The organism is Rhodanobacter sp. MP7CTX1 (assembly GCF_014205795.1).
In the GTDB taxonomy this organism is placed as follows: domain Bacteria; phylum Pseudomonadota; class Gammaproteobacteria; order Xanthomonadales; family Rhodanobacteraceae; genus Rhodanobacter.
This window is the reverse complement of the sequence record NZ_JACHCN010000004.1, coordinates 249,381-306,155: the sequence shown is the minus strand read 5'-3', so window position 1 is coordinate 306,155 and position 56,775 is coordinate 249,381. Positions and strand designations below refer to the sequence as shown.

The 56,775-nt window shown below is 60.8% G+C and carries 53 protein-coding genes (2 of these 53 running past the window's edge); 27 read left to right on the top strand and 26 right to left on the bottom strand.

Features of this window, described 5'->3' with window-relative positions; translation table 11 throughout:
* The 7 genes from HDE77_RS07955 to HDE77_RS07925 all read left to right on the top strand — a co-directional run.
* On the top strand, positions 1–111 hold the 3' portion of the coding sequence (locus HDE77_RS07955; RefSeq protein ID WP_184416611.1) for a LemA family protein. The gene continues 510 nt to the left of window position 1, outside the view; only the last 111 of its 621 coding nucleotides appear in the window; the start codon falls outside the window, past its left edge; it ends in the stop codon at positions 109–111.
* Positions 112–113: 2 nt separating this feature from the next.
* Positions 114–1,004 (top strand): TPM domain-containing protein, encoded by an 891-nt coding sequence (locus HDE77_RS07950; protein ID WP_221444180.1) that lies wholly within the window; start codon positions 114–116, stop codon positions 1,002–1,004.
* The gene (locus HDE77_RS07945) at positions 1,004–1,507 is read left to right on the top strand and encodes a TPM domain-containing protein (protein WP_184416609.1); all 504 of its coding nucleotides are present in this window, start codon (positions 1,004–1,006) and stop codon (positions 1,505–1,507) included. Before HDE77_RS07950 ends, HDE77_RS07945 begins: the two co-directional genes overlap by 1 nt.
* 416 nt (positions 1,508–1,923) lie before the next feature.
* On the top strand, positions 1,924–2,814 hold the full coding sequence (gene lgt / locus HDE77_RS07940; RefSeq protein ID WP_184416608.1) for a prolipoprotein diacylglyceryl transferase: 891 nt from the start codon (positions 1,924–1,926) through the stop codon (positions 2,812–2,814).
* Positions 2,815–2,816: 2 nt separating this feature from the next.
* Positions 2,817–3,611, top strand: coding sequence for a thymidylate synthase (locus HDE77_RS07935; protein ID WP_184416607.1), 795 nt, complete (start codon positions 2,817–2,819; stop codon positions 3,609–3,611).
* A 179-nt stretch (positions 3,612–3,790) separates the two neighbouring features.
* Complete coding sequence (locus HDE77_RS07930) at positions 3,791–4,279, top strand: dihydrofolate reductase (protein WP_184416606.1); 489 nt, start codon at positions 3,791–3,793, stop codon at positions 4,277–4,279.
* Positions 4,279–5,244 (top strand): Nudix family hydrolase, encoded by a 966-nt coding sequence (locus tag HDE77_RS07925; protein WP_304625172.1) that lies wholly within the window; start codon positions 4,279–4,281, stop codon positions 5,242–5,244. The genes HDE77_RS07930 and HDE77_RS07925 overlap by 1 nt, the downstream gene beginning before the upstream one ends.
* A 445-nt stretch (positions 5,245–5,689) precedes the next feature.
* Here the strand turns inward: HDE77_RS07925 and coaE are convergent, their stop codons facing one another.
* The 4 genes from coaE to pilB form a co-directional block, all read right to left on the bottom strand.
* Complete coding sequence (coaE, locus tag HDE77_RS07920) at positions 5,690–6,310, bottom strand: dephospho-CoA kinase (protein WP_184416605.1); 621 nt, start codon at positions 6,308–6,310, stop codon at positions 5,690–5,692.
* Positions 6,307–7,164 (bottom strand): A24 family peptidase, encoded by an 858-nt coding sequence (locus HDE77_RS07915; protein ID WP_184416604.1) that lies wholly within the window; start codon positions 7,162–7,164, stop codon positions 6,307–6,309. Before HDE77_RS07915 ends, coaE begins: the two co-directional genes overlap by 4 nt.
* Before the next feature lie 79 nt (positions 7,165–7,243).
* A complete protein-coding gene (locus HDE77_RS07910; RefSeq protein WP_184416603.1) occupies positions 7,244–8,518 on the bottom strand; it encodes a type II secretion system F family protein in 1,275 nt (424 codons plus the stop codon).
* 148 nt (positions 8,519–8,666) lie between these two features.
* Complete coding sequence (gene pilB, locus HDE77_RS07905; RefSeq protein WP_184416602.1) at positions 8,667–10,388, bottom strand: type IV-A pilus assembly ATPase PilB; 1,722 nt, start codon at positions 10,386–10,388, stop codon at positions 8,667–8,669.
* A 278-nt stretch (positions 10,389–10,666) separates the two neighbouring features.
* Here pilB and HDE77_RS07900 point away from each other — a divergent pair, with 278 nt between their 5' ends.
* The 5 genes from HDE77_RS07900 to HDE77_RS07880 all read left to right on the top strand — a co-directional run bounded on the left by HDE77_RS07900 (position 10,667) and on the right by HDE77_RS07880 (position 15,645).
* A complete protein-coding gene (locus tag HDE77_RS07900; protein WP_184416601.1) occupies positions 10,667–11,842 on the top strand; it encodes a DegT/DnrJ/EryC1/StrS family aminotransferase in 1,176 nt (391 codons plus the stop codon).
* A gap of 293 nt (positions 11,843–12,135) precedes the next feature.
* Positions 12,136–12,996, top strand: coding sequence for a glycosyltransferase family 2 protein (locus tag HDE77_RS07895; RefSeq protein ID WP_184416600.1), 861 nt, complete (start codon positions 12,136–12,138; stop codon positions 12,994–12,996).
* Between the two features lie 68 nt (positions 12,997–13,064).
* Positions 13,065–13,721 (top strand): class I SAM-dependent methyltransferase, encoded by a 657-nt coding sequence (locus HDE77_RS07890; RefSeq protein ID WP_184416599.1) that lies wholly within the window; start codon positions 13,065–13,067, stop codon positions 13,719–13,721.
* Positions 13,722–14,101: 380 nt separating this feature from the next.
* Complete coding sequence (locus tag HDE77_RS07885; RefSeq protein WP_184416598.1) at positions 14,102–14,881, top strand: glycosyltransferase; 780 nt, start codon at positions 14,102–14,104, stop codon at positions 14,879–14,881.
* On the top strand, positions 14,878–15,645 hold the full coding sequence (locus tag HDE77_RS07880; RefSeq protein ID WP_184416597.1) for a class I SAM-dependent methyltransferase: 768 nt from the start codon (positions 14,878–14,880) through the stop codon (positions 15,643–15,645). Before HDE77_RS07885 ends, HDE77_RS07880 begins: the two co-directional genes overlap by 4 nt.
* A gap of 576 nt (positions 15,646–16,221) precedes the next feature.
* On the opposite strand, the gene HDE77_RS07870 is transcribed toward HDE77_RS07880, so the two are convergent.
* From HDE77_RS07870 to tfpZ, 8 genes are all read right to left on the bottom strand, one after another.
* A complete protein-coding gene (locus tag HDE77_RS07870; RefSeq protein WP_184416595.1) occupies positions 16,222–17,172 on the bottom strand; it encodes a lysylphosphatidylglycerol synthase domain-containing protein in 951 nt (316 codons plus the stop codon).
* Positions 17,173–17,198: 26 nt separating this feature from the next.
* A complete protein-coding gene (locus HDE77_RS07865; RefSeq protein WP_184416594.1) occupies positions 17,199–17,429 on the bottom strand; it encodes a hypothetical protein in 231 nt (76 codons plus the stop codon).
* Between the two features lie 53 nt (positions 17,430–17,482).
* Positions 17,483–18,979 (bottom strand): hypothetical protein, encoded by a 1,497-nt coding sequence (locus HDE77_RS07860; RefSeq protein ID WP_343206072.1) that lies wholly within the window; start codon positions 18,977–18,979, stop codon positions 17,483–17,485.
* Between the two features lie 703 nt (positions 18,980–19,682).
* Complete coding sequence (locus tag HDE77_RS07855; RefSeq protein ID WP_184416593.1) at positions 19,683–20,201, bottom strand: pilin; 519 nt, start codon at positions 20,199–20,201, stop codon at positions 19,683–19,685.
* Positions 20,202–20,760: 559 nt separating this feature from the next.
* Positions 20,761–21,114, bottom strand: a complete 354-nt coding sequence (locus HDE77_RS07850) for a hypothetical protein (RefSeq protein ID WP_184416592.1) — start codon at positions 21,112–21,114, stop codon at positions 20,761–20,763.
* Positions 21,115–21,250: 136 nt separating this feature from the next.
* Positions 21,251–23,182, bottom strand: a complete 1,932-nt coding sequence (locus HDE77_RS07845; RefSeq protein WP_184416591.1) for a hypothetical protein — start codon at positions 23,180–23,182, stop codon at positions 21,251–21,253.
* Between the two features lie 99 nt (positions 23,183–23,281).
* On the bottom strand, positions 23,282–23,719 hold the full coding sequence (locus HDE77_RS07840; RefSeq protein WP_184416590.1) for a pilin: 438 nt from the start codon (positions 23,717–23,719) through the stop codon (positions 23,282–23,284).
* A 308-nt stretch (positions 23,720–24,027) separates the two neighbouring features.
* Complete coding sequence (gene tfpZ, locus HDE77_RS07835) at positions 24,028–24,927, bottom strand: TfpX/TfpZ family type IV pilin accessory protein (protein ID WP_184416589.1); 900 nt, start codon at positions 24,925–24,927, stop codon at positions 24,028–24,030.
* A gap of 82 nt (positions 24,928–25,009) precedes the next feature.
* Between tfpZ and HDE77_RS07830 the strand changes: the two genes are divergently transcribed.
* Positions 25,010–27,139, top strand: a complete 2,130-nt coding sequence (locus HDE77_RS07830) for a S9 family peptidase (protein ID WP_184416588.1) — start codon at positions 25,010–25,012, stop codon at positions 27,137–27,139.
* A gap of 156 nt (positions 27,140–27,295) precedes the next feature.
* Here the strand turns inward: HDE77_RS07830 and HDE77_RS07825 are convergent, their stop codons facing one another.
* Both HDE77_RS07825 and corA read right to left on the bottom strand, forming a co-directional pair.
* Positions 27,296–27,799, bottom strand: a complete 504-nt coding sequence (locus HDE77_RS07825; RefSeq protein WP_255482589.1) for a transposase — start codon at positions 27,797–27,799, stop codon at positions 27,296–27,298.
* Between the two features lie 134 nt (positions 27,800–27,933).
* On the bottom strand, positions 27,934–28,953 hold the full coding sequence (corA, locus tag HDE77_RS07820; RefSeq protein WP_184416587.1) for a magnesium/cobalt transporter CorA: 1,020 nt from the start codon (positions 28,951–28,953) through the stop codon (positions 27,934–27,936).
* 180 nt (positions 28,954–29,133) lie between these two features.
* Between corA and HDE77_RS07815 the strand changes: the two genes are divergently transcribed.
* Positions 29,134–31,152, top strand: coding sequence for an acyltransferase family protein (locus HDE77_RS07815; protein WP_184416586.1), 2,019 nt, complete (start codon positions 29,134–29,136; stop codon positions 31,150–31,152).
* 60 nt (positions 31,153–31,212) lie between these two features.
* Here HDE77_RS07815 and HDE77_RS07810 read toward each other — a convergent pair whose 3' ends face one another.
* From HDE77_RS07810 to miaB, 6 genes are all read right to left on the bottom strand, one after another.
* The gene (locus tag HDE77_RS07810) at positions 31,213–32,463 is read right to left on the bottom strand and encodes a DUF4105 domain-containing protein (RefSeq protein ID WP_184416585.1); all 1,251 of its coding nucleotides are present in this window, start codon (positions 32,461–32,463) and stop codon (positions 31,213–31,215) included.
* 242 nt (positions 32,464–32,705) lie between these two features.
* Entirely contained in the window at positions 32,706–33,554 is an 849-nt protein-coding gene (locus HDE77_RS07805; protein ID WP_184416584.1) for a transporter associated domain-containing protein, read from the bottom strand.
* Between the two features lie 115 nt (positions 33,555–33,669).
* On the bottom strand, positions 33,670–34,107 hold the full coding sequence (ybeY, locus tag HDE77_RS07800; protein ID WP_184416687.1) for an rRNA maturation RNase YbeY: 438 nt from the start codon (positions 34,105–34,107) through the stop codon (positions 33,670–33,672).
* A 122-nt stretch (positions 34,108–34,229) separates the two neighbouring features.
* Positions 34,230–35,216: a PhoH family protein gene (locus tag HDE77_RS07795; protein WP_184416583.1), complete on the bottom strand. Its 987-nt coding sequence runs from the start codon at positions 35,214–35,216 to the stop codon at positions 34,230–34,232.
* A gap of 46 nt (positions 35,217–35,262) precedes the next feature.
* Positions 35,263–35,757, bottom strand: coding sequence for a GNAT family N-acetyltransferase (locus HDE77_RS07790; protein ID WP_184416582.1), 495 nt, complete (start codon positions 35,755–35,757; stop codon positions 35,263–35,265).
* Complete coding sequence (gene miaB / locus HDE77_RS07785) at positions 35,754–37,106, bottom strand: tRNA (N6-isopentenyl adenosine(37)-C2)-methylthiotransferase MiaB (RefSeq protein WP_184416581.1); 1,353 nt, start codon at positions 37,104–37,106, stop codon at positions 35,754–35,756. Before miaB ends, HDE77_RS07790 begins: the two co-directional genes overlap by 4 nt.
* A gap of 440 nt (positions 37,107–37,546) precedes the next feature.
* On the opposite strand from miaB, the gene HDE77_RS07780 reads away from it, so the two are divergent.
* Positions 37,547–38,761 carry a lytic transglycosylase domain-containing protein gene (locus HDE77_RS07780; protein WP_184416580.1) on the top strand — a complete coding sequence of 405 codons (1,215 nt, stop codon included), beginning with the start codon at positions 37,547–37,549 and terminating at the stop codon, positions 38,759–38,761.
* A gap of 406 nt (positions 38,762–39,167) precedes the next feature.
* Here HDE77_RS07780 and HDE77_RS07775 read toward each other — a convergent pair whose 3' ends face one another.
* Entirely contained in the window at positions 39,168–40,382 is a 1,215-nt protein-coding gene (locus HDE77_RS07775; RefSeq protein ID WP_184416579.1) for a trypsin-like peptidase domain-containing protein, read from the bottom strand.
* A 158-nt stretch (positions 40,383–40,540) separates the two neighbouring features.
* Between HDE77_RS07775 and petA the strand changes: the two genes are divergently transcribed.
* The 5 genes from petA (at position 40,541) to HDE77_RS07750 (ending at position 44,326) form a co-directional block, all read left to right on the top strand.
* A complete protein-coding gene (gene petA, locus HDE77_RS07770) occupies positions 40,541–41,146 on the top strand; it encodes a ubiquinol-cytochrome c reductase iron-sulfur subunit (protein WP_184416578.1) in 606 nt (201 codons plus the stop codon).
* Entirely contained in the window at positions 41,146–42,447 is a 1,302-nt protein-coding gene (locus HDE77_RS07765; protein ID WP_184416577.1) for a cytochrome bc complex cytochrome b subunit, read from the top strand. Before petA ends, HDE77_RS07765 begins: the two co-directional genes overlap by 1 nt.
* Positions 42,448–42,451: 4 nt before the next feature.
* On the top strand, positions 42,452–43,177 hold the full coding sequence (locus HDE77_RS07760) for a cytochrome c1 (protein ID WP_184416686.1): 726 nt from the start codon (positions 42,452–42,454) through the stop codon (positions 43,175–43,177).
* A 71-nt stretch (positions 43,178–43,248) separates the two neighbouring features.
* Positions 43,249–43,887 carry a glutathione S-transferase N-terminal domain-containing protein gene (locus tag HDE77_RS07755; protein ID WP_184416576.1) on the top strand — a complete coding sequence of 213 codons (639 nt, stop codon included), beginning with the start codon at positions 43,249–43,251 and terminating at the stop codon, positions 43,885–43,887.
* A complete protein-coding gene (locus HDE77_RS07750) occupies positions 43,874–44,326 on the top strand; it encodes a ClpXP protease specificity-enhancing factor (protein ID WP_255482588.1) in 453 nt (150 codons plus the stop codon). The genes HDE77_RS07755 and HDE77_RS07750 overlap by 14 nt, the downstream gene beginning before the upstream one ends.
* 197 nt (positions 44,327–44,523) lie before the next feature.
* Here HDE77_RS07750 and HDE77_RS07745 read toward each other — a convergent pair whose 3' ends face one another.
* The 4 genes from HDE77_RS07745 to HDE77_RS07730 form a co-directional block, all read right to left on the bottom strand.
* Positions 44,524–44,934 (bottom strand): DUF3301 domain-containing protein, encoded by a 411-nt coding sequence (locus tag HDE77_RS07745; protein WP_184416575.1) that lies wholly within the window; start codon positions 44,932–44,934, stop codon positions 44,524–44,526.
* Positions 44,935–44,996: 62 nt separating this feature from the next.
* On the bottom strand, positions 44,997–45,854 hold the full coding sequence (nadC, locus tag HDE77_RS07740; RefSeq protein WP_184416574.1) for a carboxylating nicotinate-nucleotide diphosphorylase: 858 nt from the start codon (positions 45,852–45,854) through the stop codon (positions 44,997–44,999).
* The gene (locus HDE77_RS07735) at positions 45,851–48,127 is read right to left on the bottom strand and encodes a DUF1631 domain-containing protein (RefSeq protein WP_184416573.1); all 2,277 of its coding nucleotides are present in this window, start codon (positions 48,125–48,127) and stop codon (positions 45,851–45,853) included. The genes nadC and HDE77_RS07735 overlap by 4 nt, the downstream gene beginning before the upstream one ends.
* A gap of 125 nt (positions 48,128–48,252) precedes the next feature.
* On the bottom strand, positions 48,253–48,525 hold the full coding sequence (locus HDE77_RS07730; RefSeq protein ID WP_184416572.1) for a Trm112 family protein: 273 nt from the start codon (positions 48,523–48,525) through the stop codon (positions 48,253–48,255).
* Between the two features lie 63 nt (positions 48,526–48,588).
* Here HDE77_RS07730 and purE point away from each other — a divergent pair, with 63 nt between their 5' ends.
* Together purE and HDE77_RS07720 are read left to right on the top strand one after the other, a co-directional pair.
* Positions 48,589–49,092, top strand: coding sequence for a 5-(carboxyamino)imidazole ribonucleotide mutase (gene purE / locus HDE77_RS07725; protein ID WP_184416571.1), 504 nt, complete (start codon positions 48,589–48,591; stop codon positions 49,090–49,092).
* The gene (locus HDE77_RS07720; RefSeq protein WP_184416570.1) at positions 49,089–50,243 is read left to right on the top strand and encodes a 5-(carboxyamino)imidazole ribonucleotide synthase; all 1,155 of its coding nucleotides are present in this window, start codon (positions 49,089–49,091) and stop codon (positions 50,241–50,243) included. The genes purE and HDE77_RS07720 overlap by 4 nt, the downstream gene beginning before the upstream one ends.
* Before the next feature lie 194 nt (positions 50,244–50,437).
* On the opposite strand, the gene HDE77_RS07715 is transcribed toward HDE77_RS07720, so the two are convergent.
* Entirely contained in the window at positions 50,438–51,016 is a 579-nt protein-coding gene (locus tag HDE77_RS07715) for a Fe-Mn family superoxide dismutase (protein WP_184416569.1), read from the bottom strand.
* A gap of 112 nt (positions 51,017–51,128) precedes the next feature.
* Here HDE77_RS07715 and grxD point away from each other — a divergent pair, with 112 nt between their 5' ends.
* The 5 genes from grxD to HDE77_RS07690 form a co-directional block, all read left to right on the top strand.
* Complete coding sequence (grxD, locus tag HDE77_RS07710) at positions 51,129–51,452, top strand: Grx4 family monothiol glutaredoxin (RefSeq protein ID WP_184416684.1); 324 nt, start codon at positions 51,129–51,131, stop codon at positions 51,450–51,452.
* Positions 51,452–52,219, top strand: a complete 768-nt coding sequence (locus HDE77_RS07705; RefSeq protein ID WP_184416568.1) for an SDR family NAD(P)-dependent oxidoreductase — start codon at positions 51,452–51,454, stop codon at positions 52,217–52,219. The genes grxD and HDE77_RS07705 overlap by 1 nt, the downstream gene beginning before the upstream one ends.
* Positions 52,220–52,318: 99 nt before the next feature.
* Positions 52,319–52,921 (top strand): YhgN family NAAT transporter, encoded by a 603-nt coding sequence (locus HDE77_RS07700; RefSeq protein ID WP_184416683.1) that lies wholly within the window; start codon positions 52,319–52,321, stop codon positions 52,919–52,921.
* Positions 52,922–53,019: 98 nt separating this feature from the next.
* Positions 53,020–54,732 carry a lysophospholipid acyltransferase family protein gene (locus tag HDE77_RS07695; RefSeq protein ID WP_184416567.1) on the top strand — a complete coding sequence of 571 codons (1,713 nt, stop codon included), beginning with the start codon at positions 53,020–53,022 and terminating at the stop codon, positions 54,730–54,732.
* Positions 54,733–55,253: 521 nt separating this feature from the next.
* Positions 55,254–56,775, top strand: the 5' portion of a protein-coding gene (locus HDE77_RS07690) for a TonB-dependent receptor (protein WP_184416566.1). The gene runs 920 nt beyond the window's last position; 1,522 of the gene's 2,442 nt are visible here — the first part of the coding sequence; it begins with the start codon at positions 55,254–55,256; its stop codon lies off the right edge, out of view.

The following is a 56,775-nucleotide window of genomic DNA, read 5'->3' as shown; positions in this document are numbered from 1 at the left end:
GGCTATCAGGTGAAGCCAAACTTCAGCGTGGAAAACGAGAAAGCGATTTCCACCGCACCGACGGTGGACTTCGGCAACAGCGCACCGGCGCCCGCCGCCTCGGCGCATTGATGATGTTTCGGCGCTTTCCGCGCCTGTTGCTCGTGCTGGCGATGGCGTTGCTGTCGCCGGCCCTGCTGCATGCGGCCGATGCCGTGCCGAAGCTGGCGCGGCATGTGACGGATCTCACCGGCACGCTGACCGCGGCGCAGGTCGATCAACTGGACGCGCAACTGGTCTCGCTGGAAAAAACCAAGGGTGCACAGCTGGTGGTGCTGATGGTGGGCACCACGGCGCAGCAGGACATCGATGACTATTCGCTGGCAGTCGCCGAGGCGAACAAGATCGGTCGCAAGGGTATCGACGATGGCGTGTTTCTACTGATCGTCAAGGACGATCACCAAGTACGCATCGAAGTGGGCTACGGCCTGGAAGGCGCCATTCCCGATGCGGCCTGCGCGCGCATCATTCGCGAATACATCGCACCGAAATTCCGCAGCAACGACTACTTCGGTGGTATCAGCGACGCGGTCGGTGCGCTGACACTGCTGATCAATGGCGAGGCGTTGCCGGCGCCGGTGAAGGGCGCTCCCGGCGAGGAGCGTCACGGTCTCGGGTTTCAAAACGGCTTGTTTATCGGCGTGTTCGTGGCGCTGTTTTTGCGCAACCTGCTAGGCCGCGCGGGTGCATGGGTTCGTGCGCCGCTGGGTGCTGTGCTTACCGGTGGTCTGCTGTGGCTGCTGGTCTCAATGGGTGCCGGCATTTTTGGCGCACTGATCGGCGGCGCACTGATGTTGCTACCCGGCGGTGGGGGGCGCTCCATCGGCGGTGGTGGCTGGGGTGGCTTCGGTGGATTTGGCGGTGGTGGCTTCGGCGGTGGCGGCGGTTTCGGTGGTGGTGGCGGCGGCGGATTCAGCGGCGGTGGCGGCGGCTTCGGTGGCGGCGGTGCTTCGGGGAGCTGGTGATGACACGCATGCAGCGAATGCTGAACAATCTGTTCAATCACTGGTTTCAATTGCATGGCCGTTTTCCGCCCGCGCTGCTCGACGAAATCACCACGGCGATCGCCGCTGGCGAAGGCTCGCACCGGGGTGAAGTCCGTTTCGCGATTGAGTCACGGCTGACGCCGTGGGCGGTGCTTGAGGGCCTCGACGCGCCGACCCGCGCGCGGCAGGTATTTGCCCAGCTGCGAGTGTGGGATACCGAGCACAACAGCGGCGTGTTGTTCTACGTGCTGATGGCCGAGCACCGCATCGAGATCGTCGCCGACCGCGGCGTCGCCGCACGGGTAACGGCGGCCGAATGGGAGGCGATCTGCGTGCGCATGCGAGACTGCTACGCCCGCGGGCAATGGCGTGAAGGCAGTATCGAAGGCATTGCCGCCGCGCATGCGCTGCTGAGGCAGCATTTCCCCAGCGACGGCACGGACAATCCGGACGAACTGCCGGATCGGCCGATCCTGCTCTGACGCTTTCCGGCTGTCCGGCTGTCCGCACGACGAGCCCGCATGGCTAGCCGTGGCTACTTCGAATAGCCCACTCCCCCAGCCCGTCATTCCTGCGAAGGCAGGAACCCAGTGCCCTTGCTCGTCAAGAACTGAAAGCCGCTGGGTCCCTGCCTTCGCAGGGATGACGAGCAAAGGCGGCCTTCCGAGATTCCCCCGGGGTTGACGACTTCGCTCCTTTCCCAGCGCGTGGGGGCACTCAGAGGGGTCGGTCGAGCTTGCATCAACGCCCAAAAGCGACCCACCCTAACCCTCCCCCGCCAGGAGGGGAGGGGACACATCTCGAGCACGGCTCATCGCGTGGGGCCGCAGGGCCGCGAGGCAGTGCAGCAACCGACGCCGCACAGTTACACTTGGCCTTTACCGCCCGCCCAGACTCCATGACGCAGCCATTCATTGTCCATTTCAACCCAGTCGCCTTCGGCCTCGGCCCCATCCAGGTGCACTGGTATGGCTTGATGTATCTGCTCGGGTTTCTCTGCGTTGCCGTGCTGGGCGAATACCGTCGCCGCCGCGGCCGCTTGCCGGTGAGTCGGGACGCGCTGAGCGACCTGTTTTTCTACGGCATGCTGGGCGTGATCATCGGCGGTCGCCTGTGGTACATGCTGTTCTACTACGCGGGCGGCATCCGCTGGATCTGGAGCGAGCCGCTGGCGCTGTTCCGGGTGTGGGACGGCGGCATGAGTTTCCACGGCGGTCTGCTCGGCGTGCTGGCGGCCAGCTGGTGGTGGTCGCGGCGGCATCGGCTACATTTCTGCGACACGATGGACTTCGTGGCGCCGTTGGTGCCGATCGGCCTGGGTCTCGGACGACTGGGCAATTTCATCAACGGTGAGCTGTGGGGCAAGCCCACCGCGTTGGCATGGGGCATGATTTTTCCGAATGCGCGCGCCGATGATCTGGCCTACGTCGACAGCCACCCTGCGTTGTTGCCGCAGTTGCAGCAGTTCGGCGGCCTGACCCGTCATCCCTCGGAGCTGTATGAGATGGCGCTCGAAGGCGCGGTCTTGTTTGTGGTGATCTGGCTGGTGTCGATGAAGCCGCGGCCGCGTTACCTGGTGTCCGGCCTGTTTGCGTTGCTGTACGGCTGCTTCCGCGTCGCGGTGGAATTTGTGCGGCTGCCGGATCCCCAATTAGGCTACCTGGCATTCGGCTGGGTGACGATGGGACAGCTGCAGTCGCTGCCGTTGATCGTGGTCGGCCTGTGGCTGCTCGCCCTGTCGCGCAACGCACCGACGTTGCCGCTCGCTCCCATCCCGGCCAAGGCCTGAGCATGCGCGCCTACCTCGACCTGCTGCGCCACGTGCTGGAGCACGGCACTGAAAAGAGCGACCGCACCGGCACCGGCACGCGTAGCGTGTTCGGCTGGCAGATGCGCTTCGATCTGGCCGAAGGTTTCCCGCTAGTCACCAGCAAGAAATTGCATCTGAAATCGATCGTGCACGAGCTGATCTGGTTCCTGCGCGGCGACACCAACATCGCCTACCTGAAAGAACACGGCGTGCGCATCTGGGACGAATGGGCCGATGCGAACGGCGACCTCGGCCCGGTCTACGGACAGCAGTGGCGTGCGTGGCCCACGGCCGACGGCAGCGTGGTCGACCAGATCGCCTGGGTGATCGACGAAATCCGCCGCAACCCCGATTCACGTCGACTGATCGTCAGCGCGTGGAACGTGGGCGAGCTGCCGAAGATGGCCTTGATGCCATGCCATAACCTGTTCCAGTTCTATGTGGCCAACGGCAAGCTGAGTTGCCAGCTCTACCAGCGTTCGGGCGATATCTTCCTGGGCGTGCCGTTCAATATCGCCAGCTACGCGCTGCTCACCCACATGGTGGCGCAGGTGTGCGGGCTGGGCGTGGGCGACTTCGTGCATACGCTGGGTGATGCGCATCTGTACGACAACCATGTGGAGCAGGCCCGGTTGCAACTGACCCGCGAACCGCGGCCGCTGCCGCGCCTGCGCCTCAATGGCGACGTGCACTCGATCTTCGATTTTCGCTATGAGGACATCGTGATCGAGGGTTACGACCCGCATCCGGCGATCAAGGCTGCGGTAGCCGTTTGAGCTTTAGCCGGGTTGTTTCTGGATGGGTGGGTCGGGTCGTCAGAGGCCGTTCGTGACGGTGGCCTCCTGCTGTCCATTTCATCTCGGCACGACCGCATCCTGCTAAGATTCGACGCAATCGGCGGCGCCATATGGCAGACGCGGGTCACTCAACGGATCATGTTTTTCAAGGAATTTTCATGGCTATTTCGATGATCGCGGCGCTCGATGAAAACTTTGCCATCGGCCGCAAGGGTCAATTGCCCTGGCATCTGCCGGACGATCTGCGCTGGTTCAAGCAGCTGACCACCGGCAAGAATGTGTTGATGGGCTACAACACGGCCGTATCCATCGGTCGCGCGCTGCCGGATCGGACCAATCTGGTGTTGTCGCGCCGCCACGAAGCCCCCTTTCCCGGCCAGATCACCGTGCGCTCGATCGAAGAGGCGCAGGCGCGCACCGACAACACGGGGCTGATGGTGATCGGTGGCGGGCAGGTGTTTTCCGAAGCACTGCCGCGCGCCAGGCGCATGTATCTGACCTGGGTCAGCGCCGCGGTCGACGGTGCCGATACGTTCTTCCCCGGCACGCATTTCAGCGACTGGACCGAAGTTTCCCGCGTGCATCACAAGGCTGATGCCGAGCACGCGTATGACTTCGACATGGTCGAGTACCTGCGCAACAGCTGATGCCTGAAGTCGTCGCGCGGATATCGGACGTCATGCACGTGATGGCTGGCGTCATGCGCGACCCCATCGGGCGCGTACTGCTGGCTCAGCGGCCGGCGGGCAAGCATCTGGCCGGATTGTGGGAGTTTCCCGGAGGCAAGCTCGAGCCTGGTGAATCGCCACTCGCGGCACTCGCGCGCGAATGCCGCGAGGAACTGGGCGTCGAACTGCAACGTGCCGAACCACTGATTCGTGTGCCATGGCAGTACGGCGAGCGCACGTTGCTACTCGATACCTGGCAGATCCTGGAATGGCGAGACACGCCGCAATCGCTGGAAGGGCAGGCGTTGCAGTGGCAACAGCCAGCGCGTGTCGATCCGGCCCTGCTGACCCCGGCTGATCGACCGATCCTGCAGGCCTTGCGGCTACCGTCGAGTTACCTGATCACGCCGGCGAATGTACCGCCGGAAAAGTGCGCGCTCTGGTTCGAGCGAATTGCTCAGGCCATCGAAGGTGGCGAGCAACTGTTCCAGCTGCGCCTGCCGCTATGGCCGCAGGAATTCGTGCGCGACCTGGTCGCCGATCTGCTGCCGTTGGCTCGTCGACACGGCGCGCAATTGCTGCTCAACGGCGATATCGACGGTGCGCGCGAGCTGCGTATCGGTGTGCATCTCAAGAGCGCACAACTGCTGGCGTTGTCCGAACGACCGCTGCCGCTGCAGCAGGTGGTCGGCGCGAGTTGCCACGATGCGGCGCAGCTGGCCCATGCGGTGCGCATCGGCGTGGACTTCGCCACGCTGTCGCCGGTCGCCGCCACTGCCAGTCACCCGCAGACATCGCCGATGGGTTGGCCCCTGTTCCAGTCATTGGCCGAAGCCGCCGCGCTGCCGGTTTATGCGCTGGGCGGCATGGATCCCTCACATGTCGCGCAAGCCCGGCAGAACAGCGGGCAGGGCGTAGCCGGAATCCGCGGATTCTGGCCGTAGAAACGCCCCTCGTTTGCGAAAGTTCTATCGTTGTAGGAGCGCACCCGGTGCGCGAGAGCATGCGGGAAACCTGTGGGAGCGACTTCAGTCGCGATCGCACTTCCATGAGACCTCTCAGACAATTCGCGACTGAAGTCGCGCCTCGAAGAGAGCACAGCGAGTAGCCCGTAGGTTGGGGTGAGCGGAGCGAACCCCAACAATTACCTCAAGCGTTCCGCGGCGAGTAGGTTGGCGTAAACGGTGCGAACACCAACAGGTACCTCAAGCATTCCGCAGGGACGTTGGGCATCGCTACGCTCACCCCAACCTACGCCATACCTGGCCGAAACGACAACGCCAATCCAGAAAATCAGGAGCGGGCCTAGCCCAATCATCCACAGGCCTGAGCGCATATGCCTGAAGAGCGGTGATACCCAACCACGACGTTCGCGAAGAAGGTGCGCTCCTACGGTTTTGAGGCTAAGGCCAGGTAACTCCGATGCAGCTTTGCCACGACATCGTCCAAGGCGGCCTCATCACCACTGTTCTCAATCACGTCATCAGCCAAGGCCTGCCGCTCGGCGCGGCTAGCCTGATGCGCCAGCATGCGCCGAGCCAACGTCTCGTTGATCCCGTCGCGGACCATCAGCCGCACCAATTGCACCGACTCTGGCGCGTCGACCAGCAGCACGCGATCGACCCAACGGTAGTGCCCGATGTTTTCGGCCAACAAGGGAATCGCTAGCAGGCAATACGGCGCGGTATCCGCCAGAACGCGATCGTGCAGCCACTGACGAACGCGTGGATGAATGATCGCCTCCAGCGTCCGTCGCGCCGCGGGATCGGCAAACACACGATGGCGCATCGCCGGGCGATCCAGCCGACCCGAGACGTCCAGCACGGCTCTACCAAAGGCGTCGACCACAGCGGCTAGCCCATCCGTACCCGGCTCGACCACCTCGCGCGCGGCCACATCAGCGTCATAGACATGCACACCCAGCGCCTCAAAGCGCCGCGCCACCGCACTCTTGCCAGCAGCAACGCCGCCAGTCAACGCGATGACAAACGCGTGCACCGGCTCGTTCATCGCAAGCCGGTCATGTGCATATGGCCCTGCAGCAGGCCATCACCGGCGACAAACCAAACCCAGCCGGCTGCAGCGATGAAAGGCCCGAACGGCATCGGCAACTGGTGATCATGCCTGCGCAGAGCGATCAGGCTGCCGCCGACCAGAGCGCCGATCAGCGACGACAGCAAAATCATCGGCAACAGCGAAACCGGACCCATCCATGCACCCAGTGCGGCGAGCAGCTTGAAATCGCCGTAGCCCATGCCTTCCTTGCCGGTAATGAGCTTGAACAGCCAATACACGCTCCACAGGCTCAGATAGCCGATAGCCGCACCGATGATCGCCGACGGTGCGCTGACGAACATGGGCAAAAGCGCCAGCAGCAAACCCAGCCACAGCAGCGGAAACGTCAGCTGATCGGGCAGCAGTTGGGTGCGCACATCGATGCCGGACAGGGCGATCAACGTCCATGTGAACACCAGCCCAGCCAGTGCTGCCCACGAAGGGCCGAACTTCCACACGATCACAGCGCTCAGCACGCCACTGAGCAGCTCTACTAACGGATACTGGATCGAGATTCTGGTTTTGCAGTAGCGGCAGCGCCCGCCCAACAGCAGCCAGCCGAGCAGCGGAATGTTGTCCCGGGCTGACAGCGGGTGCTTGCAATGCGGACAATGCGAAGGCTCGCACACGATGCCCGGCGGAAGCGGTGTGGAGTCAGCCTCAAGCTCCAGTACATCACGTGCTTCCTGCCGCCATCCTGCTGCCATGCGTTCTGGCAGCCGCAGGATCACCACGTTGAGAAAGCTGCCCACCAGCAGACCAAGCACACCGGCAAAAGCGATCCACACAACCAGCGGCATGTCGGGCATGACGGATTCCTGCGCAAAGAAAACGCCGCATTATCGCCGGATCACGGCAATAGCTGCGGCGTCTTGGTATTGAGGGGTTCTAGAACGTGCCGGCGAGCTTGAAGATCGGCAGGTACAGCGCAATCACCATGCCGCCGACCAACGTGCCAAGAACCACCATAATGATGGGTTCGAGCAGGGTGGAGAGCGTATCGACAGCGTTGCTGACTTCTTCCTCGTAGAACTCGGCAACCTTGAACAGCATGTTGTCCAGCGCGCCGGATTCCTCACCGATCGCGGTCATCTGCACCACCATGTTGGGGAATACACCGGTCTGCTTCATCGCCAGTTGCAGCTGGTGACCCACTGCGATGTCTTCACGCATCTGGCGGACAGCATCGCCATAGACGACGCTGCCGGTAGCGCCAGCCACCGCGTCCAGCGCTTCCACCAATGGCACACCGGCGCGGAAGGTCACGCCCAACGTACGCGCGAAACGCGCAATGGCCGAGTTCCGCACGATATTGCCCATCACGGGCATTTTCAGTGCCATACGGTCGAGGAAGTGGGCGAACTTTAGTGATCGCTTCTTGGCAATGACCAACGCGACTACGCCGCCAACGACTATGCCGATCACAGCCCACCAGTAGCTCTGCATGAACTTCGAGGCAGTGACCAGGATCTGGGTTGGGGCCGGCAGGTCGGCACCCGCATCCGCGAAGGTCTTTGCAAACACCGGCACCACGAACAACAACATGATCAGACAGACAAGGAAGACCACCACAAGCACCATCATTGGGTAGAACAGGGCCTTCTTGATTTTTTTCTTGATGGACTCCGTACGCTCCTTGTAGGTCGCTACGGTATCCAGCACGGTGTCCAGTACGCCGGAGGCTTCACCGGCGTGCACCAGGTTGCAGTAGAGCTCGTCGAACTGCACCGGATAGCGCGCCAACGCTTCGTGGAGGGCCGCGCCACCTTCTACGCTCTGTTTTACGTCCAGCAGAATGTTCTTGAAGCGGATGTTCTTCTGACCATCGGCAATGATGTCGAAAGCCTGCACCATCGGCACGCCGGAGGCCATCATGGTGGCGATCTGGCGGCTGAAGATCGCGACATCACCCGGTTTTACCGTGCTGCCGGTGGCACCGAACAAAGGCTTGGAGCGTTCCCGCACAGTTTGCGGGTTCATGCCCTGGCGGCGCAGCTCGGCCTTGACTAGCGAAGCATTCTTCGCCTGCATGTCGCCTTTCATGCGTTTGCCGCGTTTGTCCAGCGCGACCCAGTCGTAGGTTGTCAGCTTGCTGACTTCAGCGCGTTGCGCGCCGAGAGCACGCGCCTTGTTTGCGTTTGCGGTTGCGGTAGCCGTGGCCATGCGCATCTTCCCCCAGTGATTCAGTCCAGGCCCGCCCAGTTGGCGGCTGACAAGTATTTATACAGCTTACTTCAGCTTATGCGATCCCCTGGAGTCAAACCGTGGCGCCGGACGCAGGTTCAATGTTACGGGCGTCTCGGATCCGCACTTACTCCTTGGTCACGCGATCGATCTCGGTCAGGCTGGTCAGGCCGTTTTTCACTTTTAGCAGCGCTGACTGACGCAGATCGTTGACCCCGGCGGCGCGGGCCACCTCGCCGATCTGCAGCGCATTCCCGCCTTGCAGGATGATTTTCTGGATGTCCTCCAGCATTGGCATCACCTGATAGATGCCAACACGGCCCTTGTAGCCTTCATTGCATCCATCACAGCCGACCGGCTCATAGACAGTCATTCCGGCGTCGATATCGGCCTGGCTGAAACCAGCCGCTAATAGCAGCTGTGGCGGCAAGTCCTGTGGCTTCTTGCACTCGTGCAGGCGCCGCGCCAGGCGCTGGGCAATGATCAGAGTCACCGACGAGGTGATGTTGTAAGGCGCGATGCCCATGTTCATCAGGCGCGCGATGGTCTGCGCAGCGTCATTGGTATGCAGGGTGGACAACACCATATGACCGGTCTGCGCGGCCTTGATCGCGATCTCGGCGGTTTCCAGGTCGCGGATTTCGCCGACCATGATTACGTCCGGATCCTGGCGCAGGAATGAGCGCAGCGCGCTGGCAAACGTCATGCCGCGCTTCACGTTCTGTTGTACCTGGTTGATGCCTTCGACACGGATTTCCACCGGGTCTTCCACCGTCGAGATATTGCGCTCGTTCGTGTTGAGCATGTTCAAACCGGTATACAACGACACCGTCTTGCCCGAGCCGGTGGGGCCGGTGACCAGCACCATGCCGTAAGGCTTGTGGATGGCATCGATGAAAAGCTTCTGCTGTTCTGGTTCATAGCCGAGCTTCTCGATGCCGATCTTGGCCGAGGAGCCATCCAGGATACGCAGCACGATCTTTTCGCCAAACAGCGTCGGCAGCGAGCTCACGCGGAAGTCGATCGCGCGGGTCTTGGACAGGTTGAGCTTGATGCGGCCATCCTGCGGCACGCGCTTTTCGGCGATATCCAGTTGCGCCATCACCTTCAGGCGCGAGGAGATGCGGCCGGCCATCTTCATCGGCGGGCTGGCTATCGCCTTGAGCATCCCGTCCATGCGCAGACGTACCCGATACTGGGTTTCGAACGGCTCAAAGTGGATATCAGACGCACCGCGACGGATCGCGTCGACCAGGATCTTGTTGACGAACTTCACCACGGGCGCATCGTCCATGGTGTTGGCGTCGATGCCGGTCGATTCGGCTTCGTCGTCACCGCCTTCAAGTTCCAGGTTGTCCAGGTCGCCGCCGCCCATATCGGGCATGGTGTCCCGCATGCTGTTGAGCAGGCTTTCGATCACTCGCAGCAGGGCGCCGCGCTCAACCAGGATCGGTTCCACCATGCAATTGGAGTGGAACTTGATCTCATCCAGCGCATGCGATTGCATCGGGTCGGCGATGCCAACAAACAGCCGCTTGCCGCGCCGAAACAGCGGCAGCGCCTGATGCTTGTTGATCAGTGCCTCGCTGATCAGGCTGAGCGGCATGCTCGCGATATTGATCGCGGTCACATCCATCATCGGCATGCCGAATTCGGCCGAGGCAATCTGTGTCAACTGGGTGCTGTCGACCAGGTTTTGGTCCAGCATCCAGGCAGCCAAGGTCACTTTGTGCTGAGCACAGTCCAGCATGGCCTTGCGGACATCTGCTTCGGGCAGCACGCCTTCGGACACCAGGCGGCGCGCCATGCCGGACAGACCCGAGAGCGATGGTTGCAATTGAGATGACATGCGTGACTCGATCCTGCCCCTGTATGTGGTTGAATCTACCGCAGTTCAGTCGTCAGGTCACCCTCTGCCTGCAACCTGAACCAAGGCACGTGATGCGACGCACAAGCGTTCTGCCCGTCTACCCGTCTGTAGGAGCGCAGCCTGTGCGCGATGCGCCCTGCGCAATGGCTCCTTTCACGCACAGCGTGCGCGCCTACAAACATGCAGCATTCGCGCCATCCGCTCCCGCAAAACGGTACGCTATGATTGCCAGCACACTCCGCCCATGAACGAAACACATGCCTGACGAATCCGTCCAGCCACCCTTTCTAGTCTTTGGCGCGCCGAAAATCGGCGAGCAGGAAATCGCCGAGGTCGAAGCCTGTCTGCGCTCCGGCTGGCTTGGCACTGGCCCGAGGGTGGCCCAGTTCGAGCGCGACTTTGCCGCTTGGCGCGGCGTGCAGCCGGCACAGGTGGCCGCGGTCAATTCCTGCACGGCGGCGCTGCACGTGAGCATGGTGGCCGCCGGCATCGAGCCGGGCAGCGAGGTGATCACCACGCCGCTGACGTTTTGCGCCACCGTCAATGCCATCATCCATGCGGGCTTGAAGCCGGTGCTGGCGGATGTCGATCCGCTTACCCAGAACATCGACCCCGATGCGATCGAGGCGGCGATCACCCCGCGCACGCGGGCGATCCTGCCCGTACATTTCGCCGGCCGACCCTGCGCGATGGACCGAATCATGGCCATTGCACGCAAGCACAACCTCATCGTGATCGAGGACTGCGCACACGCCGTTGAAACGGAGTTTCACGGCCAGAACGCCGGCACTTTCGGCGACTTCGGCTGCTACAGCTTCTATGTCACCAAGAACGTGGTGACCGGCGAGGGCGGCATGATCCTGGGCCGCAGCGAGGCACACGTCGCGCGGGCACGAATGCTGGCGCTGCACGGGATGAGCAAGGATGCCTGGCACCGTTTTGGCGACCAGGGTTACAAGCATTATCAAGTGGTCGAGTGCGGTTTCAAATACAACATGATGGATCTGCAGGCAGCGATTGGCCTGCATCAGTTGGCGCGGGTCGGGGAAAACTGGCAGTGCCGACGCGAACTATGGCAGCGCTACGACGCCGAGCTTGCCGGTCTGCCGATCACGCTGCCCGCCGCGCCGGAGGCCGACACCCGACACGGCTATCACCTCTACACGGTGATGATTGACCCCGCCCGCTGCGGTATCAGCCGCGACGGGTTCCTGGATGCCATGAACGCCGCCCGCATCGGCACCGGCGTGCATTATCTTTCGGTACCCGAGCATCCCTACTATCAGCAGCAGTTCGGCTGGCAGCCCGAGCAGTGGCCAAACGCCATGCAGCTGGGCCGACAGACTGTCAGCCTGCCGTTGTCCCCGGCGATGAGCGACGCCGACGTCGACCGCGTTGTCCAAGCCGTACGGAAGGTTCTCTCCGGGAGCTGAAGCCCTGCGGCAGTTGGTGGACGGTTCGAACTCGAAACTGCCCACGAGGCCACCGTCAACCCAGCGAAGGCCGGAGGCGCTTTTCCACAGCGAAGCTGTTCATCCATGCCGCGGTCGCGAAAGTCAATATGGATGACCAGCTTCGCTGTTGACAAGGCTCTTCTGGTTTCACCAGCCCGTGGCTGTTGAAAGCCCCCGTTCAACGCATTGGAATGTGAGTGTCTCGACGCACTTCACCAGCCATCACTCAAGCTTCACGCTATCATCTCCCAACCATCCGGGGGAGCCTCCTGTTGAACCGTCTAAGCATCATCCTGCCCGCCAAGAACGAAGCGCCAGCGCTGAACGCCCTGCTGCCGCGACTGCGTGCCGCGCACCCCGACGCTGAAATCATCGTGGTTGACGACGGTTCTACGGATGACACCCGTAGCATCTGCAGCAACAGCGGCGTCGAATGCCTGTCCTCACCGTATTCCATGGGTAACGGTGCGGCGATCAAGCGCGGTGCACGCGCCGCAACCGGCGACATTCTCGTGTTCATGGACGGCGACGGTCAGCACGATCCAGGCGATATCGCACGCCTGCTCGCAAAGCTGGACGAGGGCTACGACATGGTGGTCGGCGCCCGCGACTGGGGCAGCCAGGCTGGTGTGGGTCGCGGTCTGGCCAATACCTTATACAACTGGCTGGCCACCCGCATGACTGGCCACCCCGTACTTGATCTCACCTCCGGCTTCCGTGCCGTACGTGCGAACAAGTTCCGCGAATTCCTGCACCTGCTGCCGAATGGGTTTTCCTATCCCACCACAAGCACCATGGCATTCTTCCGCAGCGCCTACCCGGTCGCCTACGTGCCGATCAAGGCTGGTCAGCGCGTCGGCAAGAGCCATATCAAGCCGCTGCGCGATGGCATCCGTTTCTTGCTGATCATTTTCAAGATCGCCACGCTGTACTCGCCATTGAAGCTCTTCGTGCCGACCAGTGTGATGTTTTTTCTGCTCGGACTTGCCTACTACGTGTATACGTTCGTAACGGTTCATCGCCTCACAAACATGAGCGCGTTGTTGCTCAGTGCTTCAGTCATCGTGTTCTTGATTGGCTTGATTTCCGAACAGATCACGTCGCTGATTTATAGCAAGAGTGACCATAATTGAGTACCTGTGCCGGACCGGCGCCCCGAGTCGTAAGGTATCTGCGGCGCACTCCACTGCATCCGCAGTGGTTGCTCGGTGACAACAAAGGCACTGCCGATTGGGTCGCCGGATCCGCCGCCGGTCGTGTCTTGGACATCGGTTGCGCGGATCGCTGGATTGAGCAGCACCTTCCGCAAGGCAGTGAATACATCGGCCTGGACTATCTTGCCACCGGCAAGCATATGTATGGCTCACGACCCGATTTATTTGCGGATGCGAGCAGTGTTCCGCTGACGGATGACTCGGTCGATACGGTGGTTATCCTTGAAGTCATGGAGCATCTGCACAGGCCACGTGAAGCGCTGCAGGAAATCGCCCGTGTGCTTCGCCCGCAAGGGCGGTTGCTACTGACAATGCCGTTTCTCTATCCGGTCCACGATGCGCCGCACGATTACCAACGCCTGACCATTCACGGGCTGGCGCGCGACGTAGAAGCGGCGGGCCTGCGAGTGGATGTCATGCTACCGGCACTCGGTTCTGCAGAGACTGCGGGGCTGATCTGTTGTCTTGCGTTGGGCGGCATGTCTTTGCGAGCCATACAACGACGCAGCCCGGGATTGCTTTTGCTGCCCCTTGTGATTGCTGCGATTCCCGTGATTAACCTGGTCGCCTGGCTGGGTGGGCGCCTGCTGCCGTCATGGGACGCCATCACCGTTGGCTACCGGCTGACGGCGAGCAAACCATGAATGCGCCACCCGCGCTCGTGTTGGTCACGACTTCATTTCCGATCAAGGGTGATGGCAGCGAGGCAGCCGGATCGTTCGTCAGCGATCTGGCCGAGGCACTAGCGCGCCATGTTCCGGTTCGTGTTGTTGCTCCCGGTGCGCTATCGATTCGTGAGATGTGGGCAGACAATGTCGAGGTGTTTCGCTACGAATCACCATCCCGCCCGTTGTCCACCCTCAAGCCGTGGCGACCCGCAGAAGTGCGCGATACACTCCGCGTGTTGCGTGCGGGTGCCAAGGCAACCCGGGACGCCGCTGAGGCCGGTCCAACGGTACACATACTGGCTTTATGGGCGCTTCCATCTGGGTACTGGGCGCGAAGCGCAGCACGCGCCAGTGGCGTGCCCTATTCGGTATGGGCTTTGGGTAGCGATATCTGGTCGTTAGGGCGCATTCCCGGGGTGCGCACAGTATTGCGCAGCGTAATTCGCGGTGCGGCATGTCGTTATGCAGATGGCATGCAGTTGGGTCGGGATGCCGCTCGTATCAGTGGAAGATCATTCGAGTTTCTGCCCAGCTCACGGCGCCTCAATGGGCGGCGTGAGCGGCCGCTGACTTCGTTGCCCCCGTATCGCTTGTTGTTCCTTGGGCGATGGCATATCAACAAGGGCATCGACTTGCTGCTTGAGGCGTTGATGCTACTGGATGGTGGTAGCTGGTCACGCATTAGCGAGGTTCATATCGCTGGTGGTGGCCCGATGGAGGGTTTGGTGCGCGAGAAAGTTGGCGCCCTTCTGGCGGAAGGCCGACCGTTGCGCTTGAGCGGATTCTTGGATCGCGAACAAGCCACTGCAGCATTATCTGAGGCGGACTACCTCTTGATCCCTTCCCGCATTGAAAGTATTCCTGTGGTGTTTTCCGATGCGATGAAGATGGAGTTGCCGGTCGTCTCGATGCCGGTCGGGGACTTGCCTGCACTCATCACCCAGTGGGGTGTCGGTGTATTGGCTTCCCGAGTCGACGCCGCGGCCTTTGCGAATGCCTTACGGACAGCAGTGGGTCAGTCACCCGCACACTTTTCGGCAGGAATGGAAGAGTGTGCCCGTCAGCTCTTGATCAATACCCGGCAACTATGTGTTCAATTGGGTTTCGGAGAAATGATTCCCTCGGAGGTTGCTTGAGCGCGCGCGGCTACCAATACGATTTTTCCAAAGACAACGCAGCGATGCACTCTGCTGAAGGGCGCAGACGCAAGGCATTGACCATGCTCGCAGTGTTGCAAGACGCTCTGGGTGAGGGCATGATTGCCCAATCGCGCGTATTGAACGTCGGTTGCTCTACGGGTCTGATCGATGAGGTGCTGGCCGAGCAGGCCGGATCTGTGGTCGGCATTGATATCGACCAAGGTGCCATTAAGTCCGCACAGGTACACTGCTCGCATGCCAATCTTCAGTTCCGTCTTGGCGATGCGATGGCCTTGGATTTTCCCGATCAAAGCTTCGATGTGGTGGTCTGCTCACAGGTCTATGAGCACGTGCCCGATCCGGCGCGGATGATGGCCGAAATCAGCCGTGTACTCGCGCCAGATGGCGTGTGCTACTTCGCCGCGACCAACCGGCTATGCATCATGGAACAGCATTACCACCTGCCGTTCCTGTCTGTTATGCCGCTGAGTTGGGCGAACCATTATCTTAGATGGTGTGGCCGAGGACAGTACTATCATGAGAGGCATATGACCCTTTCAGGACTGCGGCGATTGGCTGCTGGCTTGGCCATCGAAGACTACACTCGGCGGCTATTGGCAAACCCTGCGCGTTATCATGCCGATTACATGATTAAATCCAGGAGCAAGATGATATTTGCCAAGCTGCTATCGCGCTTCGCATATTGGGCTTTTCCGGGATACATATGGATATTACGTAAAAAGGTTGCGCTGCCCAATTAGACTGCCCCTCTTAAAATGTTGATCGATGCGATGATTGCTAGAGTGCGCAATGCAACATTTCTCATCATCGAGAAGTTGCTTCGATGGTGTATTTTGCCGCGACTGCGTGCGCGACTGCTCGCATTGCTGGGGGCAAAGATTGGGCGTAATGTTCGGGTTAACGAGTGCCAATTCATCAATCTTAGTCGTGGATTCTCCAATCTCACGCTGGGAGATGATGTTTATATAGGCCCCGGATGTCTTATTGACCTTGAGGGCAAGGTGCTCCTCGCGAGGGGGGCTACACTATCTCCACGTGTATCGATCATCACTCACAATGACCCGGGTTCGTTTCATGATTCGCCGCTAACCCGGGATTTTCCGAAGTCTGTAGGCGCTGTCCGAATTGGCGAGTATTGCTGGATTGGTACCGGCTCCGTGGTGCTTTCAGGTGTTGAGATAGGTGATCGAGCGGTGGTGGGTGCGATGGCGCTTGTGAGGTGCAGCCTATGCTCTGCGGCCGTACACGCCGGCGTGCCCGCGCGCAAGATACGGCCGATCGACACAGCATTTGATTGACCTAGTAGTAGTTGGTTCTCAGCGGATGTCGATGCTGGATGCTTGCGTTGGTCGGATGATTTCTGTTCCTGCGACTATGACGGCCGCGAAAATATCGGGCAATGTCTGTGCGACACGCGCAACTATGGCGATAGCCGCAAGAGATTGTGTGTCTGCCGAAACATGGAACATGGTAGCGAGAGCAACAAACGCGAATTCCCGAACGCCAAGCCCGCTGGGAATGATGATGGCCATCGTGCCAACAACCCACGCAAGACAAATGCTCGCCGTGCCAATCAGAATATCGCCGGCGGTGTAGTGGGTAACGGCGATCAACAAGATTATTACAGAGCCGGCTTGTGCAATTGCATGGAGCATGGCCCACGTGAACAGGCGACCGATTTCTCCCGTTGTCGGCTTGCTCAAAACAATGTGCAGGGTCCTTCCGAGCAGTCGCGCGATCCAGCCAACGGAGCGGGCAAGCCATGCGGATGAGGCTACCCGGGCTGAGATCAGCCAGCCGGTGACGGCGATCAATCCAGCAGCGAGGGGATGATGGCTATAAACCAGTAGTGCCAGGCCTGTCGTGCTCAGTGTCATCATGTAAAAAACACTGGTATCGATGCCAGCCAGAAATATGGCGCCGATCCGGGAGCTGTCAAGAAGCTGCGCCTGAAGGATTGCGCCCCAGACATTTCCTGGAACGTACTTGGTCACCTGCACTACCAGCTGCAGGTAGCAGGTTTTCCAGTTGGGTACATTTATGCCGAACTGCTTGAGAAAGTTATTGAATGGAAGTCCCGTCAAATAGTTCGCCAACAGCGCCAGCATGGTGGACAGACCCAGTAGCCAAAGATTGGCTTTGGCCAGGATGTCAGCTATGGAGACCCGATAACGCCAGCTGGCGAAGAGAAGCGCACCAATCGCCACGCTGGTCAACGCGAGCCGCACAGGGCGGCCGAGTAGAAATCGGCTAAACGGTGTCGACATTGGCGATGTTTGCACTGAGAGTGGTTTCAATTTTTTTCAAGGGTGACCTTCATAAGGTTGATTACCCGTTCCAACTCGCTGTCGCTCAATTTGGTTGATGTTGGAAAACTCACTTGATGACTGGCGAAATCCTGCTCAAAGCGAACGACGCGTGGGCTTGTGCCCAGCGAGGCCGAGCGCATGCACGCTTCCACCTCAGCGATCTCGGCCTCTTGGATATCCGGTGTGGCAAAATCGAGGAAATCAGGCTGATCCATCGAGCGATTCAGGCGATCAAGGTTGCAGTCTGCAGTATGCAATAGAGCGATGATTACTGCGCGCCAAACAGTTTTTTGAGATTTGCCATGTCGCTATCCAGTCGACCGCCGATGTTCAATTGCTCGAGCTCCCGGAGCTGTTCATCGGCTTCAACTCTTTGTCCCTGTGCCACCATCATTCGAATTAACGTGATGCGGTAAGCGGGTTCGTTTGGACCGTTCCGCATCGCTTCTACAGTCATCTGCTCACCCAGCGTCCTGTTGCCCAGAACATTCCATGCGTAGTCGCCATACATTGCCAACAACCGCGAACTGGGATTGGGGTGTGACAACGCGGCGTGGTAGGCGTCCACCATGCGCTGTTTGGGTAAATCACATTGCTCATCACGGGCGCACTGAGTGAGTGCGCCCAGTGAACTTTCATCTTGCACGCCAGGTGCATGAGCTTTCAGCTTGGTGATCAGGCTGTCCCACCACGTATCTTTCAGCGCTAGATGCATGCGGGAGTTCATGAAGATCAAAGCCTGCTCCGGTAGGATCGATGAGTTGGGCAGTGCGGCAGAACGTTCCAACGGTGCATAGGCCAACTGGGTGAACGGGGAGGACGGGTCGTATTTTGAGTAGATGATATAGGTGCGACCCAGCTCGTATTGCGCGCGCGGCGACTGTGGGGCGCGCGAAGCCAGATTCTCCGCAAGCCGCAATGGACTGCCCCAGGCATAAGCGGTGAGTGCAGTCAGTGTCGCCCAGCATAACAACAGTCCCCCCAGCAACACTTGTCGGGACCGGGCAAATGAAAGCGGGCGTGACACCGCGAGCAGCGGCATGATCGTCAGCAGCAGGCCGAAACTGGCGAAGTAATTTCTATGTTCGTAGATAAGCTCCAACGGCAGGACGGTTCCGGTCAGCAACTGGCAGCCAAGGAACAATGCTATGCCTAGCGCGGCCAGTGGTTGACGTGTGCGAAGCCAAAGCATCAGCGCCACAAGGGCCACAAGAAAGGCCAAGCACGCCAGCGTGCCCCAGGGTGACAACAGCCCGGTCGATACCCGAAAATCGTCGTGATAGAACGACAGCGCGTTCAAAGTCGGCAGCAACGTCCAGCGGATATAGTCGACGATGACGCGCGTTTCGCTGAGAAGGCGCATTCCCATGGTGAAATCACGCGTGGCCCAGGTTGCCGGTTTCAGCAGGGAAGGTAGCAACCAGCCGAGACCAATCACCATCGGCAGCACGAGTACAAACAGGAAGCTACCGATGATCCGCCAGTCACGCCGATCCGTCGAAGTCCGAAAGTGGAACAGCATCCACTCGACCAGCAGCGCGTACAGCGGCAGCATCACCGCAGTTTCCTTGGCCAGCAGGCCGACGGCCGTGGGCACGGTGATACTAAGCAGGCATAGGGTGAAGCCGCGGCTTTCGGGAGAAAAGCGATCCAACGCCAATCTTTCCCTGCGAGCAGGGGAGGGGGTGAGGATGCTTGCGGCAAGCATCCGGCGACGACCGACAACGTAACCGATCAGGCCAAGCAGGACGAACAGGTTCGCCATGCTCTCCATGCGCTGCACCACGTACAGCACCGCGGTGAGGTTGATCGGCAACAGCATCCAGCTGGCGGCTATCAGGGCGGCGATGATCCCGGCGCGGCCGTCTTGCCCGGTAGGAGCGCACCCTGTGCGCGAAGGGCTTCCCTCGGTCCTGCACGATGACGTCGCGTAGATTGAAGAGCCATCGCGCACAGGGAGCGGTCCTACACGAGTCGATTGGAGCAACACTCTCACCAGTACAAACACCAGCAACCCATTCAGTAGATGGATGACCAGATTGGTCAACTTCATCCAATACGGATCGAGGCCGCCCGCAAGGTAATTTGCTCCGAAACTCAGCGAGACTAGCGGCCGCTTGAAGTCACTCGCGGGAGAGGAGAGCGCAGCACGCACGAGTGCCGGAATGCTCACTTCGCTCGGCTGCACACCGTGGTTGTCGACGATGTTGGGATAATCATCGAACAGCCAGCCACCACTGAGCCCGGGCCAGTAGATCGCGCTTACCAGCAGCAGGGCAACAACTAGCAGTCCCGTGCCCGCATATCGACGAAGGTACGCAAGGATCATTCAGTGAAAGCCGTAACGGAGTGGAGCATTGCAGGGCCTTGGATACCGCGCGCGAGGGGAGGCGACGGCGAGCATGCTATGCACGAAGTGCCCTCATGTTTCGAACAATCTTTATTGCTTCGCCGCGTGACAATCAGACTCACGATGTATGGGCAGGAGGCATTGCGGCAGCTGTTGCCGCGTCGGATGGTGCGCTTGTCGGTGTTTTTTTCGCCGGCTCGGCTGTGCGGCAGTTGGCTGGAAACAGGTCGGGGTCACCAACTACCACGTTGCAGATCCAGCTGATCGGTGCGGCGTTATTGCCAGCGGAGTCTTCCGAGGGAGTCAGCACCAGTACCGGATCCGGCGTGGCGCCGGTATCCCTGGTGCTCATGGTGATGCGTCCATCATCGGCAATCGTGACGTGCGCCACGTACTGGCCGGCTGCCGCTGCCGGGCTGTAGCTCAGTTCGCCGGCCTTGATATGGGCCAGGCCACCATGCACCGTGGCCGCCTCCATCACTACCAGCTTGGCCGCGTCGGTAACCTTGAATGCGTCGGCGATGCGATCTCTGGCCCGATGACTGCGCCATGCGGGAATGGCTATGACGACTACCACCGCTAGCACAAGGATCAACACGATGATCTCGATAGCAGATATGCCGCGTCGTGAATTCATGAACAGAACTTCCTGGCTCAAGGTATGACAGAGCGGAGCTCTTTGCCGACAGCAACTGTAATGCAAGCGGTAACGTGTCGCTCAGGCATCTCCACTCCCATGTCTCGATCGATAATCATCATGTGCGAATGGCGGTGTTTAAGGGTGCCAGTTTCAGGTGGATTATGACGCGTTCTGCCTAACCTCGGCGATCTTGGGGGCAACGCGTGCCTGCAGTTTCGCGCGCGTTATGTGGGAGCCCGACAAGTCTTGATTGTAATTGGCAGGTCGGCGAGAAGGATTTCTATCGGAGATCGGCCACTCCCCTACTCCACGCGAGTGCAGCCAGATGTTGTCCTTCATCGGGCTCCCCGAGCACGAAGGTCGTCGGCCCCATAGATGACGGGGATGAGCAGTGGCACAGCGAGCTTCGGCCATGGGCTGAAGCGGTTTGGGCAATGAGGGAGGCTCATGCACCGAATATGACTGCAAGCAATGCCAAATCGAGGCTGCTACGGCTGCGGTTTACCGATAACATTTGCTGGTGGCGGATTCCCAAACAATTGCTCGAGTTTGACGCTCATTTCCTGACTACGTTGATCCCACCATGCGGTATGCCTGTTCGCGTCAGCACTAACTTCGCGCATCCAACGTTGCCGTTGACGTATTCGAGATTGGCCAAAAGCAGTCCAATGGCCGGACTCAGCGAGACCAACGGACGCTTGAAATCACTTGCGGGAGAGGAAAGTGCAGTATGCACTAGAGCCGGAATGCTTAATTCGCTGGGTTGCACCCCTTGGTCGTCGATGATGTTGGGGTAGTCGTCGAAAAGCCAACTCCCGCTGAGTCCAGGCCAGTAGATCGCGGCCACCAGAATCAGCGAGAAAATGAACAGCGCTGCGCCGACATGGCGGCGAAGGTACGCATTAATCATTCGGAGAAGCCTGCCGCTGACTTAGGCATTCCCGATCCATTGATGCAACGCACAGTTGTATGGATCGGTTAGTACTCTGCAGCACCTGCGGTGAGTCAGAAGCAATCTTCACTGCTCGTCTGCTTGAGCACATTGCTCAAGACGAATGTTCTGCATGCACGCCGACCGCAGCCGCCGACTTGGTCGGTATACCATCGAGTTGGCGCTGCAATTTGTCAATCAGTGTTAGATTTTTCTTATCCATGTGGCCGATACGTTTACGTGCATCGTTCAGAATCAATTGCGAGCTAGCTGGGTCGCCGTTGTTGTAATACAACCGAGCAAGCAGGATGCCTACGGCGACATCTGCTGTGCCCGGCATCCATGCGCGCGCTGTTTGCTCCATCCCTTGTGCATTCATACCAGCAGCTAAGTATAGACGAGCAGCATTAAAACGAGTGCGCCACAGGGGGGTAAGCGTAGCTGGTTGCGGCGCGGCATTGACCACATCAATCAAGATAGTTGCGAACGCGACTTTACTCAGCCCCTGGCAATCGTGATCCTGCAGATAATTGCTGAAATTTTCAAAGGCCAACATCTCGGCCAATTGCAGTTTCGCGCCAACAACAGTCCTCATATTGACCAAGGCACCGGCTGTAACTTGTCCGTGAGCCATGCATTGCAGTGCAACTGTATCAATTAGGGCCACATGTCTTGCCGCCGGATTGTCGATAGCGGCCATGTGGTCGAATATTTGCTGAGTTTCGTCGTAGCGACCCTGCAGTTGTAACATGACCGCGTCATCAAGCAGAGCTCGCATGGAATTTGGGTGCTGTTGGACGCCCTCAGCCGCCAGTCCGTGCCATGAACTCCACGCCGATGCGCGAATTAGTGTCGCCAGGCTCAGCACGGCAAATAGCGCCACGGTACTTAAGCCGATCAGGCGACGAATGTGGCCGGGTCGATGCGTATGCGGCAAGACACGCGTGATCAGCGAGGCAGCTAGTGCAACAGCGGCTAGAAAAAGGCCTATCGAGGGCAGGTAGTTGCGATGCTCGAAGTAGAGTTCCAGTGGAAATACTGTCGACTCCATGATCTGCGCTGCCAAATACAGTGCGATTCCAGCAAAGTATGCCGGCAGACGCATTCGCATGAACAGGGCTGAGCTAGCAAGTGCAACTAGGCCGATGATGGCAAAAAGCGTGGATGGCGGATCAAGCAGGCCATGCGATATTGCGAAGTCGTCAGTGTACAGGCCTAGTAACGCGCCACGAGGCAGCAGCAATGCTCCCAAATAGTCCATCAGCGCTCGAGGCTCGCTCAGCAGCCGCTCGCCCAAGGTGAACAGGCGGCCCTGATAGCTGTCGATCAGACGGTGCGGGTGCATGCCGTAATAGGACAATACCAGTACAACCGGGAGCAGCAGAAACAATACGAAGAACATATGCACCGCGCGCGGACGAGGCATGGCAGTACTGGCGCGGAAATAGGCCAATTCAAGAATTGCGCACAGGAGTGGGACCAATGCCCCGTTTTCCTTGCTAAACGTGGCGCATAAGGTGGCCAAAGGTAGCGCAAGAAACAGTAGCAGTAGCCCATTGCGCTGGCGGTTTTGCTCAAGCTCCATTCGTCCGTGGACGTAGGCAAGCAGCGCCATCAATGTGAACAGCGTGCTCAATTGAGCCATTCGCTGCACGATATATAGCACCGTGCTTACCTGCATAGGATGCAGTAGCCATAGCGCGCTGACGACTAGAGCGATGCGTTTTGCTTGCGATGCGAACTGAGGGTCATATAGCAACAGGCGTGACAGCAACGCATAGACGAGCATGCCGCACGCAAGATGGATAACTAGATTGGTCAGCTTGAACGGAAACGTGGCCAGGCCGGTAGTCGCTGCATTCGCGAAAAAAGTCAACATCGACAATGGCCGGCCAAGCAGGCCGGAGTCGTTGCCGAAAACGAATTGGTCCCAGCCGATCTGTCCATGCATCCACTCTTGAATAGGCAAGATCAGATTAGGCGGATCGTCGAATAGAAAGGGGCCGTGGAGACCGGGTAGGTAGACCAGGATGGTCAGTGCCAGCAAGCAGTACAGCCAGGTTAACGGGCGCGTAATAAAACTGCCCCGGTCGCGCGAGGCGCTCCGGGGCAGCGATGACGACGGCAGGATGCCAGTCAACTTCGATTAGGTACGGCAGCTGGCCGGCAGGTACTTCGGCAAGCCAGTCGCGCCAGGATGGCATGCCCATACGATCGGGGCACTCGGACTTGCCTGGGTCGGGTTCAGGAGGATTTGATTGGCAGCAGCAGCGCCGGTATTCCGGGAGGTGCCCGTGACAACACCGGTTCCGTTAGTGATGGCAACCGTCGCGACGTAGGTGGTACCAGTCGCAGGGAAGCTGTAGCCCGCATTGGTTGCAGTTACTTTCGTCAGGCCGCCCAAGGAGGCCGCCGTTTCGGTAACGGCCAGCTTGGCCGCATCCATCTGCACCATGGTCTCCGTAGTCTTCGAGCGGATGGTGTAATCCTGATACGCCGGCAGCGCAATGGCGGTCAGGATGGCGATGATCGCAACCACGATCATCAGTTCGATCAGGGTAAATCCTTTCTGCATGTTCTTCATGGTGGTTCCTTTCCTCTGTTTGGTTAGCTAACCGTAGTGATGCCCCCTGAGCCCCAGTCCCGTATCCCCCTAGGCGGGATAGGACCCCATACTCGCGGTCAGGAACGACCAGGAAGCTCGTTGCAGATCTAGCACGTCACATGCCATTCCCTTGCCAAACGAGCATTTGTGCTTGGCAGGTTGAGTGATTGTGCGTTAGTGCGCATAGCGCGGCAACTGGGAAGGTGGGGCTAATTTGAGGATTTGTCGAATGCGTCGCGTCAGGTCGTCGCGAGCTGCAAATAAGCGTCATCAAGTGACGCGGTGTGTCACTTTCTTACAGGGGTGACCCACGGGTCGATGGCAAGAACGGAAATAGGTTGCTTCTGATCGGGCGAGATAATAGCCGTGTAATCCACGTCGCGACGCTCGAGTGGCAGGAAATACAAAGCCCGCTTGCTAGAGGCAGCGGCATTTTCCAACTGTGCAAGCTGCGCTCGCTGCCTGGCATCTTGGGGCTTGAGCTGCCCCAACGGGCGGCTGTGCTTCATCAGGACATTGAAAACCTGTTCGTAGGGTACGTAGAACTCAGGTAGCTGATCGATGTCCTTGCCGCCGGCCATGGCATGCGCAGCAACGTCGAAAGCGCGGTCACCTTTGGGTGGCAACGCACCCACCAGTCGCGGCCCACCCCAGGAGCGGCTGCTGTATTCCGGACGGCTGGCCTTGGCCAAATCGGCATCGCTCAGTTGATCGGCCGCCACGACGACCAGCCGGTCGACCTCCCCTACGATGAATACCGGGCGTGCCAGACAGATGACATGAAAGCCATAGCTGAATGCCACGACCTGCAAGGCAACGATGATCGACAGATCCAGTCGTCGCAGCCTCTTCGGTTTACCCGGCCTCATGACCAACAGGGTCAACAGGGGGCCGATGGCTATGTCGACGCCCATCAGTAGTGGTATCAGGGTGCCGGCGCCTGCGGCGATAAAATATGGTGGTGGAAACCACAGCGTATATAGCAAGGTAACAACGATCGCAGCCACGACTAAGCTGATGGACAAGTGGATGGCGGAGGCTTTCCAGCGTGACATGGTGCGGTTTCCACGATAATGGCAATGGAAGATCAGGCCGAAATATACTTTGTCGCGTGCATCGTTGCAGCTGGCGAGCACCTGTCGATGTGCAGGCGCAGATGTGTGGAAACGTCCGGCGCGCGCGACCATCTTTAGGCGACCATCGGGATCGCTTGCGTCTCGCACGCCACACGCTTACCGTCACGTTTTGAGTCAACTAGGGAAATCTCCGATGAAACCTCTACTTGCCGCGCTGTTGCTTGCGCTGGTGGCTGTGCCTGCGATGGCGGGTGATGCTGTGGACACCACGTTCGTCAACACGCAGGGGCCGCATCCGTTCAATGTGCGCGACCTGGTGATGATGGATCGGGTCAGCGATCCGCAGTTGTCGCCGGATGGGCGCTATGCCGCGTTTGGAGTGCGCAGCACGGACTATGCCGCGAACAAGGGCATCAACGCGGTCTATGTGCTGGATCTCACACAGGGCGGGCAGCCGGTCAAGGTGCAGGACAAGGCGGGGTCGGCGCGTTGGTCGGTGGATGGGCGCAGCTTGTATTTTGTGGCGCCGGCCAAGGGGGTGGCGCAGCTTTGGCAGTTGGATATGGGTCGCAAGGAGGGCTTGAATCTAGCCAAACATGCGGCGGCGGTGCAGGTGAGCCATACGCCGCTGGATATCAACGACTACAAACTATCGCCGGATGGCAAGCGCGTGCTGCTGTCGTATGAAGTGTTCACCGATTGCGCCACTTTGGATTGCAGCAAGCAACGCGTCGATGCACGCGACAAGGACAAGGCTAGCGGCACGCTTTATACCAAGCTATTCGTGCGGCATTGGGATACCTGGGCGAACGGTCGGCGCAACCAGCTATATGTCGCCAGCTTCGATGGCAAAGGTCAGTTGCCGGCCGAGCCAACCTTGCTGAGTCGAGGCATCGACGGCGATGTGCCGAGCAAACCGTTTGGCGACGAGAGCGAGTTCGCCTTCTCGCCGGATGGGCGCAGCGTGTATTTCGATGCGCGCATCGCCGGTAACAGCGAACCATGGTCGACGAATTTCGATGTGTACCAGGTTCCGGTGGATGGCTCGGCCGTGCCGAAGAGTCTCACCGCCGACAACAAGGCATGGGATGCCGATCCGGTGCTGTCGCCGGATGGCAAGACGTTGTATTACCTGGCAATGAAGACACCTGGCTTCGAGGCCGATCGCTTCGCGATCATGGCTCTCGATCTGGCTACCGGTGCGAAGCATGAGGTGGATCCGCAGTGGGATCGCTCGGCTGGCAGTCTGACGATTTCCGCCGATGGCAAGACGCTGTATGCGACGACAGACGACAATGGCCAGCACCCGCTGTTTGCGATTGATGCGGCCAGCGGCAAGGTCAGCCAGCTGGTTGACGATGGGGCGGTGGAGGGTTATTCGATGGCTGCCGGCAAGCTGGTGGTGGCACGCGATGACTTGAAGCGACCAGCGGATCTGTACCTCGCGGCAGCGGATGGCAGCGATCTGAAACAGGTCACCCATTTCAATGCGGAAGATCTGAAGAACGTCAAAGTCGGCGACTTCGAATTCTTCAACTTCAAGGGCTGGAACAACGAGACCGTGCAGGGTTATGTGGTCAAGCCCGTCGACTACCAGCCGGGCAAGACCTATCCCGTGGCTTTCATCATCCATGGTGGCCCGCAGGGTGCGATGAGCAATGAGTGGAGCTATCGGTGGAATCCGCAGACCTATGCGGGGCAGGGTTTCGCGGTGGTGACGGTGAACTTCCACGGTTCCACGGGTTACGGGCAGGCGTTCACCGATGCCATTTCCGGCGATTGGGGCGGCAAGCCGCTGGAAGATCTGAAGCTCGGCTGGAAGGCTGCGCTGGACAAGTACAGTTTCCTCGACGGCAATCGTGCCTGCGCGCTCGGCGCTAGCTACGGCGGCTACATGACGTACTGGATCGCTGGTGTATGGAACCAGCCATGGAAGTGCCTGGTCGATCACGACGGTGTGTTCGATGCGCGTTCGATGTACTACGACACCGAGGAGTTGTGGTTCGAGGAGAAGGAAAATGGCGGCACGCTGTTTGACCATCCGCAGAACTACGAGAAGTTCAACCCGGTCAACCACGTCAAGGATTGGCGCGTGCCGATGCTGGTGGTGCACAGCGGCAATGATTTCCGTATTCCGATCACCCAGGGGCTTGGTGCATTCACTGCGTTGCAGCGTCGAGGCATTCCCAGCGAATTGCTGACCTTTCCGGATGAAAATCATTGGGTGCTGAAGCCGCATAACAGCGTTCAGTGGCATGATGCTGTCAACGCATGGCTGAAGCAGTGGACGGCCACGGACGCACCGAAAGCTGCGTCGAACTGAGTTTGTTTTTTTCAATAAGAGCGGCGGCCTTCCGGCCGCCGCTTTTGTTTTCGTGGCAGCGACTTCAGTCGCGATAGCCTTTGCTACAGACCAGACAAGAGCATCGCGACTGAAGTCGCTCCCACAAATGCAAGGAACCTCTGACTTCAGTCGCGATCAACGGAGCAATACGTCATCCGGACGAGAACTATTGCCAACGAAATACGCATCCCAATAGGGATAGTCCATTGGATGGGATACCAAGCCCGCGCGCACGGGGTTCCCAATAATGTAGCGGGCGGCCTCCTCAACTGACTCATCCCGGCGCAGCGTGTGGTCGTGAAAGCCCTTTGCCCAGAGCGATCCATCAATCGCGCATTGCCGTTTCACCTCACGAGCGGTTACGCCTTTGACGCGTTGCATGGTCGTCGAGAGATCCGCGCCTTCGCCAAGTTCGATCAGGGCATGCCAATGGTCGGGCATCAATAGCCAGCAGAGGCAACGGCTGGGAAGCCAGAGCTCTGCGGCGGAGATTGCGCGGGCGTCTACTCGTGCTTGCGTCGTATCGAGGAAATAGGGCTTGCGCTGCGAGGTGATCGTTGTGACCAGGTACAGCTGGTTTGGAAGGGAGCGTCGCCCGGTTCGCAGGTTTCGATAGCCAAGGGTGGGTAGGGAGGTCATGCGGTGAATCTGCACAACTTCGCATCTCGTTGCTATGCGGTTGCGGCTTGCATTTACGTTGTTGTCGTCTGGGCTGGTTGTAAGGGCATCGCGACTGAAGTCGCTCCCACAGGTAAAGGGAGCTGCAGCTTAGGTCACAGCCACTTCGAGCGTTTGAGCAGGGTGTAGATGCCGCCGACGACGACCAACATGACCACGATGATCACGGGGTAGGCCCATGGCTGGGTGAGTTCGGGCATGTGGGTGAAGTTCATGCCGTACCAGCTGGTGAGCAGGGTGGGTGCGGCGAGCATGGCGGCCCAGCCGGCGAGTTTTTTCATCACCTCGTTCTGGCCGTAGGTGACCAGCGACAGGTTGACGTTGATCGCGGCGGTGAGCATTTCGCGCATGGCGCTGATCGATTCGTTGACGCGGAATACGTGGTCGTAGACGTCACGGAAGTATGCGCGCAGTTCCTCGTGAATCAGGTTCGGATGCAGCCGCACCAGCTGACTGATGATGTCCTGCAGCGGCGCCACCGCCAGGCGCAGCGTCATCAGATCGTGCTGCATGTCGTACAGGCGGCGCACTGTGCTGCGTTTGAAGGTTTCGGCAAAGATGTCTTTTTCCAACTGCTGCAGCTCTTCGCGGAATTCACGCACGATCGGCAGCAGGTTGTCGACGATGAAATCGAGTACGCCATACAGGGCGTAGCTGGGGCCGTGTGCCAGCAGAGCCGGCGTGCACTCGCAGGCGCGTCGAGCCGGTGCGTACGAGAGCGAGGCGCCGTGGCGGACGCTTACTAGATAACGCGGACCAAGGAAAATATGTGTCTCGCCGAAGGCCAGATGGCCTTTGACCAGCTGCGCGGTCTGCACCACGATGAACAGCGAGTCGCCATAGGTTTCGATCTTGGTGCGTTGATGCGCGGTGTGTGCATCCTCGATCGCCAGATCGTGCAGGCCGAATTCCTCCTGCAGCTTTAGGAGTAAAGGCTCGTCGGGCTCATGCAGGCCGACCCAGACGAAGGTGTCTGGGTCCTTTAGTACATCGCTGATCGCTTCGATACCGATGTCGCCGATGCGAGTGCCGTCATTCCGGTAGGCAATGCAGTTGACGACCATCGGTTCGTCGGTGGGCGATGGTGCGGTCTGGAGCGGGTTGATCAGGTTCATTGACGCATCATGCCGCGCGGCCGATGACTGGGCAATTGCAAAATAGCCGTGCCTGGGAAACGAATGGTCCAGTTCATGGACTCCATACGCCATAGGTGACGATCAACCCGTCAAGGTTGAGCCTTCGCTCTGTATCATCCAAAGATCAAAGAACAATTCAGGGCCGGGGGATTTTGACAGATGAGCGGGAACGAATACCGGCTGGGTTACCGAAGTGACATCGAAGGGCTACGTGCCGTTGCCATCCTGCTCGTCGTTGCTGTCCATGCTGGGGTGCCATGGCTCGGTGGTGGCTTTGTCGGGGTGGACGTATTTTTCGTGCTTTCCGGTTTTCTGATTACAGGCCTCCTGGTACAGGAAATTACCGATACCGGGCGGCTCCGCTTCGCTGAGTTCTATGTGCGGCGCCTGCGCAGACTCTTGCCCGCGTTGATTGTCATGTTGCTTGTCGTCCGCGCGTTGGCTGCGCTATTGCTCGCACCAGGCGAGCAGGGCGGACAGGCTTCCGCTGCGGCCATGGCGGCTTTATGGCTGAGCAACGTCCATTTCGCGTTTGCCAGGCTGGACTATTTTGCACCTGGCACTGAGACCAACCTGTTTCTGCATACCTGGTCGCTGGGTGTGGAAGAACAGTTCTATCTGATCTGGCCGGCATTGCTGGTGTGGTTGCTTGGCCGCGATGCTCATCGAGGGATGGCGAGGCTGAAAGTCGGCATGTTCATCGTGCTTGGGGTAAGTCTGGCGGCGTGCGTGGTGCTTACCTATACGGCTCCGCAGTTGGCGTTCTACATGATGCCGCTGCGAGCGTGGCAGTTTGCTGCCGGCGCCCTGGTTTGGTTGTACTTCAGAGTGCCCGGACAGGGTTTAGTTGTCGGCCCATCGCAAGGCAGGCTTAGTGCTCCCCTTCGTTGGGCAGGATGGCTCGGTTTGGCGATGGTCGCTGCTGCCGGATTGGCGTTCGATGCCAGGATGCCTTATCCCGGAATTTATTCGCTTCTGCCGACGGTCGGCGCTGTTTGCGTCATTGCAGCTGGTAGTTTCGATTCAGCGTTTGGTGTGTCGCGGTTGTTGTCCTGGCGGCCACTTCAGGCTATTGGCCGCATTTCCTACTCCTGGTATCTATGGCACTGGCCGATACTGCTGCTGGGGCATGCGCTGAAGGGTTCAGACAGCCCCTTGTATCGTGCTGCCTGGGTGCTGCTGTCGTTGTTGCTTGCCGTTCTCTCGTATCGCTGCATCGAGTCGCCCATACGTCACCAGCAGCGGTGGCTGCTGCATCGTCGCGCTGCGATATGGGGAGCGCTGGTGCTAATGGTGGTGACCAATGTGCTGTGCATTCGTTGGTATAACCAAGCGTCGGAGCGGCTGCATAGTCCCGAACAGCAGCGCTATGCCAGGGCGCACGGCGATGCCCCGATCATCTATGGGATGGGTTGTGACGACTGGTATCACAGTGATCGGGTGCTTACGTGCATGTTCGGCCCGACGAATGCGACGCATACCGCGGTACTGCTGGGCGACAGTATTGCGGGACAATGGGTTCCGGCTGTTGCCAAGGTCTTCGACAAGCCGGGTTGGCGCTTGTTGGTTTTGACCAAATCCTCCTGCCCGATGGTGGACGAGCCGTTTTTTTACCCGCGGATCGGACGTGAATATACGGAGTGTTCGACTTGGCGAAGGCGCTCGCTCGAACAAATCGCCTCCATCAAGCCTGACGTGGTTCTTTTGGGTACGGTATCAACTGACGATTTCACGCAAGCACAGTGGATTGATGGCACCACAAAGGTGCTTGAGTCGATCACGGCATCCTCTGGCCACATCTATGTACTGCGTGCTACGCCACACCTTTCTTTCGACGGGCCTGACTGCCTTGCCCAGCACAGCGGACGTCCGGCTTGGCTTAGCTTTGGGCGAGCTTGCAGCTCCTCATCCACGGATGAGCACGCTGATCTTGTTTACCAATGGTTGCAGCAGGCGAGCCGTCATTTCGACAACGTCAAGACAGTGGACATGAATGATCTGGTCTGCCCGAATGGAACATGTGTTGCGGAGCAAAATGGCCAGATAGCATTCCGCGACTCGCAACATATGACGTCTACCTTTGCCGCGTCGCTCGGGCCGGCATTGAGTGATCGTCTCGATCTCAAAGGATTTTCAGCAGGCGATCGCGCAGCAAGCGCCACTTTGCAAACTCACTAACTGTTTGCTTGCTCGCAAGTGGATTGGAAGTTCCAGTCGCCGGTTGCGCGCGGCAGCAACTTATCGCCGTAAGGCTTGCCGCAGCGTCCACGCTAGTGCCAGCCAGCAGGGTAGTGCGAACAGTAGCCAGGGCTGGTTTTGTTGCACGACGCCGGGTAGCAGGTGTAGCAGCACGGCGATCAGTGCGGCCAGGAGTTGCACCAGGATCAGGCCGTCGATGAAACGCGATGGGGCGATGTCGTTGCGCGCGCGCCACAACGTCGGCAGCAGCAGGAAGGCGAACGGGTTGAACAGAAGTAAGTTCGCGTTGGCCCACGCGGAGTGGTGGGTGGTGAGTGTCCACAGCACGAGTAGCAGCAGGCCGACGATGCCAGCTGACAATAGATATAGCGTGCCGAGCAGGGCGTAGCCGACGGGCCACCAGCGTCGCGTCAGCACGATCAACACGGCGAGCAGCAGGCCTGCCAGTGCCAGCGGCAGTCGCAGATCGGGAGCTGTTGCGGGTGGTTCGTCGAGTCGGTTGGGCGAGATCAGTTGTTCGTTCTGGAGCAACGGCCGTACGCCGCCGTGACCGTTGTCGACATGCACGTCGCGTAGTTGTGCCTGCAGCACCATTGGCAGAAAACTTTCCTGCCAGGCATTGAGTGGCTGGTCGGCATACGGCCCCAGACCGAGATCCATCAGCAGCATCAACCATGGTTGTGCGCTCATCAGGCGCGCGGTCTGCTGGCGAAAGGTCATGCCGCCGGCGCGTGCCGTGAGCTGGGGTTTCAGCACGCCACCGAGCGCCGTGTTCAGTGCGTCGCGCACGCGGGTGGTGCAGTTGTCGACGTAGTAGTCGTAGTTGTAGCCGGCGTTTTCGGGGCGGAGGTTCCACAGCAGGAAATCGCGCAGCGCGGCGGCTTGCTCAGGGTTCAACAGCAGCAGTTGGCGGGTTACGGAACGGCCGCTTTCGATGTAGTAGCTCTGGTCTTCCTGGCTGGGCGCCGCATCCATCAGATAGTGCATCTGGCCACGGGCGAAGTTGAGCAGGAAGCCCTTCTCGTCGAAGTCAAACACGCCGTAGTTGAAGTTGATCGCTTCGCCGGAGCTGATATCGCGCAGCTCTATCGCATCGTGACCGAAGCGTTCCCAGTAGGTTTCGCCGGGGCCGTAGCTGATCAGCGAAACCTGGAGGTTTGCACCGGGTGCGTTGGCGACGCTGGCATGGGCGCAGGGGATGGCGACGAACAACAGTAGTACGGATAGCAGCAATGCGCGGACCATGCGGCGCAGGTGGCGGTAGCCGGTCGGGGAGTGGGGTTGAATCATGTTGATGCCGGTCCTGTGCATTGCGCCCTGCTCCTCCGCGTGCCTGGGGAGGAAGGTTGTTATCGAAGAAGCGATTCCCTCTTGGAAGAGGTGTTGTTGCTTGGTGCCTGGCAGTTTAACGGCAAGAGCTTTACCCCTCCCCAACCCTCTCCCTGCGACCGAAGGGAGTCCCTTCTTCGGGGCAAGCAGGGGAGGGAGCAAAGAGGAATGGAGCTCTTCTCTTGCCGGGCGCGAGGCAAGCTTCAGCCTTTGGCTTGCCGGATCACGCGGAACTGCTGCACGCGGCGGTCATCGGCTTCGGTGACATGGAAGAGGAACGTGCCGATGGCGACTTCTTCGCCGGCTTCGGGCAGATGGCCGAATTCCGAGGTGACCATGCCGCCCACGGTGTCGTATTCCTCGTCGGAGAAATCGGCGCCGGTGTGCTCGTTGAAGTCGGCGATTGGCGTCAGCGCGCTGACCAGCAGGTTGCCGTCGGGCTGTTCGTGTACAAGTTGCGGCTCTTCCTCGTCATCGTGCTCGTCGTCGATCTCGCCGACGATCTGTTCCAGCACATCTTCGATCGTGATCAGGCCGGCGACGCCGCCGTATTCGTCGACCACCAGCGCCATGTGGTTGCGGGTCAGGCGGAATTCCGCCAGCAGCACATTCAGGCGCATCGATTCGGGAATCAGCACGGCCGGGCGCATGATCGCGCGGATGTCGAAATGCTCGGCGGCGCCGAAGAATTTCAGCACGTCCTTGGCCAGCAAAATGCCGAGGATCTCGTCTTTGTCCTCGCCGTGCACAGGGAAGCGCGAGTGGCCAGATTCCACCACCGCAGCAAGAATCTCAGATAGTGGTGACTCGACCGCGAGCATGACGATCTGCGCGCGCGGGACCATTACGTCGTCCACGCTCAGCTCGGTAACCTTGATGGCACCCTCGACCATGGTCAGGGTGTCGACGGACAGCAGTCCGTTGGTTTGGGCGGCACGCAACTCCTCAAGCAGTTCGTTGCGGTTGCGTGGTTCGCCGGAAAACATATGGCCCAGTCGGTCCCACCAAGTGCGGTGCGCCGGGCCGCTGGTACTGCCAGGGTCGTCGTTCATTTATCGCAGGGATGCTGCCCGCAAGCGGGCGGTGGATCGAGTTTAGCGGAAAAATTTTGACGATTCAGTGTCTTTAGCCCCTGTCCCGGTGGGAGCCGGGAGGTGGCGGCATCGTTCAGGCATAGGGATCGGCGATGCCGAGGCGCGCAAGAATGCGGGTTTCCAGCGCTTCCATGGCCTCCGCTTCGCCGTCTTCGATGTGGTCGTAGCCCAGCAGGTGCAGCACGCCATGGACGGTCAGGTGGGCCCAGTGATCACGAGCCGCCTTACCTTGTTCGGCGGCTTCGCGCAGCACCACGGGCGCGCAAATCGCCAGGTCGCCGATCAGCGGCAGGGCAACTCCGGGCGGCAGCTCGGCGGGGAACGACAGCACGTTGGTGGCGTAGTCCTTGCCGCGGTAGTCGCGGTTGAGCGCGCGGCCTTCGTCGGCATCGACAATGCGAATGGCCAGCTCGGCCGGCTTGCGTCGCCTCGCTCCGTGCAGTGCTGCCTCGACCCAACGACGGAAACTAACGGCCGAGGGTAAGCCAGCGCGCGGTACCGCGTAGCCCAAGTGCACTTGGGCTACGCCGCGCTCCCGCTTTTGTGGGAGCGACTTCAGTCGCGATGCTTTTGCCTTGAGGGAAGGGCTAGTCGCGACTGAAGCCGCCGCCACCGGTGAGTGCGACCGCCGGGTCATTTCGTTGCGTCCTCTTCCTTCTGCTCGAACGCCTCATACGCGCGCACGATCTTCGCCACGAGCGGATGGCGCACTACATCTCGCGAGGTGAAGAACGTGAAGCTGATGCCGCCGACGCCGCGCAGCACTTCAATCGCCTGGCGCAAACCGGAGCGCGTGTTGCGCGGCAGATCGACCTGGGTGACGTCGCCGGTGATTACCGCGACCGTGCCGAAACCGATACGCGTCAGGAACATCTTCATCTGTTCGACGGTGGTGTTCTGCGCTTCGTCGAGAATCACGTAGGCATCGTTGAGCGTGCGTCCGCGCATGTAGGCGAGCGGGGCGATTTCGATCACGTTGCGCTCGATCAGCTTGGCCACTTTCTCGAAGCCAAGCATTTCGTAGAGCGCGTCGTATAGCGGGCGCAGGTAGGGATCGACTTTCTGCGACAGATCGCCCGGCAGGAAGCCGAGCTTCTCGCCAGCCTCCACCGCGGGGCGCACCAGCAGCAAGCGTTGCACGCGGTTTGCCTCCAGCGCCTCGACCGCGCTGGCGACAGCGAGATAGGTTTTGCCGGTACCGGCCGGGCCCACGCCGAAACTGATGTCGTGATTGGCGATCGCGTGCAGATAGCGCGCCTGGTTTGGGCCGCGACCCTTGATCATGCCGCGCTTGACCTTGATCACCACTTCCTGGGTGCCTTCGGTCGCCGTTTCCCCCATCGCATCGATACCGGATTCGGCCAGATGCAGGTTGATCTTCGCACCGGTCAGCGCTTCTTCTTCGGTGGTCGCGTAGAGCGCGCGCAACACCTTCTCGGCAGCACGGGTGGAGGGGTCTTCGCCGATCACCTGGAACAGACTGCCGCGGTGATTGATCTCCACCCCGAGGCGCAATTCGATCTGACGAAGGTGCTCGTCAAATGGCCCGCACAGGTTGGCGAGCCGGGCATTGTCTTCCGGATCGAAGGCGAAATCGCGCTGGTTGAGGCCTGCTGTCATGGTGTCGGCATCATGCTGTCGATGGGTAGGGGGCGAGCGGCCGGTGTCAGAGGGCTCGATGCATCACGTAGACGTCGGTTGCTCCGAGCTGCGCATGGCGGAACGCCCCGGGTACCTGACCGACGATTCGAAATCCATGGCGCTGCCACAGACGCACCGCAATGGCATTCGTCGACACCACGCAATTGAACTGCATCGCCGTGAAGCCTGCGCTACGTGCCTGTTCCAGCGAGTGCTCGCACATCGCCGAAGCCACGCCCTGACCGCGCGCTGACGGCGCCACCATGTAGCTGCCGTTGGCGACATGGTCACCCAGTCCTGGCTGGTTCGGAGCAAGCCGGTAGCAGCCCACGACCTGGCCGCTGCGCTCGGCGACAAAGCAACGCGCCGGCGGCGTGGTCCACATGGCGCGGGCGTGCTCGAACTCCATGGTCGGGGGGTAAACGTAGGTGTCACCTGCGCCAATGATCGTCTGGAAGAACGGCCATACCTGCGCGAATTCATCCGCGCCGATTTCACGCAGGATAAGTGCGGCCGTCACGAAGCAAGTGCCACGGGTTCGTCGGCCACGCAGATCCGGCCGCGTAGCGAGTTGGCCATCGCGTCGGTAATCATCACATCGACAAACTGGCCGATCAGCCGCGGATGGCCAGAGAAATTGACGAAGCGCATGTTCTCGGTGCGCCCGGTCAGCTCGCTCGGGTCGCGGGCGCTTGGTTTCTCGACCAGTACGCGCTGCACGCTGCCGATCATCGCCTGACTGATCTTTTTTGCATTCGCATTGAGTGTCGCCTGCAGTCGCATCAGTCGGGCATGTTTTTCAGTCGCCGGCGTATCGTCGGCGAGATTCGCCGCCGGTGTACCGGGGCGCGAGGAGAAGATGAAGGAGAAGCTCTGGTCGAAACCGATGTCGTCGATCAGCTTCATGGTCTTCTCGAAATCCTCTTCGGTTTCGCCGGGGAAGCCGACGATGAAATCGGAGGACACGCAAATGTCCGGACGCACCGCGCGCAGCTTGCGGATCTTCTGCTTGAACTCCAACGCGGTATAGCCGCGCTTCATCGCACTGAGGATGCGATCTGAGCCGGCCTGCACCGGCAGATGCAGATAGTTGGCCAGCTGCGGCACGTTGGCGTAAGCCTCGATCAGCGAGTCGGAAAACTCCAGCGGATGCGAGGTGGTGAAGCGGATGCGGCCGATGCCGTCGATCTGCGCGATCGCGTGGATCAGCACCGCCAGATCGGCGATGCCGCCGTCGTGAGTGGGGCCGCGGTAAGCGTTGACGTTCTGGCCCAGCAAGTTGACTTCGCGTACGCCCTGGGCGGCGAGCTTGGCGATCTCGACCAGCACGTCATCAAAGGGGCGGCTGAGCTCTTCACCACGGGTGTACGGCACGACGCAGTAGCTGCAGTATTTCGAGCAGCCTTCCATGATCGAGACGAACGCGGTCGGGCCTTCGGCGCGTGGCTCGGGCAGCCGATCGAACTTCTCGATTTCCGGGAAGCTGATATCCACCTGCGGCAGGCCGGAAGCTCGCTGGGCCTCAATCAGTTGGGGTAGCCGATGCAGGGTCTGCGGGCCGAACACCAGGTCCACATACGGCGCGCGCTTGATGATGGCTTCGCCTTCCTGCGACGCCACGCAACCGCCAACGCCGATCAGCACCGGCTTGCCACCGCGCTTGTGCTCCTTCCAGCGGCCGAGCTGGCTGAACACCTTCTCTTGCGCCTTCTCGCGGATGGAGCAAGTGTTGATCAGGATCACGTCCGCTTCGGACTCGATCTGGGTCAACTCCATGCCGTGCGACGCCTTCAGCACGTCGGCCATCTTGGCCGAGTCGTACTCGTTCATCTGGCAGCCGTGGGTTTTGATGAAAAGCTTGCCGCTCATGGCCTGGGTTACCGTGATTTATGACGCGAGAGAGTGTGATCCGCTGAACCGCGCAGTTTACCCCGCTGGCGGCGTGGCCGCTAGTTGATCCGCGGGGAAGATCAAGGACTTAGAGCTGGTGTGAAGCCTCCACCTGCTTAGCTTCCGGCGAAGAGCGGCCCCACCCCAACCCTGCAAGCAGAGGAGGGAGCACGGCTGCTGAATGAGGGGAGGCGCTGCTTTGCCCCTCCCCCTGTTTACAGGGGGAGGTTGGGAAGGGGGGAGCTCTTGATCTCCCAGGTGAAGAGCGACCCCACCCCAAACCTCCCCTGCGGGCAGGGGACAGGGCTGCGTTGGGGCGCACTCCGACCCGCGCCGGCCGGCAGATGGCAAACGGTCGTGGCGCACGAAATCGGTCTGACGCACTTGGCGCCGGCCTAGCTTGGTTGCAAACTGCGTCCATGTTCGACGTTGCAAGCCACGGGGGAAGCGTCGATCGGCCTGCCGGGGGCTTCCCAATCCATTCGATCCTGTTCCGGGTCGTGCTTGGCTGCGTGTTGCTGGCGGGGCTATTGGGGTTGTCCGCGGCGCGGGCCGGCACGCTGTATCACTGCACCGGTTCAAGTGGCGAAGCGGTTTTCAGCAGCAGCGCGGTGGGTTACCGCGATTGCACGAAAATCAGCAGCTATGGCTCGACGGCGCCTCGCAACAAGGCGCCCGCGGTGCCTGTATCACTGACGCAAGTGACTGGTTCCGCCACGACAACGGCGCATGATCTAAATGGACATGACCTCAATGGGCATGACCTCAATGGGCATGATCTCAGTGGGGATAGCCCCAAGACCGATGGCGCCAGGGCAGGCGCTGCCGAGCGGAGTTCACTGGCCGGGGTTCAGGGTTCGGTGGAAACCAGCGCGCGACGCCTCGACGCGGCATCAGTGCCGCACGTTTCATTGGCATCCGTGCAAGGCTCGATCGAAACCGGCGTCAAGCGGCCGGCTACTGGCACGCCAGGCCAATGGAGTTATCACGAATCGCACGACGCCCAGGCGCCCGTGGCAGACGATCCCGGCACCCGCGTCCTGCGTGGTGCGGTGTATCGGATCGTGCGGACGGATGGCAGTGTCGAGTACACCAATCTGCAGCCGAGCGGTCAGAAGAGTCGTGCGGTGACCATGCTGTTCACCTATCTGGCGACCTGCGTCGCCTGCGATCTGCACTCGACGATCCATTGGGGCAGCGTGAGCCTCAACCTCACCGCGTTTGCCGACACGATACGCGCGGCCAGCGTCGAGTTTGGCGTGGATGAGGCGTTCCTGCGCGCGATCATCCATGCCGAGAGTGCGTTCAATCCGCACGCCATGTCGCTCAAGGGTGCGCAGGGGCTGATGCAGCTGATGCCGGGCACGGCCAATGACATGGGCGTGCTGGATGCGTTCAACACTGACCAGAACATCCGCGGTGGCGCGCGTTACCTGAGCATGCTGCTGCACGATTTCAACGGCGACGAACGATTGGCCGCGGCCGCCTACAACGCCGGCCCGAATGCGGTGCAGCGCTACAGCGGCGTGCCGCCGTACGCCGAAACGCAGGTGTATGTGGAGCGTGTTGGGACCTTGCGTAAGCGCTACGGCGCATTGCTGCACCCGCCGCTGGCGGCGCGCGCGCCGGACTGATTCCGCGGAAGGTGAGAAGGCGCTTTTCTGGGAGCGATTTCAGTCGCGATAGCTTTTTGCCAAGAGCATCGCAACTGAAGGTATGCGCCAAAGGCCACTCTGAAGCATGGCAAACAACAAGGCCCAGCTAGAGCATCGCGACTGAAATCGCTCCCACAAGAGCGGCCGCCCGTAGGCTCTGACTTCCAGTAACAATGAAGCTGGAGATCAGGTGTCCCTGGGTTTGGTGGCTCAAGGTCACTGGGTTGACCAGCTTCGCTGTTGTGGAGCGCTTCTGCCTGCGCAGGAATGACGAGAGGTTTTTGGAAATTCCCGAGAAGTCGATCCCCCAGGTTATTCGAGCGAGATGCGGGCCCTGGGCTTGGAGGCGGTGATGGGGCCGTATTCACGGCTAGTGAGCGGGCACTCAGTCGTTCGAGTCGGTCGAGTCGGTTGTCTCAGGCCCGACATCGCCAGCGTTGGCACTGACCGGCGCCCGTTGTGCCACAGTGACTTCGACATGGAACGCACTGCCATTTCGCAGGCCGGAGACCTGCACCTGGCTTCCGGGCTTGAGCACGGCTTCGCGGCGGCGCAAGTCGGCCGGGTCGAGAATGTCGTCGGTGCCGATGCGCAGCAGGATGTCGTGCAGCTGGATGCCAGCTTGCGCGGCCGGTCCGCCAGCGTAGACGTCGGTGACCTGCGCGCCGCGCGCCGCTGCCGGTAGTCCGCTGTTGGCGGCTACCGGCACGAAGGCGTAGTCGGCGCCGATCCAGCCGCGCACCACGTGGCCGCTGGCGATGATCTGGTCCAGCACTTTCTTCGCGGTGGCGACGGGAATCGCAAAGCCGATGCCTTCGGCGCCGGATGCCTTGCCGATCAGCAGCGTATTGATGCCGATCAGTTCGCCTTCGGTATTGATGAGCGCGCCACCGGAATTGCCCAGATTGATGGCCGCGTCAGTCTGGATGAAATCCTCCGCGCTGGCGCTATTCAACTGACGCCCCACCGCGCTGACGATACCCATGGTCACGGTCTGGTTGAGGCCGAGCGGGTTGCCGATCGCCAGCACCACATCGCCGGCGCGCAGTTGCTGTTGATCGGCCAGGGGGATCACCGGCAGGTTGCTGGCATCGATCTTCAATACCGCCAGGTCGGTTTCCTCGTCTGCACCGACCAGCGTGGCTTTGGCGATGCGGCCGTCGTACAGCAGCACCTGGATGTCGGTGGCATGTGCGATCACGTGATTGTTGGTCAGCACGTAACCCTGACCCTGCGCGCTGACGATGACGCCGGAGCCTAGAGTCTGCTCGCTATGCTTGTACGTGGTGGGCGCGCCGCCGAACAGCTGCTGAAGCACCGGGTTGTTGTACATCTTCAGTGCGGGCTCGCTGACGATCTTGTTGGCGTAGATATTCACCACCGAGGGTGCCGCCACGGCTACGGCGTCGGCATAGGAGACCGGCCCCAGCCCCGAATGCGTTATCGGGGCGGTCACTTCGGTAGCTGTCTTGCCCAGGCCGACACGGTGGCGCAGGCGCTCGCCCATGTCGGGCCAGAACAACCCGAGCACAAACGCCACCGCCAATCCGAGGATGACGAAGCGGACAATGAAGGCGAACGTGCCGGCGGCATGTTTCATGTCGTAAGGAGTCTCGGCAAGTCGTGGCGAGCGGTCGTGGTGGATCGGCGTTCGCCGGCTGGGCGGTTTTATTGTACGGGGCAGGCCCTGACGCTACACTAACGCGATTTTTAAGGGGTCCCAAACCCCATCATGGATTGCAAGTACCGGAGAGCCTGATGGCGAACGAAGTCGTCGATCACGGCCGCCGCCGTTTCCTTACAACAGCCACCGCAGTGGTTGGTGGGTTAGGAATCGTGTCGGCAGCTGTGCCCTTCATCAAGTCGTGGGAACCCAGCGCGCGTGCCAAGGCGGCTGGCGCTCCGGTTACCCAGTCCTTGAGCAAGATCGAGCCTGGTCAGCAGCTGATTGTCGGCTGGCGGAGCCTGCCCGTGTTTATCGTCAATCGCACCCCGACGCAGCTGGCTGCCCTGCCGGGTCAGAATGGGCGCCTGGTCGATCCGAAGTCTGACGGTAGCTCGGCCGAGCAGCAGCCGAAGTACGCGCAGAACGAAACCCGTTCGATCAAGCCCGAGTGGCTGGTCATGGTCGGCATCTGCACCCACCTGGGTTGCGTGCCGGGCTATGTGGGTGAAATGAAACCCGAGCCGTTCGATCCGAACTGGCAGGGTGGCTACTACTGCCCGTGCCACCACTCGCGCTACGACATGGCGGGTCGCGTCTATCAGGGCGTGCCGGCACCGAAGAACATGCAAATTCCGCCGTATAACTTTATTGACGATACGACGATCCAGATTGGCGTTGATCCGAAAGGGGCTGCGTAATGGCCAACGTGTTTACCCGCATCGGCGACTGGGTCAATGAGCGTACGCCGGGCTTGATGCCCATGTACCGCGCGCACATGACCGAGTACTACGCGCCGAAGAACTTCAATCTCTGGTACTACTTTGGTTCGCTGGCGATTCTGGTGCTGGTCAACCAGATCGTCACCGGCATCTTCCTCACGATGAACTACAACCCGAGCGCAGCGGGCGCGTTCGATTCGGTGCAGTACATCATGCGTGACGTGGAGTGGGGCTGGCTGATCCGCTACATGCATTCCACCGGCGCTTCGCTGTTCTTTGTGGTGGTGTTCCTGCACATGTTCCGCGGCATCATGTACGGCTCGTACAAGAAGCCACGCGAGTTGGTGTGGCTGCTCGGCATGCTGATCTTCCTGGTGCTGATGGCCGAGGCGTTCATGGGCTACGTGCTGCCGTGGGGCAACATGTCGTTCTGGGGTGCCAAGGTGATCATCTCGCTGTTCGGCACCATCCCGTTCATCGGCCAGACCCTGGTCGAATGGATCATGGGTGACTTCCTGCCAGCCGACGCCACGCTCAACCGCTTCTTCGCGCTGCATGTGATCGCGTTGCCGATCGTGCTGCTGCTGCTGGTGGTGCTGCATATCGCCGCGCTGCACGAAGTGGGTTCGAACAACCCGGACGGCGTGGAGATCAAGAAGGGTCCGAAGGGCAACCGTTGGGACGCGACCAAGCCGAGCGACGGCATTCCGTTCCATCCGTACTACACGTTGAAGGATCTGGTCGGCGTGGGCTTCTTCCTGCTGATCGCGGCGTTCATCATCTTCTTCGCACCCACCTTCGGCGGCTGGTTCCTCGAGCACGACAACTCGATCATGGCGAACAACCTGGTCACCCCGGCGGAGATCAAGCCGGTGTGGTACTTCACCCCGTTCTACGCGATCGTGCGGATGATTCCGTCGTTCCTGGGTTCGGCGGTGTGGGGCGTGCTGGCGATGTTCGGCGCGATTGCCGTGTTGTTCCTGCTGCCCTGGTTCGATCGCGGCAAGGTCAAGTCGATCCGCTACCGCGGCACCGGCTACAAGGTGGGACTGGCGGTGTTCGTGCTGGCGTTCTTCGGCCTCGGCGCAGTCGGTGCCGGCATCACGGCTGAAGTGATTCCCGAGTGGTTCGGCAACGTCGACCTCACGACCTGGGAAAATCTGTTCGGTCGAGTTATGACCATCCTGTACTTCGGCTTCTTCGCATTTCTATGGGCTTACACACATTTCGGCTGGGAGAAGACCAAGCCGGTTCCGGATCGGGTGACGATGCATGACTAAGCTGATGAAACGGATCATTCCCTCGATCGGGCTGGTAGTCGGCTTGCTCGTCGGCAGCATGCAGGTTCAGGCAGAAGGCCCTGAACTGGCCAGCTCCGGTGCGAGCGTGCGCGACCAGGCTTCGTTGCAGCGTGGCGCCCGGCTGTTCTTCGATTACTGCGTGGGCTGTCATTCGCTGAAGTACGTGCGCTATTCGCGTATCTCCGAGGATCTGGGCCTGTCCGAACAGGACGTGATGCAGAACCTCAACTTCACCGGCGCCAGGTTCGACGATCCGATCGTGTCGCACATGCCGGCAGAGTCGGCGACCAAGTGGTTCGGCAAGGATCCGCCGGATCTGTCGCTCGAAGTGAGTGCCAAGGGCGACGACTGGGTCTACAACTACCTCAACTCGTTCTATCTGGATCCGAGCAGCCCGATCGGCTGGAACAACACCGTGCTGCCGAATGCCGCCATGCCATTTCCGTTGGCAGAGCTGCAGGGCGAGCAGACCGCGGTGATGAAGCCAGGCAGCGACGAGGTGGAAAAGCTCACCTTGTCCCACCCGGGCAAGATGACGCCGGCACAGTACCAGCAGGCAACCCGTGATCTGACCAGCTTCCTGGAATACGCTTCGGAGCCCGCTGCCTTGCAGCGTCATCAGTACGGCATTTGGGTACTGTTGTTCCTGGTCATGTTTACGCTGCTGGCCTATGTGCTGAAGAAGGAATACTGGAAAGACGTCCACTAAACCGGACGGCCCTCACCCGATTGCGGCGGCTATGAGCCGCCGCAATCGTTCTTGCTGATGAGGAATCGCGCATGGTCCAAAGCGCTCGCTCGCGTACCGTACTTACGCTGTACACCACGGCCGACGACATCCAGTGTCATCGCGCTCGGTTGGTGCTGGCCGCCAAGGGGGTCAGTTACGAACGTGTACTGGTGGATCCGGCCAAGCCGCCGGAGGACCTGATCGACCTCAATCCGTACGCCACGGTGCCGACCCTGGTCGATCGTGACCTCACGCTGTTCGACGCGTCGGTGGTCTGCGAATACATCGACGAGCGCTACCCACACCCACCATTGATGCCGATCGACCCGCTGTCGCGCGCGCGATTGCGGGTCGCCGCGGTGCGGATCGAAAAGGACTGGCTGAGCGAAGTTGATATCATTCGGGCGGGTGGCCGTCCGGCGGATGTTGCACGCAAGCGCTTGCGCGAGCACCTGCTGGCCGCGTTGCCGCTGTTCAAGGCCTCAAAATTTTTTCTAAACGCAGAAATGAGCCTGGTTGATTGTCTGGTCGCACCCGTGATCTGGCGATTGCCCTGGCTGCAGGTCGATCTTGGCCGCGAAGGCAAGTCGATCATCGATTATGGCGAGCGTTTGTTCCACAGTCAGGGTTTTGCGCGCAGCATGACCGATCAGGAAAGGGCGATGCGGCAACTCCATGAGCAAGAATGAAACCGTGCCAATGAACTCGAATCGTCCGTACCTGTTGCGGGCGATCTACGACTGGATCAGTGACAACAACCTGACCCCGTATGTGCTGGTCGATGCCGGCTTCGCGGGCGTGCGGGTGCCCCCACAGGTCATCAAGAACGGGCAGGTCGTGCTCAACCTCGCCATGCGCGCAGTGTCGAATCTGGATCTGGGCAACGAATGGATCAGCTTCCAGGCGCGCTTCTCCGGCGTCAGCCAGGCGATCCATATTCCGGTGCAGGCCGTGCTGGCGCTCTACGCACAGGAAAACGGGCAGGGCATGATGTTTCCGGCCGACGAGGGCGGCGATAATCCACCGCCATCCGTTCCTGAGCCCGATGATGCGCCGCCAGCACCTGGTGCCGCAGAGGGTGGTGACAAGCCCAAGCGCGGCGCGCCGCATCTGCGCGTGGTGAAGTAGGTAGGAGCCACCCCTGGATCCAGTCCGCGGTGGGCTCTGAGCGCGAACGTTTTTTTGGGGACATCACTGCCCGGCAGGGGGGGGCGCGTAGGTTGGGGTGAGCGAAGCGATGCCCAACGTGTCTGCGGGATGCCCTCGGTACCTGTTGGGCATCGCTTCGCTCACCCCAACCTACGTGATGCGTTGCTACTGCGCGTTCAGTGCAGGCGATCGTCCATGCGGCCGCGCGGGCGCAGCGGCACCACATTGCTGCCGGGCGTGGGGGCAGCGGTTGATCTGACGATCGATTCGTGCGGCACCAACTCGATGGTCGGCAGGCTCAGGCCGGTAAGTGCGTTGCCAATCATCCACAGGCGCCCCGGTTCGCGGTCGTCGCCATCGATGCTTACCTCGAAGCCATAACCGCGTTCGATCAGGCGCAGTCCATTCACGCGGCGCAGGCGCACGCTGCGCAGGCCGACGGTTTCATCCAGCAACTGCAACCCATGCTGCTGGCATTGCTGCCGTGCTTCCTTGATCGCCCGTTCGCGGGCAGCGCTGAGCTTCAGCCACAGCGCGACGACGACGCCCAGCAGTAGCAACAGCAGCAGATTGGAAAGGTCGCTCATTCCCACAGTGTGTGGGCGCCGAGGGTCGCGCGCAAGTTACGCGCAGACCCTGGCAGGGTCGGTCAGACGACCCGCAACCGTAGCGACAGATCGACCGCCCGGACGTGCTTGGTGAGAGCGCCGACCGAGATGAAATCCACTCCGGTGCGGGCAAACTCGCCAATCGTGTCAAGAGTGACATTGCCGGATACTTCCAGTGGCACGCGCCCTGCGGTCTGCTGCACCGCTTCGATCATCAGCGGCAGGCTGAAATTGTCCAGCATGATGCGGTCCACGCCAGCATCCAGTGCCTGTGCCAGCTCGTCGAGGTTTTCCACTTCGACTTCCAGCAGCAGCTTCGGGTGCAGCCGCCGTGCAGCCTGTGCTGCGGCCGCGATACTGCCGGCCGCGATGATGTGGTTTTCCTTCACCAGAATCGCGTCGTACAGGCCAATGCGGTGATTGTGCCCACCGCCGCAGAGCACCGCGTATTTTTGCGCCAGCCGCAAGCCGGGCACGGTCTTTCGGGTATCCAGAATGCGCGTGGCGGTGCCGGCGACGGCGGCGACATAGTCGGCGGTGATCGTGGCGGTGCCGGACAATAGCTGCAGGAAGTTCAATGCCGAGCGTTCGGCGCTGACCAGCGAACGGGCATGGCCGGACAAGTTGCAGATGACCGAGCCAGGCGTGACACGTTGGCCGTCGCTGACCTGCCAATCGATCCGCACTGAGGGATCCAGTCGACGAAAGCAGGCGTCAAACCACGCCGTGCCGGCAATGACCGCAGACTCGCGACAGGTCAGCTGGGCATCGGCATGTGCTTCAGCGGGCAATAGCTCGGCAGTGGCATCGCCGGGACCCAGATCTTCGGCAAAGACGCGTTCGACGTCGGCGGCAATCTGGGTGGCAGTCGGTAACTCAAACGCTAGCTTGGAACTCATTCGGTGCCTGTGGTTTGCGCAGCATCGGGCTGGCTAAGTCGACCGACAATTGCGGTCATGGCGCGATCAAACAATGCGTTGGCGGCGAGCACCAGCGCATGCCCGTCGGCCAGCAGCACGGCGAGTTCCTGCGGCGCGTAATCGGCCACTTTCAGGCCGCGCCGATTGACGAACAGGTAGCGGCCACTCATCGGGCTGATCCACGACAGTTTCGCGCGTGTCATGGGTTCGTCGATGAGGCTGAATTCCAGCCAGGTGCCCGGCTGCAGTGCCTGGACCTGTTGCCATTCAGGGCTGTCTGGCGCTACGACAACGGCGTCTCTATCCTGCTCTTCGTCCAGCTCGGCGTCGCGGTCGACCACCGGCTGAATGCTGTCGGGGATCGCCAGGATCGCCTCGTCTTCAACCGAGGCAGGCGGCTCGGCGTCTTCCACCGTCTCGCCCAACTGTTGCCGATAGTAGGTATGAAATTGGGCCAGCAGGCGTTCGATATCGCTTTCCTGAAACGCCACATTGGCCAGGCCCAGGCGCAACGAGCGTTCAATGCCGGGCAACATCTGACGCAGCGTTTGCCGGCTTTCCGGGGTCAGTGCGGGACGGGTGCTCGCAATAAAATCGTCGATGAAGCGCAGCGCGCTCTTGAATTCGGGCGATGCCTCACCCTGGCGCAGCAAGGTCAACACCAGATGGTTGGCCCATGCCCGCGCGAGCACGCCATGCACCAGCGGCGGCAGTTTCTGATCACCGATGCGATCGATGATTTCGCGGGCCGCGCGGCGGCGCGCCTGCTCGAGCTTCTCGCGGCCGCGAGTGGATTCGGCCACGCGCTGCTCGGCCAGTTCGGAGCGCCGCTTGTTGACGTCCTGAAACTGCTGCAAATCAACCAGCAGGCGGTCGAAGATGCTCATGTCATCGTCGAAATCGTGCAGCAATTGCTCGACGATCGACTTCACCTTTTCAAACAGGCGATGGTCACGGTCGGATTCCTCCGACCAGCTCTTGGCCTGGTCTGCCAGGCCGTCCAGCAACCGGCGGGCCGGATGCTGGCGATGCGCGAACAGCTTGCGGTCAAGGATCGCCGCCTTGAGGTAGGGAATCTGCAGCCGGGCCAGCAGCACCTGCATCTCGACGGGCAGGTTGCGGTCTTCCAGGATGAATTCGAACAGCATGCCGACCAGATCGATGGTGTCCTCGTCGATCGTGGCGACATGACTGGGCCGCTCGCCGCGCAGTGCGCCGATCTGGGTCAGCAGTTGACCCTTCAGCTGCATCACTTCGTGGCTCAGGGCGGCAGCATCGCCAGCCCTGGCATGCAGCAGCGGGCCGGTACTGGTGATCTGGCTCTGCAGCACGCTCAGTGCACCGAGCAATTCGTTGGCCGAGGGCAGCGGGCCGGTCGGCATCGCGCTCATGCCGACGTCGACACCGACGTGGCCACGGCGCGCGTTGAACAATGCGTTCAAGGTCTGCAGCACATCGCTCGGTATCTCGCCCACATCATCCGCGACCATGGAGGACGAGACGGCCGCCTGGACGGCGTCGACGGCGGCCTGCGCGCTGTGACCACCGCGCAGTACCTCGTGCCGCAGTTGCGGCAGCACGCCGGCGCGCACCAGTTCGACGTTGATTTCCAGATAGAGCTCTTCCAGCGAAGACAGCACGTAGCGATCAAACAATTTGTAGATGATCAGCTTGACCCGCATGTCCGCGCTGAGCTCGTGCAGCACCTGGCGAAAAGCCTGCGACAGAATCGCCGGTGCCACGGGATTGTTGGCGTCGTCGATCTTGTAGCCGCCGCAGATCACCGACAGCCGCTGGTTGACGGCAAACAGATCACGCGACAACCGCTGCTCGTTCTTGCCGATCATGCTGGTGATCGCCAACGATTCTTCCAGATCGTTGTCGGCAACCAGCGACAGCTCGACGGTGCCGGACGTCAGTGGCGCCGACACGGTTGGTTGCTGCGAAGGATGGGTCAACTCACCCAGGTCACGGCTGATGGCCGAAAGAAAATTGCGCTCGACCGCCGGACGGCGTTTGCGCACTTCGCGCATGCCATCGAAATAGTGCATCTGGGCAGCATTGTTTTCGGCCTTCTCGGCCAGGTCGAACAGCGCATCGTCCACATGCTCGAACATGTTGCCGATCCACTGCTGCAGCCGCCGATTGGCGATGCCGCGCACGGCGCTCAGCAACTCGCCAACGCGCTCGCTGGCGGGATCGAGCCGCTGAGTCAAATTGACTACCCTGGATGAATCACTGGCTTCGTTCATCGCCACACCCCTGAAGTGTTGCATGCGCAGCAGAACCGAATCGGCCGCGCAGGCCTCCACGATAAGCCAAAGTGGGTGTCCGTGTCATGCTCGGCCGCTAAATTGGGGCCGATTTCCGGCCCGCCTTATGCCGCGGCTGGAAAGTCTGTCAGCTGCACGGTGCCGATGCCTTCCTCGGGCAGCATGACCGGGATGCCGTCCTCGACCCGATAGATGACCTTGCGGTCGGTGGTGATCAAGGCTTCGGTGATGCGCTCGGTTACGGCCACGCCAGCGACTGAATTGACCTTGCCCGCGGCGATGGCGCCATTCAGAGCGTCGAGTTCATGCTTGCTCAGGGGCCGTACCGGCGTTTTGCTGACCGGGCAGCACAGGATGTCGAGTAGGCGCTTGTCCATGGGGCTCAGTTGGTGCCGGGGCTTGGAAAGCTCGTACAATAGCGGTTTTTGGATGGCCCAGCCATGTCAGAAACAACCAGGCCGCCGCGCGTTGGCGTAGTGATGGGTTCGCGTTCGGATTGGGAAACCATGCAGCATGCGGCCAACGTTTTGACTGAGCTGGGCGTGGCCCACGAAGTAAGGGTCGTTTCCGCACATCGCACGCCGGACCTGCTGTTTCGCTATGCCGAGGAAGCGCTCGCGCGCGGCATCCAGGTGGTCATCGCCGGCGCCGGCGGGGCCGCGCATCTGCCGGGCATGCTGGCGGCCAAGACCCGCTTGCCGGTACTCGGCGTGCCGGTGCAGTCGAAGGCACTCAATGGCATGGATTCGCTGCTGTCGATCGCGCAGATGCCGGCGGGCATTCCGGTGGGCACGCTGGCGATCGGCCGGGCCGGTGCGGTGAATGCCGGTCTACTGGCCACGGCGGTGCTGGCGTTGCACGACCCGGCACTGGCGGCGGCGCTGGATGCCTGGCGGGCCAGGCAGACGCAGGCCGTGCTCGAGCAGCAGGACCCGCGTCAGTGAGTCAGCGCCGGCAGCCCATGCTTGGCATTCTTGGGGGCGGTCAGCTGGCGCGCATGCTGGCGCTGGCTGCTGCGCCGCTGGGCGTCAAGACCCTGGTGGTGGACAGTTCCGCGGATGCCTGCGCAGGGCAGGTCACCCAGTTGGTCGTGGCGGACTGGACTGATTACGCTGCGCTGGAAGCATTTGCCGCACAAGTCGATGTAGTCACCTTCGACTTCGAGAACGTGCCGGCCGAAACCGCGCGCTGGCTGGCCGAACGGGTTTCGGTGTTTCCGGAGCCGCAGGCGCTGGCGGTGGCGCAGGATCGGCTGGCCGAGAAAACCCTGTTCCGCGAGTGCAATCTGCAGACGCCCGAGTTCATGGCAGTGGATACGCGCGAGGAGCTGGATCGCGCGCTGGCTGCGATTGGCGCGCCGTCGATTCTCAAGACCCGCCGGCTCGGTTACGACGGCAAGGGTCAGTTCCGGCTCAAGAGCATGGCCGACGCCGATGCCGCGTGGGCGGCACTCGGGGCCCAGGCAGTGGCGCATGGGCTGATCCTCGAAGCGTTCGTGCCATTTGACCGCGAGCTGTCGGTGATCGCGGTTCGTGGTCGCGACGGCGATTTCCGCACCTGGCCGCTGACCCGCAACTGGCATACCGATGGCGTGCTCGCGCTGAGCCTGGCGCCAGCACTGGATATCGATCAGTTGCAGCAGCGCGCCACCGCATTGGCGCGCACGCTGGCCGAACGGCTGAACTACGTGGGTGTGTTTGCGCTGGAGCTATTCGTCAAAGACGGTGAACTGCTGGGCAACGAGATGGCGCCGCGGGTGCACAACTCCGGTCACTGGACCATCGAAGGCGCACATACCAGCCAGTTCGAAAACCACGTGCGTGCCGTGCTGGGCATGCCGCTGGGCGACACCGGCGCGCGCGGTGTGTCGGTGATGTTCAACTGGATCGGCGAGCTGCCCGATGCCGCACCGGTGCTGCGCACGGTCGATGCGCACTGGCACGACTACGGCAAGCAGGCGCGGTCCGGGCGCAAGGTGGGACACGCGACGCTGTGTGCGCCCGACGCCGCCACCATAGCTGCACGGCTGGCCGAAGTGGCCAAGGCGCTCGGCCGTGAAGAGCAGGCCGAGCCTGCGCTTCAGGCGCTCACCTGACGCTTGCTTCGCGGAGGGTGTTCCCTGCCGCGCTCGTCGAGCGCGCTCTTTAGCTCGTCATTCCGGCGCAGGCCGGAACCCAGCGCCCTTTAGCTCTCATTGCATGAGAACTAGAGGCTGCTGGGTTCCGGCCTGCGCCGGAATGACGAGCTGGGTGAGAGGTTATGGTGTTGCTGTTGCGGCGCGAGCCTCGGTCAGGCCAGATTGCCTGCCGCGAACTCCCAGTTCACCAGGTTCCAGAACGCTTCCACATACTTCGGGCGGGCGTTGCGGTAGTCGATGTAATAGGCGTGCTCCCACACATCGGTGGTGAACAGCGGTTTGTCGCTACCGGTGATCGGGGTCGCGGCATTCGATGTATTGACGATGCCGAGCGAACCGTCCGGACGCTGCACCAGCCAGGTCCAGCCCGAGCCGAAATTGCCGGCGGCCGACTTGCTGAACTCTTCCTTGAACTTGTCGAACGAGCCGAATGCCTTGCTGATCGCGTCGGCGAGCTTGCCGCTGGGTGCGCCGCCGCCCTTGGGACTCATCGAGTTCCAGTAGAACGTGTGGTTCCACACCTGGGCTGCGTTGTTGAACACGCCGCCGGAGGACTTCTTGATGATGTCTTCCAACGCGGCATTCTGGAATTCGGTGCCTTCGATCAACTTGTTGAGGTTGGTCACATAGGCTTGGTGGTGCTTGCCGTAGTGATACTCCAGCGTTTCAGCGGAAATATGCGGCTCCAGTGCGTTTTTTTCGTAAGGAAGCGGAGGAAGTTCGATCGCCATGAGTGGCTCCTTAGCGGTGGCTGGGGGATGCGTGTCGGCGCAGCGGACGGCAGCCGACGGGTGACTGATACAATATCGGTCTATCTGCATTGTAAAGATGAATCACCGAACTATGGACATCAACGAGCGAATCAGGGCAATCCTGGCCGAGCATCCCATCGTGCTTTTCATGAAAGGCACGCCAGAGTTTCCGATGTGCGGCTTTTCCAGCCGCGCCGCGCAGGCGCTGACGGAAGCGGGTGCCGAATTCCATGCCGTGAATGTGCTGGCCGAGCCGCAGGTGCGCGCCGCTTTGCCGCATTTCGCGAACTGGCCGACCTTTCCGCAGCTGTTCATCCAGGGTGAACTGATCGGCGGCTGCGACATCATCGAGGATCTGAAATCCGCCGGTGAGCTGACCCGCATGGCCAGCGACGTGGCGGGGATAGCGCATTGATGGCGCTGCCCACCTTTCGATTGTCCGCCGGCTGGGAACCCGCCGCCGATACCCTGGCCGACCGCGTCGTACTGGTGACGGGCGCCTATGGCGGCCTCGGCGGTGCGGTGGCGCGTGCGGCGTCTCGCGCTGGCGCCACCGTCGTGATCACCGGCAAACGCAAACGCCAGCTGGAGCAATTGTTCGACGCGATGGTCGCTGAGGGATTGCCCGAGCCGGTGATCCATCCGCTGGATATGGAAGTGGCCACGCCGAAGGAATACACCGCTCTGGCGGAAGGGCTGGAACGCGATTTCGGCCGTCTGGATGGCATCGTGCACGCAGCGGCCAGTTTCACCGGGCTGACCCCGATCGCCATGCACAAGCCCGACGACTGGCTGCGCGCGCTGCATGTAAACGTGTCCGCGCCTTTCGCGCTGACCCAGGCCTGCATGCCGCTATTGACCCAGGCGAGCGATAGCGCCGTGGTGTTCGTGCTGGACAATCCCGAGCTGCTGCAGCGTGCGCACTGGGGTGGGTACGGTGTTTCGAAAGCGGCGCTGGAGCGGTTCGTTGCGATCCTGCATGAGGAAACGGACACTGGCCCGCTGCGTACACATGCGGTGCTGCCGGCACCGATGCGAACGGCGTTGCGGCGACAGGCATACTTTGGTGAAGACATCATGCAGCGACCGTCGCCGGATGCCACGGCTGCTGCCATCATTTATCTGCTCAGCGCGCAGGCTGCTGCGGCGCGCGGCGGGGTGCTGGATCTGCGTGTCGACTGAAGGGGACGCCGCGGCGTCGCCGATGCTGTGCTGAATGAGGGCATCGGCGTGCTGATGCCATGATGGTCTCGCAAGAAGGGAGTTGAGATGGATACGCAGATGACCACGTTGTCCGCGGGAATCACGTTATTCCTGATCATGGACCCGTTGGGCAACATCCCATTCTTCCTTAGCCTGCTGAAGCACGTGCCACCCAAGCGCAGGCGCTGGGTCATGGTGCGTGAGCTGTTGATCGCGCTCGGTGTGTTGCTGGTGTTCCTGTTTGGCGGTCAGCACATTCTCCAGCTGCTGCAACTGAAGCCGGATTCGATCAGCATCGCTGGCGGCATCGTGCTGTTCCTGATCGGCATCCGCATGGTGTTTCCACCCGTCGACGGTGGCGGCATCTTCGGCAAGCCGGGCGAAGGCGAACCCTTCATCGTGCCAATGGCGATCCCCGGTGTGGCGGGCCCGTCCGCGATGGCGGCACTGCTATTGCTCACCAACACCCAGCCCCCCGGGCGCACCGCCGACTGGGTGACCGCGCTGTTGCTGGCTTGGCTCGCGACCTCGGTCATCTTGCTGAGTGCCACTTACCTTTTCCGCTGGCTCGGCGAAAGCGTGCTGACTGCACTTGAACGTGTGATGGGCATGTTGCTGATCGCACTGTCGGTGCAGATGTTCATGGCCGGCGTGGCGTCGTTTCTGCATATGAAAGTCTGAAACGGCGACGTCGTCGAAGCTGACATCACTGACGTATCGGATGGTCGGCCTGTTGTCACATTAGGACGGCAGGATGGGGAAAATTCGAGGACGCAGTCATGCTCCGCATCGAACAGACCCTTGCTGAACGCCTGCCCTGGCTGGCGCACTACCCAGGAATCCGTCGTCCGATGGCGGGCATGCTCGGACGCCTGGCCGACGAAGACGGTTTCAACCGCGTGCTGGAACGTGTCGGCGCCAGCGAAGGCCTGGATTTCGTCGAACGCGTGCTGGACGTCCTGGGCACCAGTTATCAGGTCAATCAGCGTGAGCGCGAGAACATCCCCGTGGATGGCGCGTTGCTGGTGGTGGCGAATCATCCGTTGGGCATGCAGGACGCGCTGGCGTTGTTGCAACTGGTGAGCTCGGTGCGCAGCGATGTGCGCATTCTTGGCAACGACTGGCTGGCGGTGGTTCCGCCATTGCGCAAGTTGCTGTTGCCGGTGGATGTGTTCGGAAACGGAGCGACGTCGCGTCTGCGCGGCATTTATCGCGCATTGGACAACGGCGAAGCGCTGATCGTATTTCCCGCGGGCGAAGTATCTCGCGTGGGTCCTGCTGGCGTGCGTGACGGGCGTTGGTCGGATGGTTTTGCTCGGTTGTCTCTGCGCAGCAAGGCACCGGTGTTGCCGGTGCATGTCGCTGCGCGCAATTCAACGATGTTCTACGGCTTGTCGATGCTGGCCAAGCCGCTGAGCACGGCGATGCTGCCGCGCGAAGCGGTGGCGCCGGGCGAGCGGCGGATCGGTTTCAGTATCGGTGCACTGGTCAGCGCGGAAGAACTGCAGCGACGCAGTGGTGGTTCGTCCGAGCAGGCCGCCAGGTTGATGCGACGGCATGTCTACCGGGTCGGCCGGCATCGCGGCCCGATCTTTGGCGGACAGGCGCCGCTGGCGCATCCGGAACCAGCCGAGCGCGTCGCCGCCGAGCTGTTACAAGCGGAAAAGCTGGCCGATCTCAACGATGGCAAGCAGGCATGGTTGTTCAAGGGCGCACTCGACAGTGCCGTCATGCGCGAAATCGGCCGTTTGCGTGAACTGACTTTCCGCAAAGTGGGTGAGGGCACCGGTTCGCGTCGTGATCTGGATGCTTACGATCCGCATTACGAACATCTGGTGCTATGGGACACGAAGACGCTGCGCATCGTGGGGTCCTACCGTCTCGGTCACGGCGGCCGGCTGATCGCCGGGCGCGGCATGTCGGGGCTGTATACATCCAGCCTGTTCCATTACTCGCCGGCACTGGAGTCGCGGTTGGCGCAAGGGCTCGAGTTGGGCCGCAGTTTCATCGCGCCGGCGTACTGGCGAACGCGCGCACTCGATCAGCTGTGGCAGGGCATCGGTCTGTACCTGCAGCGGCATGCGGAGCTGCGCTACCTGTTCGGCCCGGTCAGCATGTCGGTCAGTCTGCCGCGCGAGGCGCGTGAATGGATTGCAGTGGCTCACCAGCACTATTTCGGCGCGCCAGGCCTGGCCGAGGCACGTCAGCCGTTTGTGGTCTCGCCTTCCATGATCGAGCGGGTGCGCCACTCACTCGAAGGCCTGGATACCCAGCAAGGGCTGGGCAAACTCAAGCATCACCTCGACGCCCTGGGCGTCAGTCTGCCGGTGCTGTACCGGCAGTACGTCGACCTCGTCGAAGCCGAAGGCGTCCAATTTCTCGGCTTTGGAGAGGACCCCGGCTTTTCCGGTTGCGTGGATGGGCTCGTGATGCTGGATCTGGCCAATCTCAAGCCGGCGAAGCGGGCGCGTTATCTGGGGAAGGCGGGCTAGGGGCCAACGCGGCACCAATCAGCGAGGGGCCTTGCCCAGGCAATAAGCGCCAGCGCGCACCGAAAACTTCACCTGAAGCATGCACTGGCCTGTTTTCTCTGCAAATTCTTGCGTAGACGGCGTCGGTTTCTGCGTTGGCCGACTGCAGATTGCCGCTTTGAGAGTGTCGAGCTCAGCCTGGGGAATGTTGAACGGCTCAAAAGCCGTGCTTCCTTGCGACACGCCATGGGCGGTGATTCTGTAATGCCACTGTCATCTTTGGCTGGAAAACTTGTAAAAATGTTGTAAAATTAGCGTGTGATCATGGAGTCTTCACTATCGAAGATGGGGAAGGGAGGCCCTGTAGCGGCGTAGGCGGAATGTGATTTCTTTCGATTCATCACAAGACCGCTGCTCGACCTCAAGTTTTGACTCTTTGCGCTGACAGCGCACTACGCGGTGAACGGGGAAATGCTTGCAACGGCTATTGCGGCCCCGTTTTCCGTAACAACCAAATCATGACTCAAAAAGAGATAAATCCGATGAAGCGAAACCACCTTTCCACGGCGATTGCGCTGGCATGCCTGCTCGGCACCGGCGCAGCCATGGCGCAGAGTGCCGACCAGCAGCAGGTGCCCGCGGGCCAGACCGCGCCTGCCAGCCAGCGCGCCAACGTCTCCAGCACGTCCAACACCACGACATCCAATGACACCAAGCGCGTGCAGCAGCTGACGACCGTACAGGTCAAGGGTCAGTCGCTGTCGCTGGGTGATGGCCTGATGTCGGTGCAGACGGCACCCAAGGCGGTTTCCACGATTACCCGCGATGCCATCGTCAAGGCAGCGCCGGGCGGCACGTTCGTGCAGATGATCGACAGCATCCCGGGCGTCAATGCGTCTACCGATGACTACACCGGTCTGGCCAACGGCAACTACAGCATCCGTGGCTTCACCAGCGACGAAATCGGCACCACCGTCAACGGTGCGCCGATCAACGACAGCGGCAACTACAAGGTCTATTCGACCGAGTACGGCGATACCGAAAACATCGGTGACATCACGGTGCTGCAGGGCTATCCGGACGTGGACACGCCGATCGGCGGCGCCGCCGGTGGCTCGATTGCCTGGGCCACGATTGATCCCACCCACACCGCTGGCCTGGACGTCAGCCAGACGTTGGGCAGCAATGACTACAAGCGCACCTTCATTCGCCTGAATACCGGCGACATCGGCCCGGTGCGCTCGTGGTTGTCGTACTCGGACAACAAGGCCGACCTGTGGCGCGGCCCGGGCGACCAGAGTGTGAACAAGGTCGATGGCAAGTCGATCTGGACCATCGACGACAACAACTCGATCTCCGCATCGTTCCAGTACAACCGCGAATCCAACATCCTGTACGAGAGCCTGACCAAGGCGCAGGTGCAGAAGAATTACAACCAGAGTTACGACGCGACGCTGCTGAATCCGCTCGATACCAATTTCTACAAGCTGCACACCAACCCGTTCAAGAGCTGGCTGGTCAGCATGGACGGCGAGTTCAAGCTGAATGACAGCCTGCGCCTGTCCGTGGTGCCGTACTTCCAGTATGGCAACGGTGGCAGCGGTGGTGGCACCACCATCACCGAGACGAAGAACACGACCAACTATTACCTGTACACCAATCAGGATCTGAATGGTGACGGCAAGCTTACCGGTAAGGATCTGGTCTATTCGATCAGCAATACCTACACGATGCGCCCGGGCGTCATCGCCAAGTTCAACGAGGACTTCGGCGAGAACAACAGCCTCGAGTACGGTGCATGGTACGAGCGTCCGCGCCAGGAGCAGAGCCAGTCGTATACCTCGGTGAATCCGACCACGGGCGTCCCGTCCGACATCCAGGGAACGACTGATCTGATCCGTTACCCGGACGGAAAGTTGATGCAGACGTACAACGAGCTGACCACCACGGAAACCCGCAAGGTGTTCGCCACGGACACCTGGACGCCGAATGACCAGTGGACCCTCACGGCGGGTGCATCCTACCTGTGGGTGAAGCGCAGCGGCTTCGACTACCAGTACCCGG

Bases quoted from the DNA above. Each gene is read 5' to 3' on its own strand.
- HDE77_RS07730 (WP_184416572.1), bottom strand. From the start codon at position 48,525: ATGGACAAGCGCCTACTCGACATCCTGTGCTGCCCGGTCAGCAAAACG.
- HDE77_RS07860 (WP_343206072.1), bottom strand. From the start codon at position 18,979: ATGGCGAACCTGTTCGTCCTGCTTGGCCTGATCGGTTACGTTGTCGGT.
- HDE77_RS07750 (WP_255482588.1), top strand. From the start codon at position 43,874: ATGAGCAAGAATGAAACCGTGCCAATGAACTCGAATCGTCCGTACCTG.
- HDE77_RS07745 (WP_184416575.1), bottom strand. From the start codon at position 44,934: ATGAGCGACCTTTCCAATCTGCTGCTGTTGCTACTGCTGGGCGTCGTC.
- tfpZ (WP_184416589.1), bottom strand. From the start codon at position 24,927: ATGGTCGCGCGCGCCGGACGTTTCCACACATCTGCGCCTGCACATCGA.
- grxD (WP_184416684.1), top strand. From the start codon at position 51,129: ATGGACATCAACGAGCGAATCAGGGCAATCCTGGCCGAGCATCCCATC.
- petA (WP_184416578.1), top strand. From the start codon at position 40,541: ATGGCGAACGAAGTCGTCGATCACGGCCGCCGCCGTTTCCTTACAACA.
- pilB (WP_184416602.1), bottom strand. From the start codon at position 10,388: ATGTCATCTCAATTGCAACCATCGCTCTCGGGTCTGTCCGGCATGGCG.
- HDE77_RS07700 (WP_184416683.1), top strand. From the start codon at position 52,319: ATGACCACGTTGTCCGCGGGAATCACGTTATTCCTGATCATGGACCCG.
- HDE77_RS07840 (WP_184416590.1), bottom strand. From the start codon at position 23,719: ATGAAGAACATGCAGAAAGGATTTACCCTGATCGAACTGATGATCGTG.
- HDE77_RS07715 (WP_184416569.1), bottom strand. From the start codon at position 51,016: ATGGCGATCGAACTTCCTCCGCTTCCTTACGAAAAAAACGCACTGGAG.
- HDE77_RS07865 (WP_184416594.1), bottom strand. From the start codon at position 17,429: ATGGATCAGCCTGATTTCCTCGATTTTGCCACACCGGATATCCAAGAG.
- purE (WP_184416571.1), top strand. From the start codon at position 48,589: ATGTCAGAAACAACCAGGCCGCCGCGCGTTGGCGTAGTGATGGGTTCG.
- HDE77_RS07805 (WP_184416584.1), bottom strand. From the start codon at position 33,554: ATGAACGACGACCCTGGCAGTACCAGCGGCCCGGCGCACCGCACTTGG.
- HDE77_RS07810 (WP_184416585.1), bottom strand. From the start codon at position 32,463: ATGATTCAACCCCACTCCCCGACCGGCTACCGCCACCTGCGCCGCATG.
- HDE77_RS07945 (WP_184416609.1), top strand. From the start codon at position 1,004: ATGACACGCATGCAGCGAATGCTGAACAATCTGTTCAATCACTGGTTT.
- corA (WP_184416587.1), bottom strand. From the start codon at position 28,953: ATGAACCTGATCAACCCGCTCCAGACCGCACCATCGCCCACCGACGAA.
- HDE77_RS07900 (WP_184416601.1), top strand. From the start codon at position 10,667: ATGCCTGACGAATCCGTCCAGCCACCCTTTCTAGTCTTTGGCGCGCCG.
- nadC (WP_184416574.1), bottom strand. From the start codon at position 45,854: ATGAGTTCCAAGCTAGCGTTTGAGTTACCGACTGCCACCCAGATTGCC.
- HDE77_RS07930 (WP_184416606.1), top strand. From the start codon at position 3,791: ATGGCTATTTCGATGATCGCGGCGCTCGATGAAAACTTTGCCATCGGC.
- HDE77_RS07925 (WP_304625172.1), top strand. From the start codon at position 4,279: ATGCCTGAAGTCGTCGCGCGGATATCGGACGTCATGCACGTGATGGCT.
- HDE77_RS07870 (WP_184416595.1), bottom strand. From the start codon at position 17,172: ATGTCGACACCGTTTAGCCGATTTCTACTCGGCCGCCCTGTGCGGCTC.
- HDE77_RS07780 (WP_184416580.1), top strand. From the start codon at position 37,547: ATGTTCGACGTTGCAAGCCACGGGGGAAGCGTCGATCGGCCTGCCGGG.
- HDE77_RS07855 (WP_184416593.1), bottom strand. From the start codon at position 20,201: ATGAATTCACGACGCGGCATATCTGCTATCGAGATCATCGTGTTGATC.
- HDE77_RS07755 (WP_184416576.1), top strand. From the start codon at position 43,249: ATGGTCCAAAGCGCTCGCTCGCGTACCGTACTTACGCTGTACACCACG.
- HDE77_RS07765 (WP_184416577.1), top strand. From the start codon at position 41,146: ATGGCCAACGTGTTTACCCGCATCGGCGACTGGGTCAATGAGCGTACG.
- HDE77_RS07850 (WP_184416592.1), bottom strand. From the start codon at position 21,114: ATGATTAATGCGTACCTTCGCCGCCATGTCGGCGCAGCGCTGTTCATT.
- HDE77_RS07795 (WP_184416583.1), bottom strand. From the start codon at position 35,216: ATGACAGCAGGCCTCAACCAGCGCGATTTCGCCTTCGATCCGGAAGAC.
- HDE77_RS07915 (WP_184416604.1), bottom strand. From the start codon at position 7,164: ATGCCCGACATGCCGCTGGTTGTGTGGATCGCTTTTGCCGGTGTGCTT.
- coaE (WP_184416605.1), bottom strand. From the start codon at position 6,310: ATGAACGAGCCGGTGCACGCGTTTGTCATCGCGTTGACTGGCGGCGTT.
- HDE77_RS07695 (WP_184416567.1), top strand. From the start codon at position 53,020: ATGCTCCGCATCGAACAGACCCTTGCTGAACGCCTGCCCTGGCTGGCG.
- HDE77_RS07775 (WP_184416579.1), bottom strand. From the start codon at position 40,382: ATGAAACATGCCGCCGGCACGTTCGCCTTCATTGTCCGCTTCGTCATC.
- HDE77_RS07825 (WP_255482589.1), bottom strand. From the start codon at position 27,799: ATGACCTCCCTACCCACCCTTGGCTATCGAAACCTGCGAACCGGGCGA.
- HDE77_RS07815 (WP_184416586.1), top strand. From the start codon at position 29,134: ATGAGCGGGAACGAATACCGGCTGGGTTACCGAAGTGACATCGAAGGG.
- HDE77_RS07760 (WP_184416686.1), top strand. From the start codon at position 42,452: ATGAAACGGATCATTCCCTCGATCGGGCTGGTAGTCGGCTTGCTCGTC.
- HDE77_RS07735 (WP_184416573.1), bottom strand. From the start codon at position 48,127: ATGAACGAAGCCAGTGATTCATCCAGGGTAGTCAATTTGACTCAGCGG.
- HDE77_RS07705 (WP_184416568.1), top strand. From the start codon at position 51,452: ATGGCGCTGCCCACCTTTCGATTGTCCGCCGGCTGGGAACCCGCCGCC.
- HDE77_RS07950 (WP_221444180.1), top strand. From the start codon at position 114: ATGTTTCGGCGCTTTCCGCGCCTGTTGCTCGTGCTGGCGATGGCGTTG.
- HDE77_RS07830 (WP_184416588.1), top strand. From the start codon at position 25,010: ATGAAACCTCTACTTGCCGCGCTGTTGCTTGCGCTGGTGGCTGTGCCT.
- lgt (WP_184416608.1), top strand. From the start codon at position 1,924: ATGACGCAGCCATTCATTGTCCATTTCAACCCAGTCGCCTTCGGCCTC.
- miaB (WP_184416581.1), bottom strand. From the start codon at position 37,106: ATGAGCGGCAAGCTTTTCATCAAAACCCACGGCTGCCAGATGAACGAG.
- HDE77_RS07935 (WP_184416607.1), top strand. From the start codon at position 2,817: ATGCGCGCCTACCTCGACCTGCTGCGCCACGTGCTGGAGCACGGCACT.
- HDE77_RS07910 (WP_184416603.1), bottom strand. From the start codon at position 8,518: ATGGCCACGGCTACCGCAACCGCAAACGCAAACAAGGCGCGTGCTCTC.